The sequence below is a fragment of the Acinetobacter bereziniae LMG 1003 = CIP 70.12 genome (assembly GCF_000368925.1).
In the GTDB taxonomy this organism is placed as follows: Bacteria; Pseudomonadota; Gammaproteobacteria; order Pseudomonadales; family Moraxellaceae; genus Acinetobacter; species Acinetobacter bereziniae.
Window position 1 is genome coordinate 172,742 of record NZ_KB849755.1, and the last position, 56,842, is coordinate 229,583.

The following is a 56,842-nucleotide window of genomic DNA, read 5'->3' on the forward strand; positions in this document are numbered from 1 at the left end:
AAGCCCTTGATCATCATGTTGATGAATTTCATCCACACTGCGTTGCATTGTCTGTTCAAACGCATCTGAGATATATTCAAAACCTAAATCCATCGCAATAAACAAAGTATGTTCACAAGGTTGAAGATATTGCTCTTCATTCCAATCAATAACTGGATGTCTGCAATGGGGGCATGTAACATTTTCTTGAGAATTTTCTAGAGTGATCAGTTGAAATGGCATACGCTTTAGAACAAAATAAAATTGTATTTTAAACCAGTTAGCAAAATTAAACACTGAATTTAGACGATGCTATCGCAGGTTCAAAATTACGGGTTAAAACCTTTTATAAATACAGAAAAGATAGATAAGGATACTATGTCAACGATTGAAAAAGCGATTGCTTTAGCAGCTCGTAAACACGCAGGTCAAAAAGATAAAGGACAACAACCCTACATTTTCCATCCATTGAGATTAATGTTTAAAGTTAAAACTTCTGAACAGCAGATTGTGGCTGTATTGCATGATATTTTAGAAGACACTGATACAACTGTAGTCGATTTAATTTCCCTTGGTTTTAGTCAAGAAATTGTTGATGCCATCCTTGCCTTGACCAAAAAAGAAAATGAATCACGTATCGAAGCGGCTTATCGTGCTGTAAAAAATCCAATTGCAAGAATTGTCAAATTAGCTGATGTGGCAGACAATATGGATCTTTCTCGTATTCCGCATCCAACGACCAAAGATCTTTTAAGATTGGAAGAATATAAACAGGTTCAATTTATTCTGATGGCGGGTACGGCTTAAACTCTTTGTTTTTTCACAATTTCACAATTGACTCAATGCAACAATTAAGGTTAAAAATGCCAGATTGTTGCATTAATGGAATGGCTCATGCTGACTGATTTGGATGATTTTTACTGTTTTGGTTTGGTGGTTGAACATGGCGGATTTAGTGCTGCTGAACGTGCGACCGATATTCCAAAGTCTAAGCTGAGTCGTCGAGTCTATAATCTTGAAGAAAAATTAGGCGTTCGTCTGATTCAGCGTAGTTCTCGTCATTTTGCTGTGACTGATATTGGTATGAACATATATCGACACGCTCAAGTCATGATGAATGCAGCTCAATCTGCACATGATTTGGTCGATCATCTCAGCGAACAACCACGAGGACTGATTAAAGTCAGTGTACCCGTTACTGTTGCCCAAAGTGAATTATCCAAAATTTTACCTGCTTTCTTAAAAGCCTACCCTGAAATTAAAGTTCAACTGTTGGTCAGTAACCGCCGCGTCGATATTATCAATGAAGGCTTTGATCTTGCTTTGCGCGTACGTGCAAATTTAGATGATGACCCAAGTTTAGTATTAAGAAAATTTGGTAATATTGAGCAACATCTTCTTGCAAGCCAAGCCTACTTAAATGAATTTGGGATGCTAAAAAAACCAGAAGATTTAACTGAACATCGTATTTTAAGTATGGTCGATGAACATTTGGATCAGCAAATGATTTTGCATGATGGTCAGAACCAACAGAAAAAAATTAAAGTCAATCCTGTTCTTATGGGCTCAGATTTGATGATGCTGGCAAAATTAGCCAGTCAAAACTGTGGGATTGCACTTCTTCCAGATACGATTGCCAATGATTTTGTTGCATCAGGTGAATTGGTCCGTGTATTGCCAGATTGGAAAGCACCTCATGGTATTTTTCACGCAGTTTATCCTTCACGCCGTGGTTTACTCCCTGCTGTAAGGGTGTTTATTGACTATTTGGTTGAACATCTTAGCAATCGTTAGTTCGCATTTCACTCCTGTGTTGAAAATAAATGATCCACGGGGTCTGATCTAATAGGCAGAATAAATTAAGTAAGATGGGCTGTTATTTGGTGTCCATCTATAGCTATTTTTGATACCATCATCACTGCTTAATTCCAACGTTTTTCTGATTTATATGACTTCATCTTATCAACAACAACTTGATGCCAAAATTGAACGTATTCAAACGCAGTTTGCTGAATTTAATCCACCATCACTTGAAGTTTTTGCTTCACCAGAACAAAACTTTCGTATGCGTGCAGAATTCCGTATTTGGCATACAGAAGACGATATGTTCTATGCCATGTTTGAACGGGATGAAAATCAACAAAAAACAGTTGCACGTATTGATGAATTTCCTATAGCAGATCTTAGTATCAATCAACTTATGCCAATTTTATTGGCTGAACTAAAAGCCAATCCGATCTTATCCAAACGTCTTTTTGAAGTGCACTTTCTTGCAACACTGAAAGGCGAAATGCTGGTCTCATTAATTTATCGTGCACCTTTGAGTGAAGAATGGGAAATTTTAGCAAAACAATTGGCTGAGAAACTCAATATTAAAATTATTGGACGTAGCCGCGGTCAAAAATTAGTATTGAGCGATGAGTTTGTTGTTGAAGAATTACAGGTATTTGAAAGAAAATTTCAGTATAAACAAATCGAAAGTAGTTTTACTCAACCTAATGCGCAAGTTTGCCAGAAAATGTTGCAGTGGGCTTGCCAAGCAGTGAATGGCGACAATCAAGACTTGCTTGAACTCTATTGTGGTAATGGTAACTTCACCCTTCCATTGTCATTAAATTTTAATCGTGTTTTGGCAACTGAGTTAGCAAAGTCTTCTGTTTATGCAGCGCAATGGAATATTGAGCAAAACAAGATTGATAATATTCAAGTAGCACGACTATCTGCTGAAGAATTTACCCAAGCTTATAATGGTGAACGTGAATTCCGTCGTTTGCAAGAAGCAGAAATTGATGTGCAAAGCTATCAATTTGATACGGTTTTTGTCGATCCGCCTCGTGCAGGGATTGATGACGATACGCTAAAATTATTGCAAGGTTTCGAGACGATTCTTTATATCTCATGTAATCCAGATACACTTTACAGCAATCTGGAAACCCTCACAAAGACTCATAAAATTGTTAAATTTGCAATGTTTGATCAATTCCCCTACACCCATCATGTTGAATCTGGGGTTTTGCTTAAAAAGATTTAAACAATTTATTACAACCATGACATGCCATGACAGATTTCATGGCATTTTTATTTCTTAATAATATTTACTTATATCAACAACATATCGTATTTTCTTATATTTAAAGTCAAAAAAGCAACTTAGAAAATTTTCAATGGTTGGCAAATTTAGTCTATAACTCGACCATTTACCTTAGCAGCCATCTTGAATTTTATAAAAAAACGTCTATATTTCGAACTATGTTAGGTTGCGTATGAAGGCTCTATGAGTTTTTGGCAAAAGCTGTTTATGGCTAAAGATACTGTGCAAAATGAACATAAAAATCAGATTGCATGTGTTGAAAATGATTGCTCTTGTAAATCCAATGATCAACTCTTATCCGCGTTGATGAACACTACAGATCAAGATGTGATTACTGGAATTAAGAAAGTACTGATCTCAAGAGGTTTCAGTAAAAAAGAGTTAAACCAATTACAGCATCCACCTATTCAATAGTCATGGATGACCGATAAAAAGCATTCAGTTTACTGGATGCTTTTTTAATTCAAATACAACAAATTTTGCTGTTTTAACTGAGCTTCTATACAATTATTTGTAATAATATAAATGTGAAGAATTCATCTTGAAAATAAAAAATCTCTTATTATTATTATCATTGAGTTGCACAATCGCCTACGCTGAGATCAGTGACAATGATATTGAAACCATTGAAAATTTAAGTGATCAGGTTTTGGGAAATAAAAAACTAGCCAAACTAGAACCTCAGATCAAAGCTCAAATCAAAAAATCACAGCCCACTGTGCAACAATTATTCAAAGCTGAAGAGATTGATTATAACGATTCAGTTTATTTACACAATTATGCGATCATTACTTCTGGCTATGCTGAATATTTACTTGATCAACATTGCACAGAGCAGTCTCATCCTATTCAAGAACTCACAGAACAAGCCTATCTTGCATTAAAGAAACGTGACCCGAAAGATACCATTGCATTGAATAATTTTGGACTTTTCTATGCACAAATGTCTGTTTATTACCGAAAAAATAGTGATCCAACTCCTCGTTTAACTTATTTACTTAAAGCGGAGCAATTGTTTGAAACCTTGATTCAAATTGAACCTGACGATGAAGAATATCAAAGGAACTATTATGCTGTATTAAGTGATAAATTAATGTTGCTATACAAGTATCATCGAGATATAGAAGAACAGAAACGTTTAATGGACATCCTCAAAAAGCCTTTATTTGAGTATCTATCCAATCCTGAACAAGCCTTTGACTCTGGAAACTTTATCATTCTTGCGCAGCAATACTACCAAGGCTTGAATAGAGAGAACCCCAAAGCAGCTGAAAAATGGTTAAGGGATAATCAACAAAAAATTGAAACAGTGGTCAATAAAAATCGTAAGCATACTCAGCGTGAAAATGAATTTTTAGCTGAATTTTATGCCTTATTGAATCAACCCGCAAAAGCACTCTCGTATTTAAAGCAATTAGAATTTTCAGATGAGAACAGCACTGAACCTTCTTCTTTTGAAGATGAGCCCAATCTAGCAAATTTAAGATTGAACCCTGAATATCAAAAATGGTTTAAAAAATATACTCAAGATTATCAAGAATACCGGAAAGCAATACCTGAAGTTTGTAAAATAACTCAGTTAGAAATATTGGGATCGCATTAACCTAAAATCTAAATCTTAAATTCAAACTATTCGGGACGTCTTTAGCGAATCAACCCTTGTGGCTGTAAAATAATCACCAAAGCTCCGATGATGACGATACATCCTCCAAGTAAATCCCAACGGCTGAGACTAACTTGATCAACAAATCTCAGCCACATTAAGGCCGAAAAAATATAGATTCCGCCATATGCTGCATAAATCCGCCCAGATGCTGCTGGGTGTAAAGTTAAAAGCCAAACAAATACGGCTAAGCTTAAGGCAGTAGGTATCCATAACCAATGGCTTTTGTTTTGATTTAAAATGAGATAAGGAAAATAACAACCTAGAATTTCAGTAACTGCCGTGACTAAAAATAATAAAATCGTGGTGAACAGTTTATTAAATGCAATATCCATTTCTACTCAAGCGTAATTGATATTGTAAAAGTATAGGTGATTTTCATAGAATATCAGCAATAAATTTAATTTCCTTGATGACTGATTCAATTTTTAGTATTCAACTATTGCCTATGTTGAACTAAAAAAAGAAAATCCTACATTAAAGCATCCATCGATTATTTTATACGCAAACAAATACGATAAAATAATAATCTCTAAAATCTTGGCGTCTTAAATGAACATCCACTATACCTTATGTGGTTTCTTACTGATCTTGTTTTTCAGCCAACAAACAAAAGCAGCAACATTTACGCTTCCGCTTTGGACAAACACATCCATCACAACACAAAATCCAAATACAGTTATTAAACATGGTGCAGTCAGCCACATTAACTCCCCCTATCTCAACGTATATACACCAAAATATAATAACCATGTTGCAGTTATGACGATCAGCGGTGGTGGATATGCCCGAGAAGAACTTGCCAAAGAAAGTACACCTACATCAGAGTTTCTACAACAACACGGTTTTACTGTTTTTGAATTGGTTTATCGATTGCCCAATCAGGATGCTAATGATACTCTTGCGCCCTTTCAAGATGGACAAAGAGCCATACGCATCATTCGGGCTCAAGCAGAACGATTTAATATTGATCCAGAAAAAATTGGTGTATTGGGATTTTCTGCTGGCGGACATTTAGCAGGTATGCTTGCTACCCAATGGTCACATCAATTTTCAACACTTCATGATTCAATCGATCAAGTCTCAGCTCAACCAAACTTTGTCGCTTTACTTTATCCTGTGATTAGTATGCAAGCCCCCTTAGATCATACGCATGCTTATAAAAGTTTAATGGGGAAAAATCATGATTCAGTGAAACAAGCATTTTTTTCAGTCAATTTACAGGTGAATCAACATACTCCTCCAATATTTTTAGCACATGCGCTTGATGATCGCATTGCACCTGTTCAACATAGTTTAGATATGCAAATCGCTTTAGATAAAAACAAAATCCCTTATGAATTACATTTATTTAAAAATGGTGGACATGGCTGGGGTTTAGGAAAGGCAAATACAGAAACAACGCAATGGCCAACATTATTCTTAACATGGCTGCAAAATATGAAGATTGTAGAAACAGATTATTCAAATAAAAAATAACCCGCAATCAATGCGGGTTATTTTCTAAATCACTAAGGCTAAGCATCGTCCATCATTATGCTGGTTCAGCAGTTTGGTCCTCAAAAACCTCAAGTGTTAAGCCAACAGCTTTGCCATTCTCTTTTTTCACAGACACTGCAACATTACCGCCATGATCTGCTAGCTCACCGAAGAGGATCATTTCAGCAAGCGGTTTCTTCAGATGCTCTTGGATTAAACGTTGCATTGGACGTGCGCCCATCAAGCGATCATAACCATTTTCAGCCATCCAATCACGTGCAGACTGATCAACTTCAAGTACAACTTTCTTGTCATCAAGCTGTGCTTGAAGCTCAGTTAAGAACTTATCTACCACAGATTCAATCACGGTTGTAGGTAAAGCTTTAAACTGAATCACGCCATCTAAACGATTACGGAATTCTGGAGCAAATGCACGCTTCATTGCTTCCTGATTGTCATTACTGTTGTCTTGCTCTGTAAATCCAATACTGGTACGAGAAATACTTTCAGCTCCAATATTGGTGGTAAGCACAATAATCACATTGCGGAAATCAGACTTACGCCCATTATTATCAGTTAACGCCCCATGATCCATGACTTGTAATAACAAATTGAATACATCTGGATGCGCTTTTTCAATTTCATCCAATAACAATACGCAATGCGGATTTTTATGGATGGCATCCGTCAGCAAACCACCTTGATCATAACCCACATAACCAGGAGGCGCACCGATCAATCGAGATACCGCATGACGTTCCATATATTCAGACATGTCGAAACGCACAAGTTCAACACCCAGTAATTTTGCCAATTGTTTGGTGACTTCGGTTTTACCCACACCTGTAGGACCAGCAAACACAAAACTACCGACTGGTTTATCTGGTGCTTTTAAACCAGCACGTGACAATTTAATCGCAGATGCTAATGCACTAATCGCTTCATCTTGACCAAATACAACACGCTTAAGATCACGCTCCAAATATTCCAATACAGATTTATCATCTTTAGAAACAGTTTTAGGCGGGATACGTGCAATCTTAGAAATAATATCTTCGATATTTTCAACCGTGATCAATGTATCATCTTGTTCTGCTTTCAAACGGCGTTGCGCACCTGCTTCATCAATCACATCAATTGCTTTGTCAGGTAAGAAACGATCATTGATAAATTTAGCAGAAAGCTCAACCGCTGACACTAAAGCTGAATCTTCATATTTGACATGATGAAAATCTTCAAATTTGCTTTTCAACCCACGTAAAATATCGATTGTCTCTGAGATAGATGGCTCATTTACATCAATTTTTTGGAAACGACGTGATAAAGCATGATCTTTTTCAAAAACTTGACGATATTCTTGGAAAGTCGTTGAACCAATGCAACGTAAAGTCCCATTTGCCAATGCAGGTTTGATCAAATTGGATGCATCCATCGTGCTGCCCATACTTGAGCCAGCGCCAATAATCATATGTATTTCGTCAATAAACAAAATCGCATCTGGTTTCTTTTTCAAAGCGTTCAGTAGTTGTTTTAAACGTTTCTCAAAGTCACCACGATATTTAGTACCTGCAACTAAAGCCCCTATGTCTAGACTAAACACTTCAGCATTGGCAAGTGGTTTAGGCGCTTTACCATTCACGATTAACCAAGCAAGACCTTCAGCAATTGAAGTTTTACCCACACCAGGGTCACCCACCAATAAAGGGTTATTTTTTCGACGACGGCAGAGAATTTGAGCAGCGCGCTCAATTTCTTTCTCACGACCAATCAAAGGATCAGTTTTGCCTTTTTGCGCTTCAATATTCAAATTTAAGGTATATAGCTCAAGTGGACCTGCATTTGCTGAAGCGCTTGATTCACCTTCAAGATCATCAGATTCTTCTTCAACCTGAATCTCTTCTTTACGCGCACCATGCGATAAATATTGAGTCAGCGTTAAACGATTGATTTGATGACGTTTGAGCAAATACACAGCAAAAGAGTCACGTTCAGAGTACATTGCAACCAAAACATCCGCACCTTCTACAGTACGATCACCACCACTCGATTGAACATGGAAAATTGCACGTTGCAATATACGATCAAAACTTTCAGTTGGATGAGGGGCTTGGTCGTTGTTTTCTCCGAGTTTAGGCGTATGTTGCTCAACATACTCCTCTAATTCTTTACGCAAACTGATAATTTCAGCACCACATGCTTTTAAAGCATTTACCGCTGAGTCGTTATCGAGTAAAGCTAATAATAAATGTTCAACCGTAAGAAACTCATGTCTCTTTTGACGAGCCATGCTAACAGCCAAACGGAGTGAAACTTCTAATTGACGACTGAGCATGAAACCCCCTTATTCTTTTGGCTCAATCTGACAAAGTAATGGATGACCTTGAGATCGAGCGTAGTTATTTACTTGGTTGGCTTTTGTTTCCGCAATATCTCTCGGATATACGCCAGCTTCACCTTTGCCTTCATAATGTACTGTTAACATTACTTGAGTGGCTTGGTCAAGATTCAAAGCAAAGTATTGTTGTAAAATTTCAATAACAAAGTCCATTGGCGTATAGTCATCGTTTAGTAAAATGACTGAATACATCGGTGGTCTTTTTACTTCAGGGGGAGCTGTTTGGACAGCAACATCCCCCTGTTCGTGATGAGGATCTTCAGATTGGCTTGCACGAATATTCAAATGCCAATCTACATATCCTGAATCACGGAACGATGATTTCACTTCATTTAAACTCATTTGACGCTTATTAGTTCGCATATTTTCCAAAATACTTATGATTTATTGAGAATTAGCTTCTGCTTGAGGTACCTCAGCAGCAAATGCGGCTGCACTGTCCACAGCCTTTCCGCGTGACCAACTGAATCGCTTAATGACTGGCGTAGCACCATTTAAACGCACTTCGATAAATTGTGGGTTGAAACCTTTCGGCATCGTCCAGCGACCTGTTAAACGCTCATAATCCGTAAAATTGTAGTTCGCATCACTCATTGGCACAGTCAACACTTCTGTACCACTAATTAAGCGAATTTCCACTGTACCTGTTGCACGTCTTGGACTCACTTGAATCAGATCAAGTTGATATTCATAAGCATTTTCAGGCAAAGGTTTAACCGCGAGATTTTGAATCGTTAAACTTAAACCACCGCGTTGTTTTAACACTTCACGGTAAATTGCACTCATCACATCGACTTGTGATTTTTCTGCATTGGCTTTATTCAATGCTTCTAATAAATCATTGGCATTAGAAACAGCCACATCACGTTCTTGTACAGTTGCATTTAAGTTTTTATTTAACGTAGCCAGTGTCGTTTTTTGTTGTTTAACCACTTCTACCAATTGTTCTGCGTCTGCATCAAAACCAACAACCGTCAGTCCTTGGCGGTGTCCAACTGTATAGCCTAAAAGTACACTACCCGCACATAATACGACACCCCCGATCACCAACGGCATATTGCCTTTTAGAAAAGGTTTTTTTGGTGTTTGAGCTGGTTGTGACGCGGTATTTGTTTCTGTGTTCTGCATCGTCATCTCTAAAGTATTGATCGCATCAAAACACACATTTAACCGCAAAGTTAAATGTGTGTGAAGTTATAAAGCGTTTTTTATGGTAATAATCCGATACCTTGTAAACCAGCATCTTCAGCAAAACCAAACATTAAGTTCATATTCTGTACTGCCTGACCTGCAGCCCCTTTAACTAAATTATCTTGCACCGATAATACAATCAACTTTTTCGGTTGAGGTTTGTACAACGCAATTCTTAATTGGTTTGCACCACGTACTGAACGTGTTTCTGGTGAACTGTTGGCTGGCATTACATCGACAAAGGCTTCATCAGCATAAAACTGCTCATAAAGTGTTTGTAAATCAGCCTGCTCACCTTCATCAGTCAGATCAATATAAATTGTACTGAGCATACCACGAATCATCGGCACCAGATGAGGTACAAAGAGGATGTGATCAAATACACCTTGTTGACCTGAAATATTTTCAAGTGCTTCGACAATCTCCGGATGATGTCGATGCCCTGCAACCCCATAAGCCTTGAAGTTATCGGCATTTTCAGAATAGATCATGCCTAGACTGGCTTTACGTCCCGCACCAGAAACACCTGATTTTGCATCAATAATAATACTTTCAGGTTTAACCAATGTTGCAGCTTGTTTGAACAAAGGCGCTAAACCCAGTTGTACAGTTGTAGGATAACAACCCGGATTCCCAACCACTTTGGCTTGTTTAATTTGTTCACGATTAAGCTCAGACAAACCGTATACTGAATCTTTTAAAATGTCGGGGCAAGCATGCTGCATACCGTACCATTTTTCAAATTGAGCTAAATTCTGCAAACGAAAATCAGCTGCTAAATCAATAACTTTGGTGTTTGATGCTAATAGCTCTTTGGCATGTTGCATTGCAACACCATGCGGCGTCGCGAAAAATACTACATCACATTTTTTTAGTTCATCAATTTTTAAATCTGAATAGTGAAGTGTCGTATGTCCACGTAAACTAGGAAACATATCATCTACTCGACGACCATCTTCAGTACGCGATGTCAGTACATTCACTTGAACATTTGGATGTCGCAGTAAAAGACGCAACAATTCAACGCCTGTATAACCCGTTCCACCGACAATACCCACTGAAATCACGTTTTTTACCTCGATTTAAAAGTATCCATTCTGTTGGACAGTAGTATGACAGGAAGTTTATGCTTTCTAAACTGTTTTACTTGGTTTTTATCATTTTTAATATCATTGCAAATCTTAATTTCTAACTATCCGTGCATTCATTAGCCCTGGATAATACAATTACGACCAGCACGTTTGGCGGCATATAAGCATTTATCTGCAGATTCTATACCGAGTGCTAAATTTCGATACTGTAACTGAACCAGCCCGAAACTGGCTGTTAATAAGATACTTTTAGAAGAAAAAACCTCGTTTTCAATACTTATACGTATTTTCTCAGCAATTTTATAAGCAAGTTCAGCATCGGCAGCCTGTAATAAAACAATGAATTCTTCTCCTCCAAAACGCCCGACCAAGTCTTCTTCTCCGACATTTTGACTGACCAAATCACTAACTCTCTGTAAAATTTGATCACCAATCAAATGCCCGTGGGTGTCATTAATTTTTTTAAAATGATCAACATCACACATCAATACAAAATATTGTGTTTGAGAAAAATCAATTAAGCTTGTTTTTGCAGCATCATAGAACCCACGGCGATTAAGCAAATGTGTCAGTGGATCTCTTGAACGATCATCATTCAATTTTAAAATGATATCCCGAACCAGTGTTCCAACAACAATAATCGCAAACCATAAGCTCAACAGAATACTTGCAGCTAACATCATGAGCCACCAAGCAGAATCTACAAGCATATTCGATTGAATATTTTGCAGACAAAAGTAAACAATAACGCTACGGGAAAAAGTATATAAAACAATGAAAAGATAAGAATAATCTACTAATTTATTAAGCCAGTCACGATGTTGATAATCTTTAAAAAGTGAGGGCAAAACCAAAGACTCAATCGTCGCAATGGCTAGATTTAAAATCAGCATTCTAATCCAAAGCTGTTCATCAATATATGAAAAGTAAATCATGAACGGCAGTGTTAAAGCAATTAAAGCAAATGCCAATAGATTGTGAGCGTTTCCATCTTTGCGTAATGCCATGGCATAAGCACTTGCCCAAGCTCCGAGTAAATAGAAACAGCCTAAAAGTGGTGCTGTTAATGTCAACTGTTGGTTGGTCATAAAGCTTTGTGAAGCCAAAGAAAATGACGGCACAATATAACCAATCCCCAACCAAAATAAATATGTAGGTGCTTTAAAAAAGAAGTGACAAATCAGAAGTAAACTACCCATTAATATCAGGCAGATGGGTACAATTAAAATAAAGTAATGAGTATCTGCAAAATTCACGTCTGATATCTTTATGATAAGAAATAGGAAATATCGGAAAGTCGACAAGTTTAGAGTATTTTTTTATACACGCCCAATTAATGCTTAAAAATAGTCATATTATTTTGTAATTTGATTTGTTTTTAAGAGTTTCATTTACTTCATGTGATGAAAACCTAAATTTTATACTCTTTTTATCGCGCCTTTGATTCAATCCTATCCTATTCTAATCAGACAACTCATCTATTTTATATCATCAGCTATATTCAAAAACCATTAGAAGTTGCTTATCCACGCGAGGAACAAAGCTCAGCTTCACTCACTATTGATTTAAAGCTTCTTGTATTCCTCAATAAATTCAGAGAGAATAAATTAGAGCAATTACTCTAATTATTAACAATAGGAATAACTTGTTATGATCGGATCCCGAAAATGGATGGAAATCAACCAAGGAAGTCTAAGCTTTAAAGAAAAAATCAACCTGCTCAAACAGACTTTACTTCCAACCACGTATAAGTACGCCAAAACCTTTATACAATCTCATGTTAATCATACTCATTTTGCATTACACGATGTTCAAATCCCTGATACACCTATGGTTAAAGAGGCAATGGCTGAGCTAGAAAACACACAAGATCGAGTAATTTTCCACCATTCCTGGCGTAGCTTTTTTTGGGGAGTCGGGATAGCACATAGCAAAGACTGGCAATTTGACCAAGAGAGTTTTGTCATTGCCTGCTTAATGCACGATTTAGGTTTAGTTGAGCATTTGGATCAATATTCTTGTAACTGCTTTACTTATGAGAGCGCCTTACGTTCGGAAAATTTATGTCTAAAACACCAGTATGATGCATCAAGAACAAAGATTATTTCTGAAGCTATTTGTCTACATATGAATGGGTATTTAGATGAATCTAATCAAGATTTACCAATAGAGGCTCTCATGCTACAACAAGCGACTTCATGCGATGTGATTGGTACTGATTATGCACGATTCTCAAAAACATATGCTGAAGATGTGTTGATACAGCATCCTCGAACTCAATTTAATTCGCATTTCAAAAAACTTTTACATAAGGAATCGCTTAATCATCCTCAATCCCGCACAGCTTTAGTTTCTAGATTAGGATTGCCCTATATGATTCAGCTCAATATTTTTAAGGAATAATCCAATGTTGAATAACACCTTAACCAAAAAAACGATATATTTTCAACAACATCCTATCCTTGTTGAGCTTTATTTTCACCCACAAAATAAACATACAATTATTATATTGGCTGCTTTAGGGGTGGCTATAAATAAATACGAAAAGTTAATTTCTTTACTCACAAATCATGGTTTTAATCTCGTTGTTGCAGATTATCCATATTGTGGACGTAACACACCTCATGTATCTGCTCAAATTGACTATGGTTATGCCGATCTTATTCGTGATTTTATTCCACAACTTGAACAGGTTGCCTTAGACGCAAATCTTCAATCACCTATTTTATTGGGTCATAGTTTAGGTGGGCATTTGGCGACCTTGTATGCCCAAAGCCATGACAATACAGTTATTGGTATAGCAACAGGCAATATCGGGCTAAAAAACTGGGACTTAAAAGGCAAAATTAATATCTTAAAAGCGGTTAGTGTTATCAATGCCATGATTTTAAAAGATGGTTATTTTGCTGGGTATAAAATTGCCTTTGGCAATCGAGAAGCCAAATCTTTAATGCGAGATTGGTCAAAAGTTGTCTTTACAGGAAATTATAAACACATCATCACTCAGCAAAAGATTGTTGAAAATGCAGCCTTATTTATTGCTTTAAAGGATGATGACTTTGCACCAATGTCATCGATGTTGGGTTTAAGCCATTATTTCAAACAGCCAATTGTTGAAATTTTAGATCTCACCCAAACCATCAAAGGAAATCAACATAGTGCTTGGATTAAGCAACCCGAACAAATAGTCAATAAAATTAAACAATGGGTGAATAGGACTACTTTATAATTTTTTCTTTAGACATCAATACATAAGCACCATCATCACTTTCACCTGTACTGACTGCTTTCCAAGCATGGTGTTTATAAAAAGCCAGCGCAGTTTTATTCTCAGATAAACATTTGAGATAGCCTGTGTCATTAAACAGTTTTTCTGACGACGCTAACAAAGTGTTGCCTACACCTTGATTTTGTAAACTTGGTGTAACAAAGAGATGGTGTAAAAAATTATCTTGAAGATAAATAGAAGCAAAGCCCAAATATTGTTGATTATTTTCAGCAACGAGAACAATTTCATTTTGCGTAGATACCTCAAAATCTCCAAGTTGCCATTTCGAAGAATCCAGCCATGACCAACTCTTCTTTCGACTCTCTAAAAAAAGTTCACTCAATGGCAGCATATCTTTCGGTTGAAAATATCGGATCTTCATCATCGTTCCGCGCATCTTTTTTATGGCATTTCATTCTTTATCAAGTTAAATTGGTCTTTCCCCAAGCACCTCAACAATACGCAATAAATAGCCATCTGGATCTTGGACTAAAAATTGTCTTTGACCATGCTCTACATCATCTGCACGATACCAGCATTCTTCCAACTCACTGAACAGTGACCATTGAGCCAAAGTTAAACGACTTAAAATCTCATCAAGCTGTTCAACTTCGATTTGAAAGTTTATCCCTCGTCCCAATGGATAATCTAACTCTGCAGTAAGCCATTGCCCTTCCTGTTGTTGTTCCAGCATAAACTGTACACCATCCAGATCAAGGTAGATAAATTGTTCTTCTTTTCGCTGATACATGACAGTAAAGCCCAAAAGTTCCACCCAAAATTGATAACTTTTATGCAAATCTTTTACGATTAGTTCTGGGGCCAATTTGTTCCATTGCATTGAACACCTATCCTATTATCATTTTATAAATCTAAGATTCAATATGTTGCAATATATTGATGATTTTTCCAAATGGGTCTTTGACATAAAAACGCTTTACGCCCCATTCTTCCTGAGTCAACGCGTACGTGATGATCAAATTCAACTTCACTGCCTGATGATACAGTTCATCGACATTATCTACCTCGATTGAAAAATCAGGTACAACTGTTGAGTTTCCACCTTGTGATGCAATGCTAATTTGAGGGTGCATCATTTCATAATTGGCATAGGTTTTGATCCACCCATGATCCATGACTAAATCCATGCCTAGAAAGTCAGCATAAAATGTTTGTGCCAAGGTCAGGTCAAAAGCCTGAATATTACTGACGATTCTTTTTATTGCCATGTTATTTTCCAACGCTGTTTTTTTTAATTTACACTTTATTTTACGATTGGATCAGCTCCACCACCAAGGTAAAGTTCCATTTTTTAAAATTTGACGATGTTGCTTATAATTCGGATCATATTTCGAAACTTCCGACCAAAATGTAGCGCTGTGATCAAAATATCGAGTATGCGCTAATTCGTGTATGCATACATAGCGTGTGATCTGTAAATCACACAATACCAATGCGCTATTCAACATAATGTCATGCCGAGAAGTACAACTTCCCCAACGGGTTTTAGGTTGTCTAATTGTACACTGTTTATACTTTAAACCTGTTTGTTCACTGATTTGTTGTAAGTACTTGGGCAAATGCTGTTGAGCATAGTGAATTACAAATTTTTTTAAATAAACTTCGGCTTGATGATCACTGATCAAAATGGTAAGTGATTGCTCATCAAAAACATAGGCTTGCTTTTGCTTTTGATAAATAATCTTGAGTGGTTGTTGCAGATTAAATAGTGTCAATGTAGATGGTAAACTTCGGTCAACAAGCGAAATATGTTGTTGCTGTTTTTGCCATGTTTCGATCATCCATTGTTCTGACTGTTTTAAAAAATCATCAATTTGACGTTGAGTACAAAACTTGGGCACAGTTAATCGAATTTGAGATGGTTCAACACGTAAACGTAAACGTGTTGCACGTGCATGATGAGTAATTTTAATTTCAGGAAGTGTGGCTGTCATATGACTCTAAATTTAATTTACCCCAATGCCTTAGAAGAAAGAAAACCCTTCTCCACGAAGGGTTTAACAGGAATAGAACTAATATTTAGATCGCTGTACGCTCTTCAATACCATTATTAGTTGCAACGATGGCAACATCAGCTTTATTGATTGCAAAAATCCCGTTGCATACAACACCTGGAATATCGTTGATGGTCTTTTCCAATTCAAGCGCATTTAAAATATTCAAATTAAAAACATCTAAAATCACATTACCGTTATCAGTAACAACACCCTCACGATAAGTCGGATCACCCCCTAAAGAGACGATTTTGCGTGCAACTGCTGAGCGTGCCATAGGAATCACTTCAATTGGTAACGGAAACTCACGTCCTAATTGCTCAACCCATTTTGAATCATCGACAATACATACAAACTTTTTTGCAATTGAAGCAACAATTTTCTCGCGTGTCAGTGCAGCACCACCACCTTTGATCATATGCATATGACGATCAATTTCATCCGCGCCATCCACATAGGCATCTAAACCACCGACATGGTTCATATCAACCACCTCAATTCCTAACTTTTTAAGGCGTTGCGCAGTCGCCTCAGAACTTGCTACCGCAGCTTCAAGTTGAAGTTGAGGCAAAAGCTCAATCAAAAAATTGACCGTACTTCCAGTTCCCACACCCAAAATGCCCCCTTTTGGTAAGTGTTTTAAAGCGGCTTGGGCTGCAGCTTGTTTTTTCTCATCCTGGGTTGCATAAAGGCTCATGACATCTCTCAATTAAATTTCAATTTCCTGCACATTTTGCATAATTTTAAAACGCAAAGGTGCAACGGTTTGTTACAATGGATGCTCATTTTAAACTGTTAGATGGAAAATTAACATGCTGTCTCGTTTGGTTCGACAAATATTACAGGCAACGGTCTATGACGTTGCAATCGAAACCCCACTCGAAGCAGCGCCACGAATTAGTGAAAAACTAAACAATAACATTCGCTTCAAACGCGAAGACTTACAACCTGTCTTTTCTTTCAAGCTGCGCGGTGCTTATAACCGTATCAGCCAATTACCGAAATCTCAGTTGGAACGTGGCGTTATTACTGCTTCTGCGGGTAACCATGCACAAGGCGTGGCTTTATCTGGTCAAAAGTTAGGTATTCGCGCCATTATTGTGATGCCCAAAACCACACCCGATATTAAAGTACAAGCCGTTAAACGTTTGGGTGGTGAAGTGGTTCTCCACGGCGATTCTTTTGATGTTGCCAATAAATATGCAATTCAACGTGCAGCAGATGAAGGAATGACCTTTATTCCACCTTATGATGATGAACTGGTGATGGCTGGGCAAGGAACGATAGCCAATGAAATTTTACGTCAATGGCGCGATGTTGAATATGTATTCGTTGCGGTTGGTGGTGGTGGTCTTATTGCAGGTGTAGCAGCGTATCTGGGAGATGTCGCACCACATGTCAAAGTCATCCCTGTAGAATATGATGAATCTGCCTGTCTAAAAGCCGCTTTAGAAGCTAAAGAACGCGTGATTTTACCTTCTGTTGGTTTATTCGCTGATGGCACAGCTGTGGCTCAGATTGGTGAGAAACCATTTGAAGTTATTCAATTACAAAAATCTGATCTTTCAGGACCAATTGTTGAGCCAGAGGTTGTTTTAGTCAACACCGATGAAATCTGTACAGCGATTAAAGATACTTATGACGAATGTCGCAGTATCGTAGAACCTTCTGGTGCAATGGCTTTGGCAGGTATCAAAAAATATGTAGAAATGCATGGGCTTGAAGGCAAGAACATGGTGTCAATTGTTTGTGGTGCAAACATGAACTTTGACCGTTTACGCTATATTGCTGAAAGAACTGAATTAGGTGAACGTAAAGAAGCGATTTTTGCAGTTACGATCCCAGAAGAAAAAGGCTCTTTCCTTAACTTCTGTCGTGCTTTACAAGGTCGTAATATCACTGAATTTAACTATCGCGCAAGTGATGCTTCAGCAGCTCAGGTTTTTGTCGGTATTAGTTTGAAATTTGGTGAAAAAGAACGCCATGACATCTATGAAGCATTGAAAGTTCATTATGATGTTGATGATCTATCTGATGATGAAGTCGCAAAACTGCATATTCGTTATTTGATTGGTGGTCATGCAGATATTGCCAATGAACGCTTATTCCGAGTTGAATTCCCTGAACGCCCAGGCGCATTATTGACTTTCCTTGAACGTTTGGGTCCTACACATAACATCAGCTTATTCCATTATCGTAATCATGGTGCAGCTGAAGGTCGTGTTTTGGTTGGTTTGGATGCAGAGGATGCCGTACAAAACCCAGATGGTTTAATTGAAACTTTGGAAAATATCAATTATCCATACCAGGAAATTACCAATAATCTCGGTTATCAACGTTTCTTGAAATAAATTTAATGAAGTCTATAAATAGCCCGTAATACTTTACGGGCTATTTATATCCATTTTATAAAAATAATAGACTTGCTTGATTCATCACTCTTTCCCGAACCGTCATTCAGCAAAAATAGTTACTCAATCTCCTTCTTTTGCAATGCAAGATAGAACTATCAATATCGCTATAATTTCACGCAGTTCACTTTTTAATAGTCGAAAGGGTTTTAAGAAGTTAAAACATATAGATCAAATATTTAAAACAATCATACAATAAAGTGACCTATACTCAATATACGACCATATTTAAATCACCATCATCATTAAATGCCTCATTAAAAGCATCTGCAATTTGAATCAATTGATCTTCATCTTGCGTAGGTAGCAACATCCAATATGGATTCTCTCGATAAACCACTAATAATGATAACTTGTATTGGTTGGCTACTTTTTTAATCGCATCAAAAATAATTTCCTCTGTACGTTCCATCACATCCATTTGGTCTTCAAATGAAACATCATCAGCATCTTCAAATTGTTCAAAGAGTTCCCCAACGGCACTTTCAATTTCATTTTGCAATTGTTCAGTGTCAACATTGTGCTTTTTAAAATAAAAGTTATCTTCAATTCCATTATCATAATAATCTTTTAATTCAAAATAATGTAGGAAACCATGCTGTTCATTGATCCATTCATCAAAAGAATCGAATTCACCGTCTACTGGAATGGGTTGTGTCTTTAATTCAGCAACAGTTGCTTGTAGAAGTGGGTATATTTTATGTGGCATTATAATCTCTCATCATATTATTGTTAGCGTAGTGAAAAGCAAATTTAAACCTCAAGTCGATCTAGAACAATCAAATAATGCATAGTGCTCTATACTGACATCTTCATCATGAAATTGTTTATTAAAATGTTTACAGAATTTTTCGATTTTATGCTCATGGTTGGGGACAATTAACCAATAATAATCTTCAGCGTAGATCAGAAGCAACTCATGCTGATGTTGTTTTGCTTCGGTTAATATTTCTTCAAATACAATATCATAGACTTGATCTTGCACATTATAATAACGCCCAATAACATCTTTATGCAATTCATAATGATCAAATAAAGGTTGAGCTCTTTGACGAATGGTACTTTGAATACCTAGACCATCAACGGCATATTCATGAAATACCGCACTTCGCTCAATCTGATTTTCATGAAATTCCATGCGATCTATTTTCATCAAATACGCACGAAAACGACCACCGAATTTTTCAGCAGCCATCCAATCCAGAAACTCTTCAAAACTTTTACGATACTTCTTTTTTGGTATATCCCTTTGCTTCAATTCAGGGAACCAATGTTGGAGTATTTTATAAATTTTTTTATCGTCCATTTTCTTATACTTACTTAAAGAACTAAATCTTGATGAGGATCAATTTTGTATACCTTGACTGAGCATAGCTAACTCATTTGAAGGTTTTATGACATAATTCAGGTTTTATTTACATATATCAGTTTATATTCAAGGTTTCGAGATTGGCGATTGAATACTTTAAATATAAAATATATAAAAATTGAAGATGATAATGCTCACACAATTTCAGTGCTGAGATAAGGATTTTGTAGAATGGCGCAGTTCGCTGTTATCGGTTTAGGTAGTTTTGGTGAAGCTGTTGCGCTTGAACTCACCAACTTAAACCATGATGTGATTGGTATTGATACATTAAAGAAAAATGTAGAAAACATTGCAGATAAAATCAGTCATGCCGTCATTGCAGATGCAACAGATGAACATGTTTTAGATGAACTCAATATCAAAAATTGCGATGCTGTTGTAGTTGCAATTGGAGAAGATATTGAAGCCAGTATTTTGTGCGTACTTCATCTCAAAAACCTGGGTATTGAAAAGATTTTTGTCAAAGCCAAATCTAAATCCCACCACATGATTTTATCGCATTTGGGAATCAGTAAAATCATTCACCCTGAAGAAGATATGGGAATCCGTGTTGCCCAGTCTTTAAGCTATCCGATGGTCAGACGCTATATGGCGCTCAATAATGATCGTTATATCGTAAAAATTGAAATTGGTGCGAACTTACAAGGCGCTCAGTTTCAAACTGTCATGGAAAATACCCCAGAACTCACCACTTTATTGTTACAACGTGGATCTCATGTTCTCTATGATATTGCACCTGGCACAATTTTACAGGAAAAAGACATTTTAATTCTTGAAGGACCTGTAGAAATGCTCAGACAATTTTCGATTCGCTTCTTATAGTTATAACTATGCGTTTATCTAAAAAAGAACTGATCAACAAGCAACACAACAGTATCAATCTCAGCCCTCCAAGCTTACTCGCTTTAGGTTTTCTGAGTTTTATTATTATTGGAACAGTGTTGCTCAAACTTCCTTTTGCCCATCAAGGTGATTTGACTTGGGTGGATGCCCTCTTTACTGCGACATCCGCAGTAACGATCACAGGGCTGTCAGTCGTGAATATCGGTGAATCACTGACCACTTTCGGTCAAGTGGTGGTTATGATCTTGATTCAATGTGGTGGTCTGGGATTTATGACCTTCGCAATCCTCGCTGCACTAAGTCTATCGTCCAAGATTGGGCTCAAACAGCAAATTATGGCGCAAGAAACCATTGGGCAAACCAGTTTAGCAAGAGCAACTTTTACTGTTAAAGGTGTTTTTCTCTATTCATTATTTTTTGAAGCGATTGGTACGGGTATTCTGACCATGGCATGGTCGCATCATTATGACCTAGAACACGCTTTCTTCTATGCCCTATTTTATAGTATTTCTGCTTTTAACAATGGTGGATTCTCACTATTCCCCAACAGCTTAATGAGTTTCTCAGATCAGTACATGGTGACCTTTACCATCAGTATGTTATATATCATTGGTGGTATTGGTTTTGTTGTATTGATGGACATTAAGAAAGCCAAACGCTGGAAGAAACTTTCAACCAACAGCAAACTAATTCTGTCGACCATTGCTGGGCTCAATCTGTTTGCGTTTATCGTGATTTGGGCGATTGAAGCATCTAATCCACTCACACTTGCACCTATGTCTTTTGGTGACCAAGCACTTAACGCATGGTTTCATGCAACAGTTCCTCGTTCATCAGGCTTTAACAGTTTGGAAGTCAGCAGTATGAGCAATGCTTCTACCTTAATCACCATGGTGCTAATGTTTATTGGTGGTGGTTCGCTCAGTACTGCGGGTGGGATCAAAGTGGGTACTTTTATCATTATGATTTTAAGTGTCATCACTTTTTTAAAACGTTCAGATGAAATTACAGTTTTTGGTCATTCTGTTTCTCATCAAGCTACATTTAAAGCCCTTGCAGTCATAGCCATCACTTCTCTTTTGATTTTGATTGGTTTTTTTACTTTATTGATCCTTGAACCAGATAAAAAGTTTTTAGATTTACTATTTGAAGCGGTCTCCGCAGCATGCACTGTTGGTTTATCGCGAGGGATAACTGAAAATCTGCATGCAGGCAGTCAAATTGCCTTAATTTGTCTCATGTTTGCTGGACGTCTAGGTCCTCTTACATTAGCTTATTTGATTGCAACCCCGAATAAAAGTCGTGTGCGCCACCCTACTACAGAAATTCAAGTGGGCTAACTTCTATCTTTGCAGACGAAGTGTCTAAAGAATCATTCAATACATGCCCATCAGCTTATGCGGATGGGAAAATATTGAGCTTGAAGTTTTATTTATATAGTCAATCTGTTGAAAAATTCATACAGTAGAATATCATTTCTCTTGATCAATAAAATTAAAACGATCAATATATTGTTTAATGATATAAAGCTAACACTGCCACGCTTTAGCTCTAAAGTTTAAATTGTTTTGCGTAGGCGATACTTTACTTTTCAGAGATGAAAAGTAACAAAAATCTTCCGTTGAGCGAGGGGTACATCCTCATCCCCCCGCTCAACATGGCGACATCCATGTCGCCTCGTGATAGCAAGACTGTTTATGATTCAAAAGTACAAAATAAACGAATCATCCAAATCACTTGTATGAATAATCAGGCGGTTTGACTATAGCTTGCATAAAAAAGCGATCTTGTTGACCAAGATCGCTTTTTACATACATAAATCAATTATTCAACTTCTAATTCACTGTTGCCTTTAATCAGACGATGTTCAGACTGTAAATATTCATCAGACTGCATTTCTAGCAAACGCGAACGTGTACGCTCAATTTCAAAGGCAAGCTTTTCACCTTGATAAATTTCAATAATTGAATCTTCAGAAGTTAATAATAATTTTACTCCACGATCATAAAACTCATCGACCAAATAAATAAAACGACGTGTTCCTTCTGAAAGCAAATCAGTCAAATGCGGTACATTACTCACAAGAACAGTATTATAAATATTTGCAATTTCAATAAAGTCAGATGGGCTACGCGGCTTCATACATAGCTCTCTGAAATCACACCATAATACATCTTCAGTATGTCCCAGAGTTTCAACAATACGATTATTAATCGTAATAGGTTCTTCCGACACCGTCTGTGAAGCTGTCAAAGCACTAAAACGTTTTGCCATCCACACTTTATGATCATCGGTTAGCGGCGCTTTAAACAATTGTGCCTGTTTCAATACTCGTAAACGATAATCTACCCCAGCATCTACATTTAAAACGACGCAATGGGTTTTCACCATTTCAATGGTTGGGATAAAACGATCTCGATGGATACCATTTTTGTATAAGCCATCTGGCGCAATATTTGAGGTTGCTACTAAAGTAATGCCACGAGTGAACAATTTCTGGAACAAGTCACTCAAAATCATTGCATCAGTCACATTGGACACAAAAAATTCATCAAAGCAAATAACAACCGCTTCTTTGTAAATCTGATCTGCCACAATATCCAAAGGATTACGCTGCCCAGATAATTTATTAAGTTCTTTATGAACAAATTGCATAAAGTGATGAAAATGCATGCGTGTTTTACGACGAAATGGGATGGACTCGTAGAATTGATCCATTAACCATGTTTTCCCTCGTCCAACGCCACCCCACATATAAACCCCTTTTGGCGCTGTTTGGCGACGGAAACGACGAAAAGCCTTTTTTGAAGCTTTATAACGATTAATCAGCTCTTGCCATACACGTTCCAGCTCATGTACTGCTTGTGCTTGAGCATCATCTGGTAAAAATTGCCCAGAGGATAATGCTTTGGCATAACGCTCAGCAGGTGAAACGGGAGTAAATGCTGTTGAGGAAGTTCTATTCTGATCTAATAACATATCGTATTGTTACTTTTAAAGGCTAAAGGAAGTATATCGAAGATTCATTTTTGATAAATAAAACTTTGGCATAATTTCGATACTGTATTTCATTTTAACACCACCTGTTTATTTACCGTACTGTCGCGGGCTTTGTCCAAACCAACGCTTAAACGCATGATTAAATGCCGCGGGTTCTGAATAGCCTAACAATTCGGCAATCACTTCAATCGAATACTCTTTGTATTCAATCAAACGTAAAGCTTTATGTTTAATTAACTGCTCTCGAATCTGTTTATAGCTGGTATTCAATTGTTGCAACTGATGGCGCAAGGTACGCTCAGGAACATTTAAAGCCTGTGCAACCTCAGCCATCGATGGAATAACACCTTGTTGTAATTCCAAATAATCATTGACACGTTGAATCAGCGGAGCAACTTTCTGTTCCTCAGCATTTAAACGCTCAATTTCAGCAATACATTTTGCCTCATACACCCGATGGGTAATGGGATCAGCTGAAGGTATGGGCAATTGCATCACATCTTCATTAATCCAAAATGCAGCGTTATCACAATTAAAGTGTAAATCTGAACCATAATAATCATGGTATTGTTTTAAAATACTGGGATCTTGAGGTTGCTGAAACGGTAATTCAATTCTGACACTTGGTGCAGTTAATCCCATCATTTTATAAATATCGTCAAGAAATTTATAGGTCCCTGAAATTTCACATTGCGCCCGAAGTAAACCCATTTCGGTTTCCAAATCCACTGGTTGATAAGTCAGTGCAATTTGATGATGGCCTTTTTCAAGTCCAAGTACTCCATACAGATAAGTCAAACCTTGATAACGAATCCCATTTTGAATTGCATCACCGACATTACTGCAAGTCACCAATAGCATCAATAAAGGACCATATCCTGCTAGAGAATAATGCTGACCAATGAATAAACCTGTTTCAGGCTGTACACCTTGACCGATAATTTTCTGAATATCCCACTCTAAACTGGGATGAATAATTGAACTCGGATCAAGTGCATCAGCTTTAATCCCGACACTTGCAAGACGTGAGTCAACATCAATTCCCGCATTACGCATACCGTGAATTAAATACATTAAACCGAGAATCGATCGCTTCATTTCATCATCATTTCATTTTCACCCAAACTTTTTACTACAAAGTCAACTTTTTGGAAATTGCCGAATATATCAATTTTCATGTCAGTGCAATCATATTTCAAATTCTACAATTTCTATATTCTATGCAAAACTGGAAAACTCAGAGTAAAGAAAAATGAGTACAACATCTGCGGTTAAAGCAAAATCAACACAAGTTGCAATTATTGGAGCAGGTTTTGGGGGATTAGCCATGGCAATTCGCTTAATACAAGCCAATATCCATGACTTCATTATCCTTGAAAAAGCCAATGATGTGGGCGGTACTTGGCGTGAAAACCAGTACCCTGGTGCTGCTTGTGATGTTCAATCGCACATGTACTCACTTTCATTCGCCCCCAAAACTGATTGGTCAAAACGTTATGCGGAAGCACCTGAGATTTTTGATTATATCCAAGATTTGATTCAAGAATATGATTTAAAAAAATATATTCAATTTAACCAAGAAGTGATTTCTGCACAATATGACGAAGATCAGTTTAATTGGCATTTAGCATTAAAAAATGGTCAGCAAATTGATGCACAATTTGTTATTTTTGCATCTGGTCCTCTGCATGTTCCACAAATTCCACAGATTAAAGGCATTGAAAAATTTAAAGGTGAAGTGTTTCACTCCTCTCAATGGAACCATAAATATAATCTAAATCAAAAGAATGTTGCCTCCATTGGGACTGGAGGAAGTGCAATTCAGTACATTCCTGAAATCGCTGCCAAAGTCAAAAATCTCTATGTATTACAACGGACACCTGCTTGGGTAATCCCACGTGATGAGCGTGCCTACAATACGCTTGATAAAAAGCTATTTCAGCGCTTTGAATGGTTTAGAAAACTACATCGTGCCCGTTTATATTGGTCGAATGAGTCGCGTGTAGTACCTATTGTTAAACCACAAATCATGAAATACGGTCAAAAACTTGCTGAAGCCTTCATTAAATTCCAAGTCAAAGATCAACAAACAGCGAAAAAACTCATTCCTGATTATGTTATGGGCTGTAAACGCATCCTTATTTCAAATAAATATTTTCCAACTTTCAATCGTGACAATGTTGAACTGATTACTGATGCTATTCAAGAAATAACGGAAGACAGCATCATCACGAAAGATGGTAAAGCACGCCAAATTGATTGTTTAATCTATGGTACTGGTTTTATTACTGATCCACGCATTTACTTAAAATCTTTTGATTGCTATGGGGAAAATGGTCTTGAATTAAAACAAGCTTGGAAAGATGGCGCAGAAAGCTACTATGGTGTCATTACCAAAGGCTTTCCAAATCTATTCCAATTACTTGGACCGAATACTGTATTAGGGCATAACTCTGTTATTTTCATGATCGAATCCCAAGTCAATTATATTTTACAATTGATTCAAATGGTGCAAAAAACCCAAACGCAAGCTGTTGTCGTTAAAGCAGAAATTCAAGATCAATTTAATGAAAAAGTTCAAAAGCAACTTGAAGGTACCGTTTGGCAGTCAGGTTGTGTGAGTTGGTATCAACAGGATGGCGGTAAAAACTTTGCGCTTTGGCCTACATATACCTGGAAGTTTTGGTTAGAAACACGCAAGCTTAATCCGAGTGATTTTAGACTGTTAGGAAACAAACAAAAACTTCAAGCCAAATCTCAAGCCGCATAATTTTTTGATAATCAGGACATAATATTGCAAGCAGCTTTTAAAAGCTTCGCTATAATAGATAGGTTTTCACTGCCTATCTATTTTTTATGCAATCGCTTTGGTTAATTTTTCAACTATTATTTTGCTTGTTTTTAGGATTTATTCTCGCTCGAAGAATTCCTCAAATTATTGAAAAAATCGCGTTCAAGATATTACCTTATTTCACTTATATTTTACTGATTGCGATTGCCATCGAATTTTCTCAGACCATTCACAATATTGCCAGTCCTGCACAAATATTAACCAGCGCCCTGACGATCGCATTAACCACATCATTGGGTGCTTTTATCTGTTGCTACATCGTGTTTAAAGCGATTGGATTTAAACCCGCCCAAGGTAAAGTCTCTGCTGAGTTATTGCTCGGTTCGTTATTAAATATTAGTTATGCCTTTGTCGCTTTGGCAATCGGTTATGCACTGGCTGAGTTTGCACATGCTGCTGATTTACCTTTACATATCAGTACATGGAACCTACTTTTAGTTTATATGCTGTTGATCGGTTTGGATCTAGCTTATTCACCACTGGATCGTTCTTGGTTAAATTGGAAAATCATGCTGGTTCCTTTGGCATGTGTAATCGGTTCACTCTTTGGTGCAATCGCTTCATTTTTCTTGATACAAGGCATCAGTATGAGAGATTTAATCATGTTATCGCAAGGTTATGGTTTCTATTCTATGACTGGGATTGTAGTAACAGAATTAAAGAACGCTCACTTAGGTAGTGTGGCTTTAATGAATGATTTATTTAGAGAAATATTTGCAATTTTATTTATGTATCTGATTGGATGGCGTTACCCACGATCTGCAATTTCTTCAGCTGGTGCAACAGCAATGGATGTCACATTACCTATGGTAAAACAAGCCTGCGGCAATGACTTTATTCCACATGCGATGGTCAGTGGTTTTGTCCTGTCTGTACTTGCTCCAATTGCGGTCAGCATATTGGCAGCACTTTAAACGATTTATAATTTCGAATGTTTTTCATACATCGTTAGATTAAAATGTTCTTTATAATGCAACCAAAAATAACCCTCTTTTCAATATTGAAAGAGGGTTTACTTTTTAAAGCGTTGCGAGAATATCTTGAAGTGTTTGGCTTGGATTTTCCGATTGAGTAATCGGTCGACCAATGACTAAATGTGTCGAACCATCAAGCATCGCTTGTTTAGGTGTAACGATACGTTTTTGATCGTCTGCATTTGCACCTGCTGGGCGAATCCCAGGTGTAACAAGCGCAAATTCTGCACCTAGCTCTTGGCGTAACATTTTTGCTTCTTGTGCAGAACAGACTACACCATCCAAACCACTGTCTTGAGTGAGTTTGGCAAGACGCTTCACTTGCTCAAAAGGTTCTATATCTAAACCAATATCTCGTAGATCTTCACGCCCCATTGAGGTCAAAACAGTTACAGCGATCAGTTGTGTAGAATAATTACCTGCTTTTAAACGCTCTACACAGGTCTCCATCATCTTACGACCACCAGAAGCGTGCACATTCACCATCCATACGCCTAAGTCAGCCGCAGCACATACTGCCTGAGCAGTCGTGTTTGGAATATCATGAAATTTCAAGTCCAAAAATACTTCAAAGCCTTTATCATGCAATGCTTTAACGACACTTGGACCTTCATGAGTAAATAGTTCTTTACCCACCTTTAAACGGCATAGTGATGGATCGAGCTGATCAGCAATTTTTAGGGCGTCATATTGGCTTTTTGCATCTAAGGCAACAATAATACTCACGGATCTTCATTCCATCACATAAAATTTGGCACATTATAAAGTGATTAGGAGAAGCAGAAAACCGACTTCACTAAAAAACCCAGTTTTAACATTGCAAAATGCACTATCTCTGTTCAGAAATTAGAATTGCACGTGTATCTTGCTCGAGTGCTTCAAAGATATGCGCTTGATCTGCTGGATAAGACATATAATCACCAGCTTTTAGAACTTCATAAGCATTGACCAAACCTACTTTCGCTGATCCCTGCATGATAATAATATGCTCTACACTCCCTACGGGATGCGGTTGACTACAACGAGGTTCTCCTGGTTGAGTCGTTAAAATATACACATCACGTCTTGCATTCGGTGGACATGTTGCTAACAAGACTGCTTGATAATTCGATATTTCAGAAGTTACAGAAGCACCTTCTCCATAGCGAATAACTTGCGATGATTGTGTTTGTACCTCTACCAGTTTAGCAAAAGGAATATTTAAAGCCACACATAATGCCCATAATGTTTCCAGACTAGGATTACCCTGTCCAGACTCAAGCTGAGAGAGTGTAGATTTCGCGATGCCTGCACGTCTTGCAACCTCTCCTAAGGACAAGGCTGCACTTTTTCGTTCTCTTTGTAAATTGGTTGCAATGATTTCAATAGGTATCGTCATTATTTCACTCAAAAAATACGATCGTTCGATTTGACGAACAATCACAATCAAACTATTATAACAAATGACTGTTCATTATATCGAACAATCCTACACTCTAAATTCAGGCTGAATCTGATGAAGTATAAAGAAATTAAAAGCTTACCTAGACCTCTTGTCAAATCTATTGTGATTATTTGTATAGCCACAGGATTAATTGGTGTTTCCTTAGGCTCACTTGCTGTCAACTATCACCTGCCAATCTGGATTCCATTGCTTCTATCAAGTTGCGTACTGGCAGGTGCTGCTGAATTTACATTTATTGGCATGATCGCTTCTGGGAGCAGCCCAATTACTGCTGCAATTGCTGGGCTTTTAATCAATCTTCGCCACCTCCCATTTGGTTTAGCTGTACATCATTTTATTGAAAATAATAAGTTTAAGTTTTTTGCAAGTCATATCATGAATGATGAAAGTGTATTATTCGGGCTTACACAATCAACAGACATTCTAAAACGAAGTGCATATTGGCTTTGTGGAATGGGAATTTTGCTGACTTGGCCCTTAGGCGTATTGATAGGTTATCTTATGGGAAGCCAGCTAGAGTATACAAAACTTTTAGGAATCGATACGATTTTTCCTGTAGTGCTGTTTGCACTTACATTCAAGGCATTAAAGCGAAAATCAACACGGAGATCCGCAATCACAGGTGCAATAATAAGTTTAGCAACAGTTCCTTTTCTTCCAACTGGAATCCCAATACTCATGTCCTTGTTGGGTCTAATTGCAGGAAGAAAATAACATGAATCAACAAATGATTATTTTAATTGGTATTATGATTCTTGCAGGTGGCACATACCTAATTCGCTACTCAGGCTTGGCATTTAATCATTATTTTTCGATCAGTAAACAGCAAGAACAATTGTTTAATGATGCAGCAACCACTTTACTTTTTTCGATTGCAATCTTGAGTACTTTTTTTGAAGGCAACGAATCGACTGATTTTGCTAAAATTATCGGTGTCGCTGTCGGTTTGTATCTAATTTGGAAAAATTATTCGCTGATCAGTATTATTCTCGTATCTACGCTTGTTACTACTGTGTTTCGCTTGATCAAGTAGTACGATTTTAAGAATCAATAAGAAAGCAAAAAGCGCTTTACCAGTGAGATAAAGCGCTTTTTTAGCATAATGATTAAAGAGGATTAGAATTCTTGTTTTCAGGTTGAATATCTAATACCGTCTTTTCATGACGAGCATTTGCAGCAGCTTCAGCAGCAGCCAATTGCGCAGTCTGAATTTGTTCCTTTCTGAGATGATCAATATCTTTACGAAGACGCTTAACTTCCCAAGCATTTTGGAATACACGGAAAACCTGTACACCAAGCAACAATCCAAGAACAATTCCGAGGACTAAAGTCAATAATAGTAATAGCCCTAAACGCATTGCTGGTACCTGAGTAAACAACAAGTCTACTGGTAGTTCAGCAGGATTTTGTAGGACTAATGCTAAAGCATAGCCAAATACCACCAACAGTAATGCAACTAAGAAATAGCGCATAATCACCCCATTCGAATTTTATTAGTTAGCAGATTCGTTTACTGCATCACGCAATGCTTTACCAGGCTTAAAGTGCGGCACTGCTTTCGCTGCAACTTCTACAGACTTACCTGTTTTAGGATTACGACCTACACGCGGCTCACGGTGGTGTAGTGCAAAGCTACCAAAACCACGAATTTCAATACGATCATCTGAAGACAATGATGCAATCATTTGATCAATCATAATTTTTACTGCTTCTTCAACCAATGGCTCTGCCAAATGTGGGTTCTTGAGAGCAATTCTTTCTATTAAGTCAGACTTATTAAGTGCTTCAGTTGTCATTTAAGACCTCATTAATTTTAATGCTATTTGACATACACTAGATAATATCCTTTTTAAATACAAAAAGGTAGCGCAGTCATCATATACTACGCTACCTTTTACAGTATTTGAATAAAAAATATTAATTAATTACATTAAATAATACTTCTTAACAATAACTTAGTGGTTCATTTGCGCTTTGATCAAATCACCAATAGTCTTAGGACCATTGTCTTGACCATTTGCAGCTGTCTTCAAGTTAGCTACTGCTTCTTTCTCTTCAGCTTCGTCTTTCGCTTTAATCGACAAGTTGATAGAACGTGATTTACGATCTACATTGATGATTTTAGCTTCAACTTCTTGACCAACTTCTAAGAATTTAGTTGCATCTTCAACGCGATCGCGGTTGATTTCAGATGCTTTCAAAGAAGCTTCAACTTCGTCAGCTAACTTAACAGTAGCGCCTTTAGCGTCAACTGCAGTTACTGTACCTTTAACCAACGCACCGCGTTCGTTAGCAGCTAAGAAGTCATTGAACGGATCGCTGTTCATTTGCTTGATACCAAGGCTGATACGGTTACCTTCTGCATCTACAGACAAGATAACAGCTTCAACTGTATCACCTTTCTTGTAACGACGGATGGCATCTTCGCCTTGTTCGTTCCAAGAAATATCAGACAAGTGAACTAGACCATCGATACCGCCTGGTAAACCGATGAAGATACCGAAGTCAGTGATTGACTTAATCGTACCTGAAACTTTTTCACCTTTGTCGTGTGACTTAGAGAATTCTTCCCATGGGTTCGCACGAGTTTGCTTGATACCCAATGAAATGCGGCGACGCTCTTCATCAACTTCAAGAACCATAACATCAACTTCATCACCAATCTGAACAACTTTAGATGGGTGGATGTTTTTGTTGGTGTGATCCATTTCAGAAACGTGAACTAAACCTTCAACGCCTTCAGCGATTTCAGCGAAACAACCGTAGTCAGTTAAGTTCGTTACACGCGCTTTAACGATAGAACCTTTAGGATAACGGTTCATGATCGCTAACCAAGGATCTTCGCCTAATTGCTTAAGACCTAAAGATACACGGTTACGTTCTTTGTCAAATTTAAGTACTTTAACAGTAACTTCTTGACCCACTTCAACAACTTCTGAAGGGTGTTTGATACGTTTCCAAGCCATATCTGTGATATGAAGAAGACCATCAATACCACCAAGGTCAACGAATGCACCGTAATCAGTAAGGTTTTTGATTGTACCTGTAACTGTTTGACCTTCTTCCAATTGAGAAAGAAGCGCTTCACGGTCAGCTGAAGATTCAGCTTCCATAACAGCACGACGAGATACAACAACGTTGTTACGTTTAGCATCAAGTTTGATTACTTTGAATTCTAACTCTTTACCTTCAAGGTGAGTTGTGTCACGGATAGGACGAGTGTCTACCAATGAACCAGGTAAGAATGCACGAACTGGACCGATGTCAACAGTGAAACCGCCTTTAACCTTACCAGAGATAACACCAGTAACGATTTCGCCGTCTTCAAAGATTTTTTCAAGTTTAGTCCAAGTTTCAGCACGTTTCGCTTTTTCACGTGATAAAACTGTTTGACCCATACCGTTGTCAAGCGCTTCAACAACAACATCAACTTCGTCGCCAACTTGAACTTCAAGTTCACGTTGTTCGTTTAAGAATTCTGAGCGTGCAACAACACCTTCAGATTTAAGGCCAGTGTCAACAGTAACCCAGTCAGAGTCGATGCTAACAACGATACCTTTAATAACGGCACCTTTGTCGATATTAAGAGTTGATTCGCTTTCTTCAAAGAGGGCTGCAAAAGATTCGGTCATGATATACCTAGAAAAGTCAGCGGTCTTGGATCAGACAAGGCCGGTTTAGTTAAGCATCTACATAGTCCATATGAAACTGATCAAGCTATGCTTTTGCTAATATTTAATTAAATATTCGTTACTTAGCTAAATGAGTATCGACATAATCAGTCATCAGTTTAAATACTTCATCAATGTTCAATTCCGAACTATCGATGATATAAGCATCTACTGCTGGCTTGAGTGGAGCGACTGCGCGTTCCATATCTCGCTTATCTCGAGCTTGTATATTAGCTAAAATGTCGCTTATTTTAACATCCAGCCCCATTCCCTGCAACTGTTTTACACGACGTGCTGCACGGGACTCAGCCGATGCGGTGAGATATATTTTAGCTTGCGCTTGTGGAAAGATCGAAGTCGCCATATCTCGACCATCTGCAACCAAACCAGGCATTTGAGCAAATGCATGCTGACGTTCAACCAAAGCCGCCCTAAGCGCTGGAATTGCAGCAACTTTTGAAGCAAATTCCCCCACCCGTTCAGTACGGATGGTTTGGGTCACATCTTCCCCATCGAGTAAAATAGTTGTACCCGTTTCAGTCGTCTTAAACACAATATCCAAATGCATTGCAATTGTAACGCTTTGTTGAAGTGTATCCACATCATCCAAAGTATCCAACAATGCTTTTTGATGTAACGACAACCCAAGCAAACGATAGAGCGCCCCAGAATCCAAGAGATGAAATTGATAATGATCTGCGAGTTTTGCTGCCAGTGTTCCCTTACCAGAACCACTCGGTCCATCAATCGTGATAATTTGAATTGTCATTGTATTTCCAATTAAGCTACAGACTTTGCAAGTTTCTTAAAGCCAAGTGTAATCGCTAGTTTAAGCTGTGCAAGTATTAATTTACTCACAAAAGGTGCACGTGCTTGTAATTCGATCGTATAGTTAACACGGGTTTTATTTGGTGAAAGCTCTTCAAACTCAATAATTCCAATATGGTGTTTGATGAGTGGATTCTTAATCAACTTATATTCGATACGTTTATTGACATCTAGATACGTGATTTGCTCTTGAATTGGTTTAATCGGACCAAATCCCATACGACGAATCGACCCTAATCCATCTGGACGTTCAGGATCAGCCGCATCTTTTACACGTACCACTTGTACAGGCGCAAATGCCACATTGTAGGTTGCATGTTTCGACAGTAAGTCAAATACCTGTTCAACTGGTGCATCAAACTCTTGTTTTACTTGAATAGAATTCATTATTGTATCCTTTTATGCTGGTCATATATTTTATCGCATTTATTTTTGACAATATCAATTGTCATTAAAAACACCCGTATTCTAGATCATTTTAATGTGTCATTTAAGGTCTTTTGTTGTTGCTTTAATTGTTTTTTTTGTTCACGACGCATTTTAAAAAAATTAGACAATTGAAGTGAACATTGTTGCTGCAAACATCCACCTTGATATTCAAATATATGATTGTAGTAACCCGTCTCCAACAACCTTCGGCTACTGATGAGCGAACCAGCTTTAGGTTCTTCTGCACCAAATACAACCCGATGTACCCTAGCATGTATCAACGCACCTACACACATTGTGCAAGGTTCAAGCGTTACATATAAAGTGGTATCTTCAGGAAGTCGGTAGTTTTGAATATTGAGACAAGCATGCCGGAGTGCTTGAATCTCGGCATGTGCAGTAGGATCATGTTGTGCAATCGGTTGGTTAAAGCCCATGCCAATTAATTGGCCTTGACTGACCAAGACTGCACCTACAGGTATTTCACCAAGGGAAGCTGCGAATGCAGCTTGCTCTAAAGCAAGTTGCATCCATTTTTCATCAACATTTTGCTGCGACAATTCAGTCATTTTAGACTAGATAATGCCATATTGAGTCAATAGTACATTCCAACTTTCAATAGTCGTTTTCGGCGGATTGTGTCCAAGAATGCCTTTTAACGTTCTTGATTCAACCTTTTCCCACTCTGGAGAAAGATCTTTGTCAACTAAACGCGCACGCACACCTTCAACAAAATCTGGATGACGAATTTTCCAGTCAGAAATTTGCTTTTCCAACTCAAATACTTCAGCCCAAGAATGAACTTGGCGTCCCCATTGCCATAATAACCATGTAATTGCAGCAGTACTTGGAGAACCTTTTTGTAAGTTCTCACTGGCTTGGCGCAACCAGTCACTGCGTGCATCGCTTAAACCAATGATCGCTTCATAATCTTGTTCAAAGTTTACACCATGACAAACACTATGGATTACATCCAATGAGTTTTGTAGAGGACCCGGTGAAACTGGGCGATGTAAACTATTTAGCGTGTCATCCAAAGCACGGAAATCACCAGCAGGATAATGATCCCAATCAATATCGAGTAATTTTTGCAACACCACATCACGTTGCGCATCACAAATGTGGGTTGCCCAACCAATTCCATAACCACCTGCAGCAGTCATGATGGATCCTGTTAAACCAGTAAATAATCCGATAGGACCACGATCTGCCAAGAATCGCGTCGCACCAACATCTGGATAAAGTCCAATATTCACTTCTGGCATCGCCAAACGAGAGTAAGGCGTCACCAAACGGAATGGTGCAGCCATAAATAAGCCTAAACCACCACCCATAACATAACCTTCACCCCAAACAACAATAGGTTTGGCATAGTTATGCAGCAATAGATCTAAAGCGTATTCCGTTTCAAAGAATTGATTGGCAGTTTCGACTTCATTGTTAATCACCAATTGACGAAGCTTACGCACATCACCACCGGCACAAAATGCCTTAGGTGTAGTTGAATCTAACCAAATTGCCTTGACTGCATCATCATCATGAAAATCTTCAAACAGCTTCAATAGTGCTGCAACGATGGATTCATCCAGCGCATGAAGCGATTTAGGGCGATTTAACCGAATAATGCGCCAACCATTTTGCGCTTCTTCGATAATCAAATCAGGGTGATAGTTATTTATTTCGGGAGAATTTGTCATGCGTCCAGCTGCCAGTCGATTGGCTCAATGCCATGTTGTTTCAGGTAATTATTTGTTTTAGAGAAAACCTTACAACCAAAAAAACCACCACGATTTGCTGCCAATGGAGATGGATGAGCAGCCTTTAATACAAGGTGTTTGTTCTGATCGATACGTTGTCCTTTTTTCTGAGCATATGCACCCCATAGGATAAACACAATATGCTCTCTTCGCTCATTGAGTACATCAATGACATGATCGGTAAAATTTTCCCAACCACGTTTCTGATGTGATGTAGGTTGCCCAGCCTCTACAGTCAATACACTATTAAGCAGTAATACACCTTGTTGCGCCCATTTACTCAAATCACCATGTCGTGAGACTGGAACACCTAAATCGGTATTCAGTTCATGAAAAATATTGCGTAAAGACGGAGGTAATGCCACCCCTTTTTGTACAGAAAAACTCAATCCATGCGCTTGATCAGGACCATGATAAGGGTCTTGTCCAAGAATCACCACTTTCACATTTGGAAGAGGCGTCGTGTCTAAGGCATTGAAAATGAGCGAGCTTGGTGGATATATGGTTTTGTTTGCATTTTTTTCAGCCACTAAAAAAGAACGCAAATCATCCATTTGCTGACTTAATAGGAAATCAGCCAAGCCTTCTTTCCAACTTTGATCTAACCGAACTTGATTTAGTTTTGTTTGTTCGAGTTCAGACAATTGCATCAACTTTCATCCTAAATTTTAATTTCCTAAAAACGTATCTATATCTCAATGGATTTCTTGATTGAAACCGCAATTTATATTTTAACCTGTAAATCCACTTCAGGGTTTTGAAATTGAACACCTTGTTTCAATTTTTCATACATTTCAGGGTCTGTCCACTCAACTTGAACTTGTTCAGAAAAAATAATTTTATCCAAACTTAGCAGTCCCATTTGTGTGTTTTCAATATCTTCCTGAAAGCTTTGCGCATATCCTGTATCTGTTTCATGCACGATAACAGAATAAACCTCAACATCACCTTCACCATTCTGGGTAATGGTTGATTTTAGAACCTGTTGCGCAAGAAAGAAAAATACGCGTGAAAACTGCTCAGCTGAAGGTGAAACAGGTAATGCCACCCAACGCGCACTAAATGTTTTACACGCTTGAATATACTCAGGACTATCTTCTTGCCAAAAACATATCGCATGATCAAAGCTATCAAAAATTTCTTTGATTATTCCTTTCAGCAATCCAAAATCATATACCATTTGACCATGATCAAGTTTTGAAGCTTTCAGTAATAACTCAACTTTATAGCTATGCCCATGTATAGATCGCTTACAACGATCTGATGTGCAATTACGCACAATATGTGCATTTTCAAACTTAAATAACTTACGAATTAACATGAGCCAAATTTTATAAACAAAGCGGTTAAGAAACTCGATTATAAAGCAAAACTCGAACCCTGAGCATTAATTTTCTCGTTCATTACAATTAGCTAAAAGGATAATCCCCTTTTTTGGCTTGGATTGAGCTTATCCAATTCAATAAAATATCTCAACCAACCTTTTTACAACCTTAAAAATCCTTTTAGAATAATAAACTTACAGATAATTCTTTTAATGTTTTAATTAAAAAGGTGCCAAACTTCGTGAGTATACAAACACTTGCGACTGATCATTTCGTAACAAATGACTGGTAAATTGACGCTTACGGTTGCTTAATAAGACTTCGATTTTTGCTTTAAAATAATTCGATCTCACGCCAAAAATTTTGTCTGCTTCTGTTTTTTCCGTTGCATCCAAACTATCAAAGGGTGATATTTTCATCAAATCACCCACATTGGCAAAATACTCAAGTTTTTCTTGGCGTGCATTTAATGCAGTTTGTATGCTATTGACATCTAATTTTTCATTGATTGCTGCCAAAACCATGGCAGGTGCTGTATTGACATTAATTCGCGTATTGATGTCTGGTAAAGCTGATATGTAAGGCGCAATCAAATCATATTTGGTACCTTCAAAACCACGCACCAACTTTAACTCTTCAATACTGGCAAATTTACGATTTGCAGCAGAATAAGGTTTAGGGAGACCTTGATAGTAGCTTGTTTCTGCTCCCATTGCGCCGATCGTTTCATTATCAGGATCTTGCCAATCAATAACCGCCTGAACGTTATCCGCGGGTAAACCAACACGCACCAACAATTTAGAGAAATATTTCTGTGCTGCCTCATTCGGCTTAGCTTCAGTGTTTAATAAACTATTGAGATTGAATTTACCCGATTCATCTTCCAAAACACCTGAGACATAACCATCTTCCACTGGAAAGGCTGGCATGGGTTTTGCCCATGTTTCTTGAAGGTAGTCAGCCTCTTTCCCATTCTCACTATCCTGAACCAATATCTCAGAATAAAAAGCTTCTGCACTTTTGGCATAGAACAAGGCTTGGCTTTGACGTTTTAAAAAGCCTGTGCTTTCATTGGTATAGCTTTGATGTTTTGCAATTGATGCAGCAATAATAGTTGCCAAAGCCACCATTACTAAAATAGTAATTAAGGCAATCCCTTGCTGTGGTTTGAATTGTATAAATGATTTATCCATTTTGATTATTCTTTATCAAAAAATCAGTATTCAATAAACTAAAAATCCACTCATATTCTACTTCATGAATCGTGATTTTCATTTTAATTCCACGCGGTAATTGGCTATCATTTTTAGTTAAGTCATTTGGCCAACGATCTGACTCATTTGGATTGAGTATTTCAATTTGATAGGCATCTACATCCGTCAGCATGACACTCGACAATGGTTGTTCCGAGCTATTTCGATTCAGATTGGAATACTTTAATCGATATAGTTTCTTCTCTTGCTGGTCATAACCGTATTCTATTCGCTCATAAGGTGAGAGACCTTGCTTTAAAGGATCTGTAACACCAGCTTTACTAAATGATAGTTTTTGTCGATCTAAGCGCAATGCAGGTTCAACTTGTTCACCACTTCGGGCTGAAATTGGCACGATTTGCAATGTATCACGCTGAATTTGTTGATATGCACCTTGGAGTTGCCCTAAATTCTCTTCGTGCATCACATTACGATCTTTGACCTTAATCAAATAATCAAATATTTTCCAACCCAAGGCAGAAAGCACAGCAAAAATAGCAATTGCGACAAGTAGCTCAATCAAAGTAAAACCTGATCTTTTCTGCATTTTGACAGTATTATTGTTTTTATTTTGGACGACGTTCATGACTATTTTTCTTTGATTGGATAATTATAAAACACCATATTGGTGATTCCTGCTTCCACTTTACCTGTATCAGTATTAAATAAACTGACCTGCACATCGATTTTTTGCACATCAGGACTCAGTGTAGACTCTGCTTTTTTATCCACTTGCCATGTTTCACCTTGAGCCGTGATCTGTTTTGAAGCTGTTCCAGTTAACCACTCTCGGTTAATCATCATCATTGAAATTTCATTTTGTGCAACAAATTGTGCTTTGGTCCGTAGAATGGCATTGGCTGTAGATTGGGTATATTGCATCGCAACTTTAGTCAAAGCCATTGCTGCAACAGCAAAGATCGCCAATGCCACTACCACTTCGATAAGGGTAAAGCCTTTATTTTTCTTCATCGACTTTACCTAAATAGTCTACCCGAATCACACCACCTACAGGTTTTTGTTGATAATACATTTGAATCATGACAGGTTTTGCTTCTCCATTGCCAAACCAAATCAATTTAGGTGCATTATTTCCCAATAAATCCACATTATTGGCATCTCGAAACTGATGCTCTTGAGGCTGAATAGAAAATGAAACCTGATCTGGCAAATTTCGGCGGGTAAAATCTGTAACATCTTTCCAAGGCTTGTTATCAATCACACGTACACGCTGTACTGGATCTCGCTGCATGGGAATATATTCGACCAATCCATATTGTGCGGTAGCGACATCGGTTGCAGCATGAAAATCCAAAGCATAAATACGGGATTGATCATTGGCTTCACGATTGATTTGCTTTAAATCAAGCAATAGCATCTCACGTGCTTGCATCGCCTTACGCTGATCAACACCGTCAATATTTAAAACAATCAATGAAGCGATAATGCTGATAATCACAATGACAACCATCACCTCAATCAAGGTAAAACCTTTATTGTTGAGAGATGTTGGCATACGCTTCATAACCGTTAAGCCACTTGTTCTGAAGCTTGTGGGTGTTTGGGAATCGCCAATGCTTGATCAATCAATGCCACACGCAAAGTATCTCGACAACCCAAATAACGTTGATAAAAACTTGAATTCAGTATTGCAGCGCCGCCATGTGTTATTGACCAAATCGAAGCCAAATAATCACGTACTGACATCAAACTATTTATGGACTCCAAATAACTTTCCGTCATCCGAATAATCAGACGAAGACGTTGTTTGCGAACCTGATAAAGCTCATTAAACAAGTGATAAATCCCTTGTCCTGTAGTCGATAAACGTTCTTCAATTTGATGAAATAACACCGCTCTTTCAGGATGATGTAAATGGTGCAGCATAAAAAAAGCCAAATGCTCTGGAAAAGCTTTTTCAGTGTCTCGCACCATCTCTAATAACATGCGTTCATTACGAATAATCAGCAGCATGTAAAGTTCATCTTTACTCTGAAAATGTTTATAAAGTGTTCCCTTCGCTAGATCTAGTTCCGCTGCGAGTGCATCTAATGTCATCCCCGCTTCACCGTTTTCTAAAAGCAATTGTTCAGCAACCTGAAAAATTAAAGCTTCTCTTGCTCTAAATTGAGCCTGTCGATCCATCTTCACCCGATAAACTCTCTTGTTAATTCTATCCGTTAATAAATTGACGCACTTCTAGTCATGATTTTATCAATCAGTGGCGCTTTACTTTTGTTGAAGAAGATTTTCAAAATTTTGCGTGGTAATGAAAGCTATCTCCTCAAGTGTTTTATCATATACATCACTTAAGGCTTTGGCTACATAGGGAACGTATTTAGGTTCGTTAGACTTTCCTCTATAAGGCATCGGCGCTAAATAAGGACTATCTGTTTCAATCAGAACACGATCAAGTGGTACTTGTTTAGCCACATCTCTTAAATCCTGTGCATTTTTAAAGGATACAATCCCAGAAAATGAAATGTAATAGCCACAATCCAAAACAGCTTTGGCAGTTTCCCAGTCCTCAGTAAAACAGTGCAAAATACCATGCGTCGACTTTTCAGCGCGTATAATATCGACAGTTTCATGCTTTGCAGAACGGGTATGTACAACTACAGGTTTGTTGACGATTTGCGATGCATGAATATGTCGTGCGAAACATTGTTTTTGTTCTTCTATAAATTCGGTGCTGTGAAAGTAATCTAACCCTGTTTCACCCAGTGCCCAAACTTTTTCAGTTTGTGCAAGTTCCACAAGTTTTTCTACAGTTGCGCGCTGCATCATCTCTGGATCTTCACAAGGATGCACCCCAACACTATAACCAACATCGGCATGACGTGCAGCGATATCAGCAAGCACAATATGGTCATCTAAATCCACAGAAATCCCCATAAATTTAGAGACCCCTGCATCCCGTGCCTGCTGTAATGCTAGATCCAAATCGCCTGCATAAGGTTCAAGATTTAACATGGTTAAATGACAATGCGTATCAACAAACACAGGCTTTCCTAAATATTCTAAATTGGCTTACATTGTAAAGCTTGGACGATCCAAAGACATACTCCCAGCGAGTAGTTTTTCTGCTTCCATTTTGTAATAGACGCCTTTTTCACCAGTTAACTGAATTGCAAAACCTTGAGGCTTCATACCATTTTGTTTTTGCGTGATCCAAATCACCTTACCCGTTAAAGGAATTTTTTGTGATTGATCTGGCAAGCCCGCAAGCACAAAAACTTCATCACCCATTTTGACTGGGGTTTTTGAAGGTACAAACAAACCACCACCTAAAATATATGGCATATAGCTTGCCTGTAAAGTTGCTCGATCAGCGATGTTCACTTGAATCAAACCGCCCATACGTGGTTGCATGATTATTCCCCTTAAATATTCAAATTTTATGTCACATTCATTAATTGAATGGTGAGTTGATCAATAATTAGATTTGTTTGTACATTTTGATCAACTTTGAGTTTCGCTTGTTGTAAGTTTTCATAAATCGAGAACAGTGTTTGTAAATCATATTGCATGACAATCTCTGAAAACACTAAATCTGAATTTTTGACAACTTGATTCAGCTTGACACAAATTATATCCGACAACAAGTATTCAAACATTTGAATCAGATCATAAAAACTCAGTTCTTTATTCCATTTTGAAGCAAACTGCATTGGCATGCTTTTTTGACTGACCAGTTTGAACCAATCTTGCAAAAATTCCCCACGCCGATTCAGCCAATCCAATTCTGCAAGGGACTGTGCTTGTAAAGGCATATTGTTAGATAAGTTCATCAACAACTGAATTTGAGCATGTTTTTCTACAGGAAGTTGTTGCTGTAAATACTGCTCTGTTTGTATAGGAGTAATACGATCCATCGCAAAATGCTGTAATCGACTACGAATTGTTGCTGGAAGCTTTAGATAATGATCCGCCAACAAAATAATTAATACCCGTTCACCAGGCTCTTCGAGTGTTTTTAATAATGCATTTGCTGAAGCAATATTTAATGCTTCAGCGGGTTCAATCACAATAACGCGCCAACCATCTACTGTCTGTTGCACAAATGGTAGTAAATCACGGATCTTCTCGATCTTAATTTTCGCGTTTTGTTTCTTATTCTCTTCATCGGTCGTGATATTGACATAATTAGGATGGGTATCCGATTTTAACCACTGACAACTGCTACACTCACCACAAGCACCTTGTGGTGTCTTATTTAAACATAAAACCCATGACAAAAAATGCTGTGCAAAAGCATCTTTGCCACAGCCTTTTTTACCATAAAATAGCAGACCGTGTCCTAATTTGGGAAAACGTGTAGTCAGTGTATCCCATGTTTGTTGTTGCCAAGGGTAAACCTGAGAACTTGATGCATCCATAAATTGAAGACCTAAAAATAAATAGCTTAAATATAAATTATTTAAAAACAGAAACATCTAAGGCATTTAAACGATCTAAATCTGCTTGTGTATCCACACCTGGCGGTAAATTGACTTGTGCAATATCTATGGCAATACGATGTCCATTCTCTAAAACACGTAATTGTTCAAGGCTCTCTAAACGCTCCAAAGTGCCCATATCCCAAGTCACATATTCTTGTAACAATTTCACCCGATACGCATACAAACCTAAATGTCGATATGCAGATTGATGTAATGTTTGATCATTCAGTTGTCCAGTTTTACGTTCATACGGAATCGGTGAACGACTGAAATAAAGCGCTTCGTTAAACTTTGACATGACCACTTTAACAATACTTTCACGCTGGAACTCTTCAAGCTGATGAATGGGTTCGCATAGTGTTGACATTGAACATTGTGGATTTTCGGCAAGCAGTGTTGCGACTTGAATGACCAAAGGTGCAGGGAGTAAAGGTTCATCGCCTTGCACATTGACAATGATATCATCTGCATCCCAACCTTTGATTCGAGCAACCTCACTCAGACGATCAGTACCCGAGGGATGATTAGGATCTGTAATCACCACATCCACACCTTCCTGACGACAAATTTCGGCAATACGTGGATCATCTGTTGCCACACACAGATCATCAAACCCCTGAACTTTTTTTGCTTGATCAACGACACGCAGAATCATTGCACGACCATGAATTTCTAAAAGTGGCTTTCCAGGTAAACGTGTACTCGAAAAACGTGCAGGAATAACAATATGTTTCATCAAATTAACCTTGTATTAGATCAATACCAAGCTGAGAGAGTTGTTGATTAAGGAGCAAATAACATTCTTCTGAGAGTACTGCACCGACTGGAACCACCCAAATTTCGCGATTAAATTCAGGATGATCTTTTAATAAAGCCAGTAATTTCACCGCATCTTTTTCAGTCGTAATGATTGGATTTGCATCTTCAAATTGTAAATCATCAATTTCATAATCATGATGGTCTGGGAACTCATGACATTGAAATTGGCTCACACCAATACTTTCCAGAGTATTGTAGAATCGCTGTGGGAACCCAATACCCACCACCGCATAATAATCGAGCGTGGGGTCAAAAGCTTCAGCTTGATCAAAAAAAGGATTTAACAAATAAGGTTCGGCAACCTCTAAATGCATGTTCAATGGTGAATGTGGCTGTTGCGCATGTTCAATCACTGTACTTTGCTTTAAACGACTGATTGGTTCTCGCAGATAACCTTCGGGAAGCATTTTTTTATTCCCTAAGCCTCGATTATTATCTAAAACAATCCATTCAATCTGTCGTTGCAATGCCCAATGCTGCAAACCATCATCACTAATAATCAAATCCAAATCATAACGCTGAAGCAACAGCTCAATGCTTGCACGGCGATTTGCGCCAACCACCATAGGCACATCAGTCGATTGCACAATCAAACAAGGCTCATCACCCACCGCTTCAGGTAAGGAATCTAATGTTACCAGTGCAGGAAATGGACCCTTACCCCCATAACCACGACTAATCACACCGACACGAACCTGATTAAGTTGTAAATATTTGACCAACTGAATCAAAAGTGGAGTTTTCCCACTTCCACCTACAGTGATGTTTCCAATGATCATCACCGGGACTGGAGCTTTATACGTTTCTTTGAGTCCAAATTGATACAATTGTTTATTGAGAACAAAACCAAATTGATATAGCCATGACAACGGACGCAGTACAATCAACCACTTGGATTGTTTATTCCAAGCATCTTGAATGATTTGCGCGAGAGACATCCGTTATTCCTCAAAATTGCGTTCATGTAACTGATAGTAAGCGCCGTGTTTTGCCAACAATTCAGCATGGCTACCTTGTTCTATAATACGCCCTTTATCCATAACCACAATCTTATCTGCATTTTCAATAGTCGAAAGACGGTGCGCAATTACAATCGTTGTTCGATTTTTATCTAAAATTGCTTCATCAAAGGCTTTCTGAATGAAATGCTCAGATTCATTGTCTAAAGCACTGGTCGCTTCATCCAGAATAAGAATAGGCGCATTCTTAAGAAGTGCACGTGCAATCGCAATTCGTTGACGTTGCCCTCCTGATAGGCTAAGCCCCTGCGCACCCAATGGCGTATCATAGCCTTTTGGCAATGCCATGATAAAATCATGTGCATAAGCCGCTTTTGCAGCAGCTATTACTTGCTCTTCTGTGGCTGCTTCCAACTGACCATAGGCAATATTCTCACGAACAGTTCGATCAAACAAAACCACTTGTTGGTTGACCATCGCAACTTGCGAACGTAAACATGTCAATTCAATATCACAAATCGGTAAATCATCTAAATAGATTTCACCTGCGCTTTTTTCTTGGAAACGCACCAACATATTAACAAGTGATGATTTTCCAGCCCCAGAACGACCAACCAGTGCGACAGTTTGTCCTGATTGTATATCTAATGATAAATTATCAATTGCTTTGACATTATTTTTATAGGTTAAATCAACATGCTCAAATTTAATATTGCCTTGTAGCTCAGGAGTCTTTGTACCCGTGTTTTCTTCTTGTGGTAAATCTAAAACCTCAAACACTGAATATGCAGCAGCCATACCACGCTGTAATTTCTCATTGATATCTGTTAAGTTTTTAATTGGTTTTGCCAACAAACCTGCTGCAGTGATATAAGCGACAAACTCGCCCGCTGAAGTATCACCCAAAATTTGCGGACGTAATGCCAACCAAATAATAATCCCCAATGCAAACGACATCACCAATTGCACAAGTGGGCTATTTAAATTCTGCACCACGACCATTTTCAAGCCGCGTCTTAAATTCTCTTGGGATGACTTGTAAAAACGAGCTTGTTCACTATCCTCACCAGCAAAGCTTTTAACAACAGCATTACCGCTTACTGTTTCGTGCACAATATGGTTAACATCACCCATGGTATTTTGCACTTGAATCGATAGTTTACGCATACGCTTAGATGCTTTACGTACCAGCAGACCAATAATGGGCATAAAGATAAAAATACACAGTGTTAAACGCCAATTGGTATAAAGTAAATAGCCCAATAAACCGAGTGTAATCGTACCGTCTCGAACCAATGTTTTCAGTGATTCTGATGAAGCTGCCGTTAACTGCTCAACGTTATACATAATCTTTGCAGTAATATGACCTGATGAGTTATCAAGATAATATTGTGCAGGCAGTTTGAGCAGTTTGGCATAAATTTCTTGGCGTATACTAAACACCAAACTTCTGGAAATCACAGCGGTGAAATACCCACCCATGAATAAACCTAAACCGCGAAAGAAAATAAGCAAAATAATTAATGCAGGAAACCAATCGAGATCACTACGGCTACCGCTTTGAATCGCATCAATAATATATTTGAGTAACTTAGCAACTGAGACTTCAGTGGCTGCATTTATTCCAAATCCGACAATAACGAGTAAGGCTGCCCCCCAATATGGCTTCAAATATGCCAATAGGCGAATATAAACCTTAAAATCTTGATTCACGAATTAATAACCTCGAGATGGAACTTTAGTACTGATATTGATATTGACGAAACCCAGTTGTCCTGCGACATCCATTACTCGAATAACATCTTGATGAGTGGCTTTCGCATCAGCGGCAATGACAAACATTAAATCACGTTTATCATTGGCTGCCTGTTTGATCGCAGTACTTAAATCAGCAGACTCTTTACTGGAAAGTGCCTGACCGTTTACCGCATAATGACCTGTCGAGTCTACCATGACTTCAATCTTGTTTTTGTATTCTTTTGGCGGAACACCTTGCGCATCAGGTAAAGACAGATTGATACGACTCTGTTGATTAAACGTGGTGGTCAATAACAAAATCACCAAGATAAACAACAAACAATCGATCAATGGGGTAAGGTTGATATGAATATCTTCAACCGTTCTTCGTTTAAATTTCATAAAACACCTCCAGCTCAGCCTTAACCTGCTTTTCGTTGTGCACTTTCAAGGTGTTTTTGAAAAAATAATGCTGCATGAAATAATGTTGATTGTTGTTCTAATTCAGCCACATATTCCTGTACCAAACGCTGAAAATAACGATAAGCAAATAGAGCAGGAATTGCGATCAACATCCCAGCGGCTGTTGTGATCAACGCTTTTGATATACCTGGAATCATCATGGTTGGATTTGCAGTTGAACCCAAATCAATCACTAAAAATGACTCGATAATCCCAATTACTGTACCTAACAAACCCAACAAAGGTGCAACAGCACTTAAAGTCCCCAAGAAATTGATGTTTTTTTCTAAATATCCGATTTCACGTGAAGCTGTCACTTCCATTTGCGCGCGCGCGTATTCTTCACCTTGCGAATAAGCATCCACGGCATCTTTAAAAATATACCCCAATGCTGATTGGCGCGCAGATTGATCCTGTTCCAAAACATCTAGAACCTCATCAATATCTCGTCCTTTATACAGCATCAATGATTTAGGCAGAACTAAAGATCGTTTTAGTCGTATAAATCTCTCGATCGAAATTGCAACTGTAAAAATCGAACATAAAACCAATGGCAGCATTAACCAACCGCCGGCTTTAACAAGTTCCCACATCTTTAGTTCCCCAAATTAATCAATCATGAAAAAAAATTATTGTTCTGCTAAACAGATATTTAAAATACCATCCAACTCATCAAGTGAGTTATAACTGATGACCAACTTCCCTTTGCCTTGCTTGTTATAATCTAATTTTACACTGGCGCTGAAACGTTCCGAAAGTTTTTGCGTCAATTGCTGCACATCAGGTGCAAGTGGGTCTTTAGATTTTTCCTGTTTAGGCGTATTCCAATCACGTACCAGCTGTTCAGTTTGCCGAACTGATAAGTTGCGATCAATTACCATTTTGGCAATTTGTAATTGATCTTTGGCTTTCAAGGTCAATATGGCACGCGCATGCCCCATATCCAATAAGCCTTGTTGCATCAGATTTTTAATTTCATCATCGAGACTTAACAGGCGTAATAAATTACTCACGGTTGTACGTGCCTTACCTACCGTATCCGCAATTTCTTGATGGCTTAGACCAAATTCATCATGGAAACGCTGTAAAGCCAAAGCTTGATCTACAGGATTAAGATCTTGACGTTGAATGTTCTCGATCAATGCCAATGCAATCGCAACCTGATCAGTCAAATCACGAACAATTGCGGGGATTTCTGTTAAACCCGCTAACTGTGCAGCTCGCCAACGTCGCTCACCCGCAATAATTTCATAAGGTGTTTCAGCACTCTCAATTGGACGAATCACTATCGGCTGCATAACACCGTGTTTTTTAATCGAAGCCGCAAGCTCTTGTAGGTCTTGCTCATCAATAAAGCGACGCGGCTGATATGCACCACGTTTTAATTGATTGACATCAATCTGTTTTAACTGACCATGATCCAAAGCTTGAACTTCAAGCTGTAATTTTTCTTTTTGGATTGAACCTAATAATGCATCTAAGCCACGACCTTTAGCCAAGCCTCTTTTTTTAACGGTCATGCTTTATTTCCTTTTTTCACTTTACTCTTTTTCAACATTTCAGCTGCTAAATTTAAATATGCAATTGCACCTTTAGAGCTTTTCTCAAAATAAATAATCGGCAAACCATGTGCTGGCGCTTCAGCCAAACGCACATTACGCGGAATCACTGTATCATAAAGTTTTTTACCAAAATACTGTTCAAGTTCGGCAGAAACATCACGAGTCAATGCATTACGTGCATCATACATGGTTCGAAGCACCCCAATAATTTCCAACTCAGGGTTCAGCGCTTGTTGAATTTTATCGATGGTTTGTGTCAAATCTGCAAGACCTTCCAGTGCATAATACTCACATTGCATTGGAATAATGACAGCATCAACTGCAGCCAGTGCATTTACTGTAATCAAACTGAGACTTGGAGCGCAATCGACAATAATGTAATCAAAGTCTTTTTCAATCTGTTGCAAAGCATTACGTAAAATAAATTCACGCCCTTCTTGTTCTGCAATTGCCAGCTCTACACCAGCCAAATCACGATTTGAACCTAAAACTTTATAACCGACTTCAGCTTTAGTAATCGCTGTTTCAATTGGAACTTCACTCAGCAACACATCAGTAACTGAATACAATAAATCATTTTTTTGAATTCCAGACCCCATTGTGGCATTGCCTTGAGAGTCCATATCGACCAATAAAACACGCTTTTTCAATACTGCCAAAGAGGCAGCCAAATTTACGGCTGTTGTGGTTTTACCGACGCCACCTTTTTGGTTTGCGATAGCAATAATTTGAGCCATGGTAACCCCAATCCTTTGTCTGTTTTAGATCTGTTTTAATAAAAGTAAATGACGTTGTTCATCTAATCGCGGCACATGCAGCTCTACAATATCACATTGCCAATGATCTTTCAGTGCATCCACTTCTTCTGTAGGCACTAATCCTTTCATTGAAGCAATAATGCTTTTCTCATGCATATAAGGTTTTGAGGCAGCGACAAAATCAGTCAATGAAGCAAATGCACGACTGGTAATCACATCAAACTGCCCAAGGTCATTGATACTGTCTTCATTTTCTACGCGCGTCTGCACCGCAACAACATTTTTTAATTTTAAATCTGCAATAAACTGTTTCAGAAAACGAATTTTCTTACCATTCGAATCAAGCAACACGCACTGACGCGCTGGCTGACACAATGCAATAATCATCCCAGGCATACCACCACCTGTTCCGATATCTAACAAACGACCTTGAGGTAAATCATTTAAAATACTTAGACTATCCAACAAGTGTTTAACCAACATTTCTTTGGGATCACGAATTGCGGTTAAGTTATATGATTTGTTCCACAGGACGAGTGCATCTTGATAACGCAACAACAATTCTAAAGCTTCATCAGTCAGTTCTAAGCCAAGCTTTAAGCTACCTTGCTTTAACTCTTGAAAAAATGGATGCATGATCGAATAACATCTCTAAAAAATTAGCTGAAAGTATACCGATTTCTAGCCCGTGGAACAGTAGTTAACGATGAGTTAATATGCAGTTAAGCATATACACCCTGTCTAATTTGCAAATCTAAGGCGGTTAAACGCTCAGGAGTCCCTACATCAACCCATGCCGCTTGCATCTTTTCTGCAGAAATCTTGCCATCCAACATGCCTTGTTTGAGCAATGGAGCCAATGGTCGTTTACCATGTTCCAAACCATCAAACATTTTAGGATTGATGATAGCGACACCACTATAGGTTAAATTTTCACCAAGCTGTTCTTGTTCAAAAGTATAAGCTCGACCATTTAACAAAGTGAAATCACCCTCAGGATGTTGTTCAGGATTTGTAACAAAAACCAAATGTGCTAAATCTTTATCAAGTTTCACATCAAGTAAGGCAGAGAAATCAAATGTGGTCCAAACATCACCATTGATTAAAATAAAAGGTTCGTCGCCCAACAAAGGCAAAGCATTGATAATGCCTCCTGCGGTTTCCAAACCCTCATCCTCTCTGGTCCAGCGAATTGTCACACCAAACTGAGCACCATCTCCCAATGTACCAATCAAAATATCTGCCAACCATGCAGAGTTAATGATAATTTCAGTCACACCTATTTTTTTTAATTTTTCAATATGCCAAACAATAAGTGCTTTGCCTCCCACCTCCAATAAAGGTTTTGGCTTATATAAGGTTAAAGGACGCATTCTATTGCCTAACCCTGCAGCTAAAATCATTGCTTTCATGCTGCAACCACCTCATATTTGCCATATTTGTCTTCAAATTTAGGCAAAACTCTTGTATGTATAAAGTTCATAAACGGTTGCAATTCCGCATACGGTTTAGACTCTTCCAGTAAATACCACATTACGCGCGGTAAGTCTTTGAGATAACCTGATTTTCCATCACGCTCAAATAAACGCACAAAAATACCTAAAATTTTGATATGACGCTGAATTGCCATCAAATCGGCATCATGTTTAAACTGCTCAAAACTACGCTCATGTTTCGCTGATTCAGGTAGAAGCGCATAGAACATTTTAAACCATGAATACACACGTTCAGGATTCCATTGCACATAAGCATCACGGGTAATTGAAATCAAATCATAGGTATCCGCACCAATCACAGCATCTTGGAAATCGATGATACCCTGTTCAACCTCACCTTCAAGAATCATCAAGTTGCGACTATGAAAGTCTCGGTGAACGATCACTTGTGGCTGTGCCAAAGCAGCATTTGCCAATATTGCAAAAGTTCGTTTGATTAAAGCTTGCTCTTCTTGACTCACTTGAATGTTTAAAGCAGGCAATAACCAGTCCGTTAACAACTCCATTTCTGAAATTAACTTTTCATAAGTATATGCGGGTAGATGCGCTTTACCTTCAATTGATTGCAATTGCACCAACTGTTTAAAACTTTGCGCATAATGTGCGTCTACTGTTTGTTCATTTAATTGTGTAGACAGCAGAACATCACCAAAATCTTCAAGCAATAACAGACCTTGTTGTAGATCTTTTGCAACAATATGCGGAACTCTGACACCATTTGAGTCAAAGAATTCATCAATCGCAACAAAAGGACGACAATCTTCCTTCTCAGGAGGTGCATCCATCAGCATAAATGTTTTATTATTCAAAGTAATTCGTGCATAACGACGGAAACTCGCATCGCCTGCTAAAAAATTGATTTCAAATTGATCTGAACTGAGTACAGATGTTATCCATGTTTGTATCAAGTGTTCACGTTGTGTATTCATTTGCAATTTAATCTAATTCAGGCTGAATTTTTGAAGTGCTAAGTGTAGCTACTTATCAACTTTTTCTCTATGATGCGACAATAATTAATTGCGATTAGCATATTTGGTTAATGAGACAAATGAAGCATCAGTTTAAATTTAATCCTTTAGCGACTGCTATTTTGACACTTCTTTGTGGAAGTTCAGTATCCAGCTATGCTGAATCGACAACCTCTGTTTCTGAAGCAGCTGTCTCCAAAGTGAATAACAAGCAATTAAATGCTACGATTAAAGAGAGTTACCCTGGTCAAAACTTTTTTGAACAATACTATGTAGACAAAAACGCGCCTGAAGCACAAGTACGTGATGAAAACAATGCAAGTAATCGCTACTGTGAAGGTGTTTGGGTTACTCCATTTAGCACTCAGGCAAAAACAGTTGACCCTCAAGAAGCTTCATCTGTCATTACTGCTGATCAAGCCTACTACAATCCAAATGGCGACTCTGTGTTGTCTGGAGATGTCATGATTGATCAATCTGGGCGAATGATTCGCGCAGATGAAGTAACCATTGATAAAACACAAACTTTTGCAAAAGCAAAAGGCAATGTACAAATGGCGCAAGGCGGTATCATTGCGCAAAGCGATCAGATTGATTACAACCTAAAAGATGAAACTGGGCAATTAAACAATAGTTTTTATATTGCTGAAATAACACATGCGCATGGTCATGCAGCAAAAATTGAAAGAACATCACCAACAAATATCGTACTAGAAAATGCCAGTTATAGTACATGCCCACCTGACCAGAAACCAACTTGGAAAATCCAAGCCAATAAGATTGAGCTCGATCAAGAAACTGGGCGCGGTGTAACGCGTGGTACCAAATTATATGTAAAAGATGTTCCTGTACTTGCTGTTCCTTACTTCAATTTCCCAATTGATGATCGTCGTACCACGGGGATCATTAGTCCAAACTTCGGGTTTACCAACGACGGTGGCTTTGAACTTGCGGTTCCAGTTTATTTAAACTTAGCGCCGAATTATGATGCGACCATCACTCCTCGACTCATTACAGACCGTGGTCTAATGGCTCAAGGCGAATTCCGTTATTTAACCGAGAATTTTGGTGCGGGTAGTATTTGGGGGAGTTACTTGCCTTCAGATCGTGGCTACGATGATGAAGATCGTAAGGACTTACATTTTCTACATAGATGGAATATCGATAAACAATGGTCGACCAATCTAGAATATAACTATGTGTCTGATAAAGACTTTTTTTCTGACTTAGACAGCAATCCAAACTCGCGTACCGAACTGAATCAACGACGCGCTTGGGAACTCAACTACAACCACGGTATTCCTGGTTTAAAAGCTCAATTAAAAGTTGAAGATTTCCAAACCTTAGATAAAACAGTCAAAGATGTAGACAGACCTTATGCTCGTCTACCGCAGTTTCTACTCAATTATGTAGGTGGCGATTATCAAGGCTGGGAATACGAATTTAACAACGATACTGCATATTTCAAAAAAGATATTAATGATGCTGATTATAGCAACCAACCTAGCGGTACACGTTTATATAATCAGTTTGCGACACGTTATAACTTCCGTAATCCGTGGTCATTCGTCATTCCAGAAGTTTCTGTCCGTAGTTTAAATACATTCTATGACCAAACCACAGTGGATCAATTGAATCTCAACAACCAAAGTCAAGATTCAAAAAATAAATCTGTAGTTGTTCCTCAGTTTACTTTGGACACTGGGCTAACCTTTGAAAAAGATGGTAAGTTCCTTCAAACCATTACTCCTCGCGCATTCTATGCTTATGCACCGTATAAAAATCAAACTGGTTATCCAAACTTTGATTCGACTAGTGCATCAATCAGTTATGATCAATTGTTTAGCCCTTACCGTTTTTACGGTCATGACCGCCTTGAAGATAACAACTTCTTGTCACTCGGGGTAAGTTATAGTCTATTTGATACGGTTGGTTTAGAACGCTTAAGAGCCAGTATTGGACAAAGTTATTATTTTGATGATCGTAAAGTTACTTTACTCAACAATACAGATGAGTTGGATAAAGAAAAACACACTGGTCCTGTGATCAGCATTTCGAGTCAGCTTTCGCAAAACTTTACTGTAAGCACCAATTCAGCTTGGATGTCCAATGGCGATAGTGCACAACATGACTTCCAAATGTATTACACAGGTGAAAAAGGAAATTTATACAACGTTGGATATTTTTATAGAAACAACCTCCCTGATCGCCAACGAGAATACGATCAAGCAGTTGCATCATTTATACAACCAGTAAAAGATAACTGGCGTATTATGGGTCATGTTCAATATGACCTTGACAACCATGTTGCACGCGAATATCTATTAGGTGTGAATTATGAATCTTGTTGTTGGGGAATTTCGGTCTATGGTCGTTCTTACTTCAATGATCTAGATGATGTTTCTCTCCCAGATACCAAGCCAAAACGCGCAGTTATGGCTGAAATCACACTCAAAGGACTAGGTGGTTTGAACAACAAGTTAAGTTCATTACTTCAAAATCGTATTTTAGGTTTTGATAAAGCTAATCAATCTTGGACTCATTAATGAAGACGCAAAAATTTAAAGAACTATTTAAAGCATCAACCTTAGCTTTACTCATCTCTACATCGTTATCGGTTTATGCAGCACCTAAAGATCAAATCATTGCCATTGTTGGTTCTACAGCAATTTTAAAAAGCGATTTAGACCAAGGCGTTGCTGAAGCTGCACATAAGTTCCAAGCACAAAAAAAAGAACTCCCACCGCAAATTATTTTGCAACAGCAAGTGCTCAATCAGCTCATTACCCATGATGCACAACTTGAACAAGTGAAAAAATATGGTTTAAAAGCTGATGAAAAAAGCTTAAATGAAGCTGTTCTTAAAGTCGCTCAACAGTCCGGTTCTAATTCTTTAGAAGCTTTCCAACAAAAGCTAGATAGCGTTGCGCCCGGAACATATGAATTATTACGTGATCGTGTTTCCGAAGATTTACTGATTCAGCGTCTCAGTCAACAACAAGTCATGTCTCGTATTAAAATTACTGATCTTGATGTTGAAAACTTTTTAAAATCACCTGAAGGTCAAGCTGCTGTTGGAAGCCAAGCACATGTCCTACATATGCGTATATCAGGTAATGCCCCTGCAGATGAACTGGAAGCAGTTGCCAAATCTGTTCGTACTGATTTAAAAAGCACAGATGATGTAAAAAGTTTAGAGAAAAAATTCAGTACTGCTCAAATCAAAGTAGATGGTGCGGACATGGGCTTTCGTCCACTTTCAGAAATCCCAACTGAACTTGCTGCCCGAGTAAGCTCTCTTGAACCAGGACAAACCACTGAGTTGGTCCAAGCGAAAGATGGTATTCATGTTTTAAAACTACTTGAAAAGAAATCAAATGAGCAAAAAGCACTTGTTCCTCAGTTTGAAACTCGTCATATTCTCATTAAAACCTCCGAAGTAGTTAGCCCTGAAAATGCCAAACAAATGATTGAGAGTATCTATAACCGTCTCAAAGCGGGTGAAGATTTTGCAACACTTGCATCAACATATTCGAATGACCCTGGTTCAGCACGTGATGGTGGTAGTTTAGGATGGGTCAGCCCAGGCATGATGGTTCCTGAATTTGATAAAATGATGCAAAGCGCGACAGTCAACGAAATCAGCAAGCCATTCGAAACCCAATTTGGTTGGCATATCCTGCAAGTCACTGGCAAACGTCAACAAGATATGACTTCTGAATATCAAAAACGTATGGCTCGCCAAATTTTAGGGGAACGCCAATTTGAATCAGAATATGACAGTTGGTTAAGAGAGTTGCGTGCCAATACTTATATTGAAATTAAAGATCCAAGTTTAGATCCAAAGAAAAATCAAAATTAAGTATCAAATAAAAACCAGTGCTTTTGGACTGAACCCCAAATCTTGGACAGTTTAGTTAACGCTGGATTGAGTTCTGAATTGAACAGGGCTCAATCCTTTTAGTTTAATTTGTATTCTCTCATGATTATAGTAATGGATGTAGTCATGAATTTGTTGCTCTAAGACTTCAATGCTTTCTGGTTTCTCTAGATAAATCGTCTCTGATTTTAATGTACCAAAGAAACTCTCCATCAAAGCATTGTCCCAACAATTCCCTTTTCTACTCATACTTTGCTTAATCTTATTCGCTTTAAGCGTACTCCTAAATTGGCTCATTTGATAATGCCAGCCTTGATCTGAATGAAGCATAAGCTTGTGTTTTCGTGAGTTTGGTAAATGACTTATGGCTTGATCAAGCATATCTTTAACAAGTTGAAATACTGGGCGTCTTGAAAGTGTATAGCTCACAATCTCATTGTTATAGCAGTCTAAAATCGGAGATAAATATAACTTCGTATCAGCAACTTTAAATTCGGTTATATCTGTCAGCCAACGCTTATTGGGTCGCTTCGCTTCAAAGTTACGTTTGAGTTTATTTTTGACTATTTTATTGGATGTACCTTTGTAGGCATTGTACTTTTTACGCCGAATCAATGAAATTAAACCAAAGCCTCTCATCAACCTAGCAATCAATTTATGGTTATGATGAAGACCTTGTTGCTTCAAGGCTAAAGTGATTCGTCTATAACCATATCTACCTTTATGCTGATCATAAATTTGGCAAATTCGTTGCTTGAGCTCTGCATATTTATCTACGGCATTTAGCTTGGCTTTATGATAGTAGAAACTACTCCTCGATAACTCAGCAATATCTAAAAGCAATGGCAAAGCAAACTCAGTACTCATCTGATCAATCAACCTTGCTTGTTGTCCTTTTTGGGTGGATTCAGCAAGGCGTCGAGCTTTTTTAAGTAAGCATTCTCAGCGCGTAAATAGAGTAGTTCATGCTGAAGCTCAGCAGTTGTTTTTTCATGATCAGGTTTATCAACAATATATTTATGTTTATTTTTAGACATGGGTGCTCTTCCTTTAGACTTTGGTTCTAGTCCAAGCATACCATCGGTTTGATAGATTTTACGCCATACACTGATCAAACTCGGGGAAGAAATACCAAAACGAAGAGCTGTATCAGATAAACTTAATCGCTCATCCTGCATAGTTGTTAATACTTTATATTTAAATTCAGCTGTATAAATTGTCTTATTCTGTTTTGGTTTTATTGCATCAATTCCACCTAAGTTGAATTGAGCCAACCATTTAGAGACATCCTTATCACTAATCGAAAAATGCTTGGCTGTTGATAAACTAGAATGGCCTTGAGCATAATAAGCAATGACTGCTTGTTTAAACTTTAAATTGTATTTCATAAAAATACCCTATAAGTTGTGTCCAACTTATAGGGTTCAGTTCA

Annotated in this window: 64 protein-coding genes (1 of these 64 only partly in view); 17 read left to right on the top strand and 47 right to left on the bottom strand. The window is 38.0% G+C overall.

Annotated elements, in window-relative coordinates; all coding sequences use genetic code 11:
* Positions 1 to 222, bottom strand: partial view of a hypothetical protein gene (locus F938_RS02680; RefSeq protein ID WP_005029192.1) — the 5' portion only. 114 nt of this gene lie to the left of the window's left edge; the window shows 222 of its 336 coding nt (coding positions 1-222); it begins with the start codon at positions 220 to 222; its stop codon lies off the left edge, out of view.
* A 135-nt stretch (positions 223 to 357) separates the two neighbouring features.
* Between F938_RS02680 and F938_RS02685 the strand changes: the two genes are divergently transcribed.
* The 5 genes from F938_RS02685 (at position 358) to F938_RS02705 (ending at position 4,673) form a co-directional block, all read left to right on the top strand.
* Complete coding sequence (locus tag F938_RS02685) at positions 358 to 786, top strand: HD domain-containing protein (RefSeq protein ID WP_004830942.1); 429 nt, start codon at positions 358 to 360, stop codon at positions 784 to 786.
* An 87-nt stretch (positions 787 to 873) separates the two neighbouring features.
* On the top strand, positions 874 to 1,773 hold the full coding sequence (locus F938_RS02690; protein WP_004830943.1) for a LysR family transcriptional regulator: 900 nt from the start codon (positions 874 to 876) through the stop codon (positions 1,771 to 1,773).
* 154 nt (positions 1,774 to 1,927) lie between these two features.
* Positions 1,928 to 3,010 (top strand): tRNA (uridine(54)-C5)-methyltransferase TrmA, encoded by a 1,083-nt coding sequence (gene trmA, locus F938_RS02695; RefSeq protein ID WP_005029196.1) that lies wholly within the window; start codon positions 1,928 to 1,930, stop codon positions 3,008 to 3,010.
* Between the two features lie 243 nt (positions 3,011 to 3,253).
* Positions 3,254 to 3,484 carry a hypothetical protein gene (locus F938_RS02700; RefSeq protein ID WP_004830945.1) on the top strand — a complete coding sequence of 77 codons (231 nt, stop codon included), beginning with the start codon at positions 3,254 to 3,256 and terminating at the stop codon, positions 3,482 to 3,484.
* A 127-nt stretch (positions 3,485 to 3,611) separates the two neighbouring features.
* The gene (locus F938_RS02705) at positions 3,612 to 4,673 is read left to right on the top strand and encodes a tetratricopeptide repeat protein (RefSeq protein WP_005029199.1); all 1,062 of its coding nucleotides are present in this window, start codon (positions 3,612 to 3,614) and stop codon (positions 4,671 to 4,673) included.
* 41 nt (positions 4,674 to 4,714) lie between these two features.
* On the opposite strand, the gene F938_RS02710 is transcribed toward F938_RS02705, so the two are convergent.
* Complete coding sequence (locus tag F938_RS02710; RefSeq protein WP_005029202.1) at positions 4,715 to 5,068, bottom strand: YnfA family protein; 354 nt, start codon at positions 5,066 to 5,068, stop codon at positions 4,715 to 4,717.
* 217 nt (positions 5,069 to 5,285) lie between these two features.
* Between F938_RS02710 and F938_RS02715 the strand changes: the two genes are divergently transcribed.
* Positions 5,286 to 6,212, top strand: coding sequence for an alpha/beta hydrolase (locus F938_RS02715; protein WP_005029204.1), 927 nt, complete (start codon positions 5,286 to 5,288; stop codon positions 6,210 to 6,212).
* Positions 6,213 to 6,267: 55 nt separating this feature from the next.
* Here F938_RS02715 and clpA read toward each other — a convergent pair whose 3' ends face one another.
* The 5 genes from clpA to F938_RS02740 form a co-directional block, all read right to left on the bottom strand.
* Positions 6,268 to 8,544, bottom strand: a complete 2,277-nt coding sequence (gene clpA / locus F938_RS02720) for an ATP-dependent Clp protease ATP-binding subunit ClpA (protein ID WP_004830949.1) — start codon at positions 8,542 to 8,544, stop codon at positions 6,268 to 6,270.
* Positions 8,545 to 8,553: 9 nt separating this feature from the next.
* A complete protein-coding gene (gene clpS, locus F938_RS02725) occupies positions 8,554 to 8,970 on the bottom strand; it encodes an ATP-dependent Clp protease adapter ClpS (protein WP_004830950.1) in 417 nt (138 codons plus the stop codon).
* A 21-nt stretch (positions 8,971 to 8,991) separates the two neighbouring features.
* The gene (locus F938_RS02730) at positions 8,992 to 9,735 is read right to left on the bottom strand and encodes a DUF6776 family protein (RefSeq protein WP_004830952.1); all 744 of its coding nucleotides are present in this window, start codon (positions 9,733 to 9,735) and stop codon (positions 8,992 to 8,994) included.
* 80 nt (positions 9,736 to 9,815) lie between these two features.
* The gene (argC, locus tag F938_RS02735; protein WP_004830953.1) at positions 9,816 to 10,865 is read right to left on the bottom strand and encodes an N-acetyl-gamma-glutamyl-phosphate reductase; all 1,050 of its coding nucleotides are present in this window, start codon (positions 10,863 to 10,865) and stop codon (positions 9,816 to 9,818) included.
* 140 nt (positions 10,866 to 11,005) lie between these two features.
* Positions 11,006 to 12,088 carry a GGDEF domain-containing protein gene (locus tag F938_RS02740; RefSeq protein ID WP_005029207.1) on the bottom strand — a complete coding sequence of 361 codons (1,083 nt, stop codon included), beginning with the start codon at positions 12,086 to 12,088 and terminating at the stop codon, positions 11,006 to 11,008.
* A gap of 472 nt (positions 12,089 to 12,560) precedes the next feature.
* On the opposite strand from F938_RS02740, the gene F938_RS02745 reads away from it, so the two are divergent.
* Positions 12,561 to 13,292: an HD domain-containing protein gene (locus F938_RS02745; protein WP_227567562.1), complete on the top strand. Its 732-nt coding sequence runs from the start codon at positions 12,561 to 12,563 to the stop codon at positions 13,290 to 13,292.
* Positions 13,293 to 13,296: 4 nt separating this feature from the next.
* On the top strand, positions 13,297 to 14,118 hold the full coding sequence (locus F938_RS02750) for an alpha/beta fold hydrolase (protein ID WP_005029210.1): 822 nt from the start codon (positions 13,297 to 13,299) through the stop codon (positions 14,116 to 14,118).
* On the opposite strand, the gene F938_RS02755 is transcribed toward F938_RS02750, so the two are convergent.
* The 5 genes from F938_RS02755 to rpiA all read right to left on the bottom strand — a co-directional run bounded on the left by F938_RS02755 (position 14,108) and on the right by rpiA (position 16,869).
* The gene (locus F938_RS02755) at positions 14,108 to 14,542 is read right to left on the bottom strand and encodes a GNAT family N-acetyltransferase (protein ID WP_228129505.1); all 435 of its coding nucleotides are present in this window, start codon (positions 14,540 to 14,542) and stop codon (positions 14,108 to 14,110) included. The two genes, F938_RS02750 and F938_RS02755, sit on opposite strands and share 11 nt — an antisense overlap.
* Before the next feature lie 42 nt (positions 14,543 to 14,584).
* Complete coding sequence (locus F938_RS02760) at positions 14,585 to 14,998, bottom strand: bleomycin resistance protein (RefSeq protein WP_005029212.1); 414 nt, start codon at positions 14,996 to 14,998, stop codon at positions 14,585 to 14,587.
* Between the two features lie 31 nt (positions 14,999 to 15,029).
* Positions 15,030 to 15,386, bottom strand: coding sequence for a glyoxalase superfamily protein (locus tag F938_RS02765; RefSeq protein ID WP_005029215.1), 357 nt, complete (start codon positions 15,384 to 15,386; stop codon positions 15,030 to 15,032).
* 51 nt (positions 15,387 to 15,437) lie between these two features.
* Positions 15,438 to 16,112 (bottom strand): M48 family metallopeptidase, encoded by a 675-nt coding sequence (locus F938_RS02770; protein WP_005029217.1) that lies wholly within the window; start codon positions 16,110 to 16,112, stop codon positions 15,438 to 15,440.
* Positions 16,113 to 16,197: 85 nt separating this feature from the next.
* Positions 16,198 to 16,869, bottom strand: coding sequence for a ribose-5-phosphate isomerase RpiA (gene rpiA, locus F938_RS02775; protein WP_004830961.1), 672 nt, complete (start codon positions 16,867 to 16,869; stop codon positions 16,198 to 16,200).
* Between the two features lie 115 nt (positions 16,870 to 16,984).
* Between rpiA and ilvA the strand changes: the two genes are divergently transcribed.
* Complete coding sequence (gene ilvA, locus F938_RS02780; RefSeq protein ID WP_004830962.1) at positions 16,985 to 18,523, top strand: threonine ammonia-lyase, biosynthetic; 1,539 nt, start codon at positions 16,985 to 16,987, stop codon at positions 18,521 to 18,523.
* A gap of 271 nt (positions 18,524 to 18,794) precedes the next feature.
* Here ilvA and F938_RS02785 read toward each other — a convergent pair whose 3' ends face one another.
* Both F938_RS02785 and F938_RS02790 read right to left on the bottom strand, forming a co-directional pair.
* Positions 18,795 to 19,292 carry a hypothetical protein gene (locus tag F938_RS02785; protein ID WP_005029220.1) on the bottom strand — a complete coding sequence of 166 codons (498 nt, stop codon included), beginning with the start codon at positions 19,290 to 19,292 and terminating at the stop codon, positions 18,795 to 18,797.
* 51 nt (positions 19,293 to 19,343) lie between these two features.
* Positions 19,344 to 19,889: a hypothetical protein gene (locus F938_RS02790; RefSeq protein ID WP_005029222.1), complete on the bottom strand. Its 546-nt coding sequence runs from the start codon at positions 19,887 to 19,889 to the stop codon at positions 19,344 to 19,346.
* A gap of 234 nt (positions 19,890 to 20,123) precedes the next feature.
* Between F938_RS02790 and F938_RS02795 the strand changes: the two genes are divergently transcribed.
* Both F938_RS02795 and F938_RS02800 read left to right on the top strand, forming a co-directional pair.
* Entirely contained in the window at positions 20,124 to 20,774 is a 651-nt protein-coding gene (locus tag F938_RS02795; RefSeq protein WP_004830966.1) for a potassium channel family protein, read from the top strand.
* 8 nt (positions 20,775 to 20,782) lie between these two features.
* Positions 20,783 to 22,135, top strand: a complete 1,353-nt coding sequence (locus F938_RS02800) for a TrkH family potassium uptake protein (RefSeq protein ID WP_004830967.1) — start codon at positions 20,783 to 20,785, stop codon at positions 22,133 to 22,135.
* 484 nt (positions 22,136 to 22,619) lie between these two features.
* Here the strand turns inward: F938_RS02800 and zapE are convergent, their stop codons facing one another.
* Entirely contained in the window at positions 22,620 to 23,774 is a 1,155-nt protein-coding gene (zapE, locus tag F938_RS02805) for a cell division protein ZapE (RefSeq protein WP_005029227.1), read from the bottom strand.
* Between the two features lie 108 nt (positions 23,775 to 23,882).
* The gene (locus F938_RS02810; RefSeq protein WP_005029229.1) at positions 23,883 to 24,893 is read right to left on the bottom strand and encodes a helix-turn-helix domain-containing protein; all 1,011 of its coding nucleotides are present in this window, start codon (positions 24,891 to 24,893) and stop codon (positions 23,883 to 23,885) included.
* Positions 24,894 to 25,047: 154 nt separating this feature from the next.
* On the opposite strand from F938_RS02810, the gene F938_RS02815 reads away from it, so the two are divergent.
* Positions 25,048 to 26,565, top strand: coding sequence for a flavin-containing monooxygenase (locus tag F938_RS02815; RefSeq protein ID WP_005029232.1), 1,518 nt, complete (start codon positions 25,048 to 25,050; stop codon positions 26,563 to 26,565).
* Positions 26,566 to 26,651: 86 nt separating this feature from the next.
* Positions 26,652 to 27,560 carry a LysO family transporter gene (locus tag F938_RS02820; RefSeq protein WP_005029234.1) on the top strand — a complete coding sequence of 303 codons (909 nt, stop codon included), beginning with the start codon at positions 26,652 to 26,654 and terminating at the stop codon, positions 27,558 to 27,560.
* Between the two features lie 105 nt (positions 27,561 to 27,665).
* Here the strand turns inward: F938_RS02820 and pyrF are convergent, their stop codons facing one another.
* Both pyrF and F938_RS02830 read right to left on the bottom strand, forming a co-directional pair.
* On the bottom strand, positions 27,666 to 28,346 hold the full coding sequence (gene pyrF / locus F938_RS02825; protein WP_005029236.1) for an orotidine-5'-phosphate decarboxylase: 681 nt from the start codon (positions 28,344 to 28,346) through the stop codon (positions 27,666 to 27,668).
* Positions 28,347 to 28,449: 103 nt separating this feature from the next.
* A complete protein-coding gene (locus F938_RS02830; RefSeq protein ID WP_004830974.1) occupies positions 28,450 to 28,998 on the bottom strand; it encodes a helix-turn-helix domain-containing protein in 549 nt (182 codons plus the stop codon).
* Between the two features lie 117 nt (positions 28,999 to 29,115).
* Here F938_RS02830 and F938_RS02835 point away from each other — a divergent pair, with 117 nt between their 5' ends.
* Both F938_RS02835 and F938_RS02840 read left to right on the top strand, forming a co-directional pair.
* A complete protein-coding gene (locus tag F938_RS02835) occupies positions 29,116 to 29,778 on the top strand; it encodes an AzlC family ABC transporter permease (protein WP_005029238.1) in 663 nt (220 codons plus the stop codon).
* Between the two features lies 1 nt (position 29,779).
* Positions 29,780 to 30,097: an AzlD domain-containing protein gene (locus F938_RS02840; RefSeq protein ID WP_005029240.1), complete on the top strand. Its 318-nt coding sequence runs from the start codon at positions 29,780 to 29,782 to the stop codon at positions 30,095 to 30,097.
* A gap of 73 nt (positions 30,098 to 30,170) precedes the next feature.
* Here the strand turns inward: F938_RS02840 and F938_RS02845 are convergent, their stop codons facing one another.
* From F938_RS02845 to F938_RS02975, 27 genes are all read right to left on the bottom strand, one after another.
* Complete coding sequence (locus tag F938_RS02845; protein WP_004830977.1) at positions 30,171 to 30,536, bottom strand: lipopolysaccharide assembly protein LapA domain-containing protein; 366 nt, start codon at positions 30,534 to 30,536, stop codon at positions 30,171 to 30,173.
* 21 nt (positions 30,537 to 30,557) lie between these two features.
* A complete protein-coding gene (locus F938_RS02850) occupies positions 30,558 to 30,860 on the bottom strand; it encodes an integration host factor subunit beta (RefSeq protein ID WP_004720793.1) in 303 nt (100 codons plus the stop codon).
* Between the two features lie 159 nt (positions 30,861 to 31,019).
* The gene (gene rpsA, locus F938_RS02855; RefSeq protein WP_004830978.1) at positions 31,020 to 32,696 is read right to left on the bottom strand and encodes a 30S ribosomal protein S1; all 1,677 of its coding nucleotides are present in this window, start codon (positions 32,694 to 32,696) and stop codon (positions 31,020 to 31,022) included.
* Between the two features lie 118 nt (positions 32,697 to 32,814).
* Positions 32,815 to 33,504 carry a (d)CMP kinase gene (cmk, locus tag F938_RS02860; protein WP_004830979.1) on the bottom strand — a complete coding sequence of 230 codons (690 nt, stop codon included), beginning with the start codon at positions 33,502 to 33,504 and terminating at the stop codon, positions 32,815 to 32,817.
* A gap of 11 nt (positions 33,505 to 33,515) precedes the next feature.
* The gene (locus F938_RS02865) at positions 33,516 to 33,950 is read right to left on the bottom strand and encodes an SRPBCC family protein (RefSeq protein WP_004830980.1); all 435 of its coding nucleotides are present in this window, start codon (positions 33,948 to 33,950) and stop codon (positions 33,516 to 33,518) included.
* An 86-nt stretch (positions 33,951 to 34,036) separates the two neighbouring features.
* On the bottom strand, positions 34,037 to 34,561 hold the full coding sequence (gene tadA / locus F938_RS02870) for a tRNA adenosine(34) deaminase TadA (RefSeq protein ID WP_005029246.1): 525 nt from the start codon (positions 34,559 to 34,561) through the stop codon (positions 34,037 to 34,039).
* A 6-nt stretch (positions 34,562 to 34,567) separates the two neighbouring features.
* The gene (locus F938_RS02875; RefSeq protein ID WP_005029248.1) at positions 34,568 to 35,689 is read right to left on the bottom strand and encodes an enoyl-CoA hydratase/isomerase family protein; all 1,122 of its coding nucleotides are present in this window, start codon (positions 35,687 to 35,689) and stop codon (positions 34,568 to 34,570) included.
* Positions 35,686 to 36,399, bottom strand: a complete 714-nt coding sequence (gene ung / locus F938_RS02880; RefSeq protein WP_004830983.1) for a uracil-DNA glycosylase — start codon at positions 36,397 to 36,399, stop codon at positions 35,686 to 35,688. The genes F938_RS02875 and ung overlap by 4 nt, the downstream gene beginning before the upstream one ends.
* A gap of 74 nt (positions 36,400 to 36,473) precedes the next feature.
* On the bottom strand, positions 36,474 to 37,070 hold the full coding sequence (locus F938_RS02885; RefSeq protein ID WP_005029250.1) for a 6-pyruvoyl trahydropterin synthase family protein: 597 nt from the start codon (positions 37,068 to 37,070) through the stop codon (positions 36,474 to 36,476).
* Between the two features lie 225 nt (positions 37,071 to 37,295).
* Complete coding sequence (gspK, locus tag F938_RS02890; protein WP_004830985.1) at positions 37,296 to 38,267, bottom strand: type II secretion system minor pseudopilin GspK; 972 nt, start codon at positions 38,265 to 38,267, stop codon at positions 37,296 to 37,298.
* Positions 38,260 to 38,913: a type II secretion system minor pseudopilin GspJ gene (gspJ, locus tag F938_RS02895; protein ID WP_005029252.1), complete on the bottom strand. Its 654-nt coding sequence runs from the start codon at positions 38,911 to 38,913 to the stop codon at positions 38,260 to 38,262. Before gspJ ends, gspK begins: the two co-directional genes overlap by 8 nt.
* A gap of 2 nt (positions 38,914 to 38,915) precedes the next feature.
* A complete protein-coding gene (gene gspI, locus F938_RS02900; RefSeq protein ID WP_004830987.1) occupies positions 38,916 to 39,299 on the bottom strand; it encodes a type II secretion system minor pseudopilin GspI in 384 nt (127 codons plus the stop codon).
* Positions 39,286 to 39,852, bottom strand: coding sequence for a prepilin-type N-terminal cleavage/methylation domain-containing protein (locus tag F938_RS02905; protein ID WP_005029254.1), 567 nt, complete (start codon positions 39,850 to 39,852; stop codon positions 39,286 to 39,288). Before F938_RS02905 ends, gspI begins: the two co-directional genes overlap by 14 nt.
* A 5-nt stretch (positions 39,853 to 39,857) precedes the next feature.
* Entirely contained in the window at positions 39,858 to 40,472 is a 615-nt protein-coding gene (locus tag F938_RS02910) for a TetR/AcrR family transcriptional regulator (RefSeq protein WP_005029256.1), read from the bottom strand.
* 84 nt (positions 40,473 to 40,556) lie between these two features.
* Positions 40,557 to 41,330, bottom strand: a complete 774-nt coding sequence (locus tag F938_RS02915; RefSeq protein ID WP_005029259.1) for a TatD family hydrolase — start codon at positions 41,328 to 41,330, stop codon at positions 40,557 to 40,559.
* 27 nt (positions 41,331 to 41,357) lie between these two features.
* Positions 41,358 to 41,699 (bottom strand): PilZ domain-containing protein, encoded by a 342-nt coding sequence (locus F938_RS02920; protein ID WP_004830992.1) that lies wholly within the window; start codon positions 41,697 to 41,699, stop codon positions 41,358 to 41,360.
* A 26-nt stretch (positions 41,700 to 41,725) separates the two neighbouring features.
* Positions 41,726 to 42,706: a DNA polymerase III, delta' subunit gene (locus F938_RS02925; protein WP_005029261.1), complete on the bottom strand. Its 981-nt coding sequence runs from the start codon at positions 42,704 to 42,706 to the stop codon at positions 41,726 to 41,728.
* A 37-nt stretch (positions 42,707 to 42,743) separates the two neighbouring features.
* Complete coding sequence (gene kdsB / locus F938_RS02930) at positions 42,744 to 43,505, bottom strand: 3-deoxy-manno-octulosonate cytidylyltransferase (protein ID WP_005029263.1); 762 nt, start codon at positions 43,503 to 43,505, stop codon at positions 42,744 to 42,746.
* A 4-nt stretch (positions 43,506 to 43,509) separates the two neighbouring features.
* Positions 43,510 to 44,526 (bottom strand): tetraacyldisaccharide 4'-kinase, encoded by a 1,017-nt coding sequence (gene lpxK / locus F938_RS02935; RefSeq protein WP_005029269.1) that lies wholly within the window; start codon positions 44,524 to 44,526, stop codon positions 43,510 to 43,512.
* Positions 44,527 to 44,529: 3 nt separating this feature from the next.
* The gene (gene msbA, locus F938_RS02940; RefSeq protein WP_004830996.1) at positions 44,530 to 46,260 is read right to left on the bottom strand and encodes a lipid A export permease/ATP-binding protein MsbA; all 1,731 of its coding nucleotides are present in this window, start codon (positions 46,258 to 46,260) and stop codon (positions 44,530 to 44,532) included.
* Positions 46,261 to 46,263: 3 nt separating this feature from the next.
* The gene (locus F938_RS02945; protein ID WP_004830997.1) at positions 46,264 to 46,686 is read right to left on the bottom strand and encodes an ExbD/TolR family protein; all 423 of its coding nucleotides are present in this window, start codon (positions 46,684 to 46,686) and stop codon (positions 46,264 to 46,266) included.
* Between the two features lie 20 nt (positions 46,687 to 46,706).
* Positions 46,707 to 47,339 carry a MotA/TolQ/ExbB proton channel family protein gene (locus F938_RS02950; RefSeq protein ID WP_004830999.1) on the bottom strand — a complete coding sequence of 211 codons (633 nt, stop codon included), beginning with the start codon at positions 47,337 to 47,339 and terminating at the stop codon, positions 46,707 to 46,709.
* 36 nt (positions 47,340 to 47,375) lie between these two features.
* On the bottom strand, positions 47,376 to 48,266 hold the full coding sequence (locus F938_RS02955) for a ParB/RepB/Spo0J family partition protein (RefSeq protein WP_004831000.1): 891 nt from the start codon (positions 48,264 to 48,266) through the stop codon (positions 47,376 to 47,378).
* Positions 48,263 to 49,045 (bottom strand): ParA family protein, encoded by a 783-nt coding sequence (locus tag F938_RS02960; protein ID WP_004831001.1) that lies wholly within the window; start codon positions 49,043 to 49,045, stop codon positions 48,263 to 48,265. Before F938_RS02960 ends, F938_RS02955 begins: the two co-directional genes overlap by 4 nt.
* Before the next feature lie 24 nt (positions 49,046 to 49,069).
* Entirely contained in the window at positions 49,070 to 49,702 is a 633-nt protein-coding gene (gene rsmG, locus F938_RS02965; protein ID WP_005029272.1) for a 16S rRNA (guanine(527)-N(7))-methyltransferase RsmG, read from the bottom strand.
* 86 nt (positions 49,703 to 49,788) lie between these two features.
* Positions 49,789 to 50,478 (bottom strand): N-acetylmuramate alpha-1-phosphate uridylyltransferase MurU, encoded by a 690-nt coding sequence (murU, locus tag F938_RS02970; protein ID WP_005029274.1) that lies wholly within the window; start codon positions 50,476 to 50,478, stop codon positions 49,789 to 49,791.
* A complete protein-coding gene (locus tag F938_RS02975) occupies positions 50,475 to 51,491 on the bottom strand; it encodes an aminoglycoside phosphotransferase family protein (protein WP_005029276.1) in 1,017 nt (338 codons plus the stop codon). The genes murU and F938_RS02975 overlap by 4 nt, the downstream gene beginning before the upstream one ends.
* A gap of 119 nt (positions 51,492 to 51,610) precedes the next feature.
* Here F938_RS02975 and F938_RS02980 point away from each other — a divergent pair, with 119 nt between their 5' ends.
* A complete protein-coding gene (locus tag F938_RS02980; protein WP_010591136.1) occupies positions 51,611 to 54,076 on the top strand; it encodes an LPS-assembly protein LptD in 2,466 nt (821 codons plus the stop codon).
* Positions 54,076 to 55,392, top strand: a complete 1,317-nt coding sequence (locus F938_RS02985; RefSeq protein ID WP_005029279.1) for a peptidylprolyl isomerase — start codon at positions 54,076 to 54,078, stop codon at positions 55,390 to 55,392. Before F938_RS02980 ends, F938_RS02985 begins: the two co-directional genes overlap by 1 nt.
* Before the next feature lie 51 nt (positions 55,393 to 55,443).
* On the opposite strand, the gene F938_RS02990 is transcribed toward F938_RS02985, so the two are convergent.
* On the bottom strand, positions 55,444 to 56,289 hold the full coding sequence (locus F938_RS02990; RefSeq protein ID WP_010591792.1) for an IS3 family transposase: 846 nt from the start codon (positions 56,287 to 56,289) through the stop codon (positions 55,444 to 55,446).
* Complete coding sequence (locus F938_RS02995) at positions 56,286 to 56,798, bottom strand: helix-turn-helix domain-containing protein (RefSeq protein ID WP_005029281.1); 513 nt, start codon at positions 56,796 to 56,798, stop codon at positions 56,286 to 56,288. The genes F938_RS02990 and F938_RS02995 overlap by 4 nt, the downstream gene beginning before the upstream one ends.
* Positions 56,799 to 56,842 lie beyond the last annotated feature (44 nt).

Bases quoted from the DNA above. Each gene is read 5' to 3' on its own strand.
- F938_RS02955 (WP_004831000.1), bottom strand. From the start codon at position 48,266: ATGACCGTTAAAAAAAGAGGCTTGGCTAAAGGTCGTGGCTTAGATGCA.
- F938_RS02995 (WP_005029281.1), bottom strand. From the start codon at position 56,798: ATGAAATACAATTTAAAGTTTAAACAAGCAGTCATTGCTTATTATGCT.
- F938_RS02845 (WP_004830977.1), bottom strand. From the start codon at position 30,536: ATGCGCTATTTCTTAGTTGCATTACTGTTGGTGGTATTTGGCTATGCT.
- F938_RS02800 (WP_004830967.1), top strand. From the start codon at position 20,783: ATGCGTTTATCTAAAAAAGAACTGATCAACAAGCAACACAACAGTATC.
- gspK (WP_004830985.1), bottom strand. From the start codon at position 38,267: ATGGATAAATCATTTATACAATTCAAACCACAGCAAGGGATTGCCTTA.
- F938_RS02690 (WP_004830943.1), top strand. From the start codon at position 874: ATGCTGACTGATTTGGATGATTTTTACTGTTTTGGTTTGGTGGTTGAA.
- F938_RS02980 (WP_010591136.1), top strand. From the start codon at position 51,611: ATGAAGCATCAGTTTAAATTTAATCCTTTAGCGACTGCTATTTTGACA.
- F938_RS02685 (WP_004830942.1), top strand. From the start codon at position 358: ATGTCAACGATTGAAAAAGCGATTGCTTTAGCAGCTCGTAAACACGCA.
- F938_RS02750 (WP_005029210.1), top strand. From the start codon at position 13,297: ATGTTGAATAACACCTTAACCAAAAAAACGATATATTTTCAACAACAT.
- rsmG (WP_005029272.1), bottom strand. From the start codon at position 49,702: ATGCATCCATTTTTTCAAGAGTTAAAGCAAGGTAGCTTAAAGCTTGGC.
- gspI (WP_004830987.1), bottom strand. From the start codon at position 39,299: ATGAAGAAAAATAAAGGCTTTACCCTTATCGAAGTGGTAGTGGCATTG.
- F938_RS02700 (WP_004830945.1), top strand. From the start codon at position 3,254: ATGAGTTTTTGGCAAAAGCTGTTTATGGCTAAAGATACTGTGCAAAAT.
- F938_RS02945 (WP_004830997.1), bottom strand. From the start codon at position 46,686: ATGAAATTTAAACGAAGAACGGTTGAAGATATTCATATCAACCTTACC.
- F938_RS02795 (WP_004830966.1), top strand. From the start codon at position 20,124: ATGGCGCAGTTCGCTGTTATCGGTTTAGGTAGTTTTGGTGAAGCTGTT.
- F938_RS02830 (WP_004830974.1), bottom strand. From the start codon at position 28,998: ATGACGATACCTATTGAAATCATTGCAACCAATTTACAAAGAGAACGA.
- F938_RS02770 (WP_005029217.1), bottom strand. From the start codon at position 16,112: ATGACAGCCACACTTCCTGAAATTAAAATTACTCATCATGCACGTGCA.
- F938_RS02865 (WP_004830980.1), bottom strand. From the start codon at position 33,950: ATGAATTCTATTCAAGTAAAACAAGAGTTTGATGCACCAGTTGAACAG.
- F938_RS02745 (WP_227567562.1), top strand. From the start codon at position 12,561: ATGGAAATCAACCAAGGAAGTCTAAGCTTTAAAGAAAAAATCAACCTG.
- ung (WP_004830983.1), bottom strand. From the start codon at position 36,399: ATGCAATTGTCTGAACTCGAACAAACAAAACTAAATCAAGTTCGGTTA.
- F938_RS02975 (WP_005029276.1), bottom strand. From the start codon at position 51,491: ATGAATACACAACGTGAACACTTGATACAAACATGGATAACATCTGTA.
- clpA (WP_004830949.1), bottom strand. From the start codon at position 8,544: ATGCTCAGTCGTCAATTAGAAGTTTCACTCCGTTTGGCTGTTAGCATG.
- F938_RS02760 (WP_005029212.1), bottom strand. From the start codon at position 14,998: ATGCAATGGAACAAATTGGCCCCAGAACTAATCGTAAAAGATTTGCAT.
- F938_RS02785 (WP_005029220.1), bottom strand. From the start codon at position 19,292: ATGCCACATAAAATATACCCACTTCTACAAGCAACTGTTGCTGAATTA.
- kdsB (WP_005029263.1), bottom strand. From the start codon at position 43,505: ATGAAACATATTGTTATTCCTGCACGTTTTTCGAGTACACGTTTACCT.
- gspJ (WP_005029252.1), bottom strand. From the start codon at position 38,913: ATGAACGTCGTCCAAAATAAAAACAATAATACTGTCAAAATGCAGAAA.
- clpS (WP_004830950.1), bottom strand. From the start codon at position 8,970: ATGCGAACTAATAAGCGTCAAATGAGTTTAAATGAAGTGAAATCATCG.
- lpxK (WP_005029269.1), bottom strand. From the start codon at position 44,526: ATGTCTCTCGCGCAAATCATTCAAGATGCTTGGAATAAACAATCCAAG.
- tadA (WP_005029246.1), bottom strand. From the start codon at position 34,561: ATGACTGAATTGTCGCAGCAAAATGTTGATGAAAAATGGATGCAACTT.
- rpsA (WP_004830978.1), bottom strand. From the start codon at position 32,696: ATGACCGAATCTTTTGCAGCCCTCTTTGAAGAAAGCGAATCAACTCTT.
- F938_RS02765 (WP_005029215.1), bottom strand. From the start codon at position 15,386: ATGGCAATAAAAAGAATCGTCAGTAATATTCAGGCTTTTGACCTGACC.
- murU (WP_005029274.1), bottom strand. From the start codon at position 50,478: ATGAAAGCAATGATTTTAGCTGCAGGGTTAGGCAATAGAATGCGTCCT.
- F938_RS02950 (WP_004830999.1), bottom strand. From the start codon at position 47,339: ATGTGGGAACTTGTTAAAGCCGGCGGTTGGTTAATGCTGCCATTGGTT.
- F938_RS02905 (WP_005029254.1), bottom strand. From the start codon at position 39,852: ATGAAGCGTATGCCAACATCTCTCAACAATAAAGGTTTTACCTTGATT.
- F938_RS02820 (WP_005029234.1), top strand. From the start codon at position 26,652: ATGCAATCGCTTTGGTTAATTTTTCAACTATTATTTTGCTTGTTTTTA.
- F938_RS02875 (WP_005029248.1), bottom strand. From the start codon at position 35,689: ATGACAAATTCTCCCGAAATAAATAACTATCACCCTGATTTGATTATC.
- F938_RS02925 (WP_005029261.1), bottom strand. From the start codon at position 42,706: ATGGATGCATCAAGTTCTCAGGTTTACCCTTGGCAACAACAAACATGG.
- F938_RS02790 (WP_005029222.1), bottom strand. From the start codon at position 19,889: ATGGACGATAAAAAAATTTATAAAATACTCCAACATTGGTTCCCTGAA.
- F938_RS02730 (WP_004830952.1), bottom strand. From the start codon at position 9,735: ATGCAGAACACAGAAACAAATACCGCGTCACAACCAGCTCAAACACCA.
- F938_RS02740 (WP_005029207.1), bottom strand. From the start codon at position 12,088: ATGGGTAGTTTACTTCTGATTTGTCACTTCTTTTTTAAAGCACCTACA.
- cmk (WP_004830979.1), bottom strand. From the start codon at position 33,504: ATGACAATTCAAATTATCACGATTGATGGACCGAGTGGTTCTGGTAAG.
- F938_RS02960 (WP_004831001.1), bottom strand. From the start codon at position 49,045: ATGGCTCAAATTATTGCTATCGCAAACCAAAAAGGTGGCGTCGGTAAA.
- F938_RS02985 (WP_005029279.1), top strand. From the start codon at position 54,076: ATGAAGACGCAAAAATTTAAAGAACTATTTAAAGCATCAACCTTAGCT.
- zapE (WP_005029227.1), bottom strand. From the start codon at position 23,774: ATGTTATTAGATCAGAATAGAACTTCCTCAACAGCATTTACTCCCGTT.
- trmA (WP_005029196.1), top strand. From the start codon at position 1,928: ATGACTTCATCTTATCAACAACAACTTGATGCCAAAATTGAACGTATT.
- F938_RS02840 (WP_005029240.1), top strand. From the start codon at position 29,780: ATGAATCAACAAATGATTATTTTAATTGGTATTATGATTCTTGCAGGT.
- ilvA (WP_004830962.1), top strand. From the start codon at position 16,985: ATGCTGTCTCGTTTGGTTCGACAAATATTACAGGCAACGGTCTATGAC.
- rpiA (WP_004830961.1), bottom strand. From the start codon at position 16,869: ATGAGCCTTTATGCAACCCAGGATGAGAAAAAACAAGCTGCAGCCCAA.
- F938_RS02810 (WP_005029229.1), bottom strand. From the start codon at position 24,893: ATGAAGCGATCGATTCTCGGTTTAATGTATTTAATTCACGGTATGCGT.
- F938_RS02835 (WP_005029238.1), top strand. From the start codon at position 29,116: ATGAAGTATAAAGAAATTAAAAGCTTACCTAGACCTCTTGTCAAATCT.
- F938_RS02710 (WP_005029202.1), bottom strand. From the start codon at position 5,068: ATGGATATTGCATTTAATAAACTGTTCACCACGATTTTATTATTTTTA.
- F938_RS02755 (WP_228129505.1), bottom strand. From the start codon at position 14,542: ATGATGAAGATCCGATATTTTCAACCGAAAGATATGCTGCCATTGAGT.
- F938_RS02910 (WP_005029256.1), bottom strand. From the start codon at position 40,472: ATGGATCGACAGGCTCAATTTAGAGCAAGAGAAGCTTTAATTTTTCAG.
- F938_RS02850 (WP_004720793.1), bottom strand. From the start codon at position 30,860: ATGACAACTGAAGCACTTAATAAGTCTGACTTAATAGAAAGAATTGCT.
- F938_RS02920 (WP_004830992.1), bottom strand. From the start codon at position 41,699: ATGCAACCACGTATGGGCGGTTTGATTCAAGTGAACATCGCTGATCGA.
- F938_RS02815 (WP_005029232.1), top strand. From the start codon at position 25,048: ATGAGTACAACATCTGCGGTTAAAGCAAAATCAACACAAGTTGCAATT.
- F938_RS02715 (WP_005029204.1), top strand. From the start codon at position 5,286: ATGAACATCCACTATACCTTATGTGGTTTCTTACTGATCTTGTTTTTC.
- F938_RS02885 (WP_005029250.1), bottom strand. From the start codon at position 37,070: ATGTTAATTCGTAAGTTATTTAAGTTTGAAAATGCACATATTGTGCGT.